The following is a 56,319-nucleotide window of genomic DNA, read 5'->3' as shown; positions in this document are numbered from 1 at the left end:
CCACGGTCCGCGGCGTCGGCTACCGGGCCGGCGCCGCCCTCTAGCCATGTCGGAGCCGCGCCCGAGCACCCCGCCGACGCTCGCGGCGGCGGTCGCGGCGCGCCGCGCACGGGTGCTGCTCGGATCGCCGCGGCGGCTGTGGCGGCGCTCCATGCGGGTGCGCACCGTGCTGATCACGCTCGTGCTGTCCTCCGTCGCGCTGCTGGCGGTCGGGACCGTCGTGTCGTACACGATCGGCCAGGGGCTCTTCAACGACCGGCGCGACCAGGTGCTCGCGGAGTCGTCCAGAGCGGCCGCGGCGGCGGCGCAGGCCGCGTCCGCGACGGCGACGACGCTCGATCCCTCCACCCTGACCGCGGCTTCGCGCAACGCCGTCGCGACCGCGCAGACGATCGCTCGCGCCGACGCGTACGTGCTCTACAGCAGCACCGGAACGCTCTACAGCAGCAGCGGCACGATCCAGGTCGGAGAGGGCACGCTGCCCGTCGACAGCCTGCGAGCCGCGCTCGATCGCGCCGACGACGGCGCGCAGCTGTGGCAGTCGGTGGCGATCCGTCGTGGAGGGTCCGTCCACCCCGGCATCGCCGTGGCCGACACCCTGCGGTACGGGACCGTGCAGGGGCAGCTGTTCCTCGTCTACGACCTGCAGGACGTGCAGGACACGCTCGACGTCGTGCAGCGCGCGCTGCTGATCGGCGGCCTCGCGCTGCTCGTGCTGATCGCCGGGGTCGTGACCTTCGTCTCCGGACTCGTGACGGCGCCGCTCAAGCAGGCCGCCGCGACCAGCGAGCAGCTCGCCGCGGGGCGGCTGGAGCAGCGGATCCCGGTGCGGGGGGAGGACGCGGTCGCCACCCTGGCGAGCTCCTTCAACCGCATGGCCGAGAGCCTGCAGCGGCAGATCTCCCAGCTCGCGAACCTGTCGCGGGTCCAGCAGCGGTTCGTGTCCGACGTGTCGCACGAGCTGCGGACCCCGCTGACGACCATCCGGCTCGCGAGCGACGTGCTGTACGACAACCGGGCCCGCTACGACGCGCCGACCGCGCGGTCGGCGGAGCTGCTGCGCACGCAGGTGCAGCGGTTCGAGTCGCTGCTGGCGGACCTCCTCGAGATCAGCCGGATGGACGCCCGCGCCGCGGAGGTCGCCGGCGAGCCCGCCAGCCTCGTCGACATCGCGACGGAGACGATCGACGCGCTGAGCGGCCTCGCCGGCGAGACGGGGTCGCGGGTGGAGCTCGTCACCCCGGGCGGGCACGCGCCCGTCGACGTCGACGCCCGGCGCATCACGCGGATCGTCCGGAACCTGCTCGCCAACGCCCTCGAGCACGGGGAGGGGCGCCCCGTCGTGGTGACCGTGGACAGCAGCGCCGACGCGGTCGCCCTCGGCGTGCGGGACCACGGGATCGGGATGTCCGCGGAGGACGCGGGGCGGGTCTTCGACCGCTTCTGGCGTGCGGACCCGAGCCGCCAGCGCCGGGTCGGCGGCACGGGGCTCGGGCTCGCGATCAGCCTGGAGGACGCGATGCTGCACGGCGGCGCGCTCGAGGTCTGGAGCCGGCCCGGCGAGGGCGCGAACTTCGTGCTCACGCTGCCGCGGGGAGACGGTCCGACCGCGGACCGGCCCGTCCCGCTCCGTCCCGACGACGTCGGCGCGCGCCCGAGCACGCGGACCGGCCGTACCGCGGCGGTCGCGACGTGAACGCCCCGCGGCTCGGCGGCGCGATCGGCGCGCTGGTCGCCGTGCTCCTCCTCAGCGCCTGCGCCGTCGTCCCGGACACCGGGCCCGTGAGGACCTCGGTGCCGCAGGCGCCCGGCAACGACCCCGCCGCGGTGTTCCTGCCGAACCCCCCGCAGGACGGGATGAGCCCGCAGGACGTCGTCCGCGGCTTCGTCACCGCGGCCAGCGCCGGCCAGGACTACCGTGTCGCGAAGGAGTTCCTGACGCCCGCCTTCGCCCGGTCCTGGCGGCCGAACGCGTCCGTGCTCATCCACGCGACGCCGTGGGGTGTGGACGCCGCCGACGGCGACCGAGTCCGGCTCACGGTGCCGACGGTGGCGCAGGTCGACGGCGACGGGCGCTACACGGCGATCCCGCGGACCGTGTCGAGCACCTACCAACTGACCCAGGTGCGCGGGCAGTGGCGGATCAGCGACGGGCCGGACCAGGTCGTGCTGACGCAGGCCGTGTTCCCGCAGGTGTTCGTCGCGACGCAGCTGCAGTTCTTCGCGCCCGGGTACTCCCGGCTCGTGCCGGACGTCCGATGGTTCCCCCGGCAGACGGCGGCCCCGTCGTCGAGCGTGGCGCCGAGCGTCGCCCCCGCCGCGGTGGTCCAGGCCTTGCTGAACGGCCAGGCGCCGATGCTGCAGCAGGTGACCCTGCCGGTCTTCCCGGCCGGTACCGCGCTCGCGGCGCCGGTGCGGACGTCGGACGGCGTGACGACCGTGTCGATCACGCTGCCGGGCGGGATGCCGTCGGAGCGCGACACCGACCGCATCCAGCAGGCGCTCGCGCCGTCGCTCGGGCGCTCCATCGCCTCGCTCCGGCTCGTCGTGAACGGGCGGACGGCGCCCGTCGCTCCGCAGCCGGAGCTGCAGCAGCCGACGAGCAGCGAGCCGCTCGTCGTCAGCGGAGGCCGCTTCGGCGCGCTCAGCGCGCAGGGGACGCTGAGCGAGGACCGCGAGCTCGGGCCGCGCATCGTGCAGCAGGATCCGAGCGCGATCACCGTGTCCGCTCAGCAGCGGATCGCGGCCGTGCTGAACGGGCGGGGGCAGGTCGTCGCGGTCACCCGCGGCGGCACCCGGGTCGTCGACGACCGGCGGGACCTGGCGGCGCCGACGCTCGATCAGCGCGGCTGGATCTACTCGGTGCCCGAGAACGAGCCCGGGGGGCTGCGTGTGAGCCGTGCGGACGGGACCTCCTCGGACGTGTCGTCCGAGCTGGACACCACCGGCGTCATCTCCATCGAGGCGTCGACGGACGGCACACGGCTGCTCGTGCTGCGGCGGACCGGCGCCGGCACGGAGGCGTACGTGGCCGGGATCCTGCGCGACGGGAGCGGCCGGCCGACCGGGCTCACCACCGACCGCATCACGATCGACGTGGACCCCACCGCCACCGCGCTCGATGCGACCTGGGTCGACCAGTCGACCGTCGCGGTCCTCACGAGCAACGCGTCGGCGCAGAACGTGGTGCAGGTGCAGCTCGGGGGCCTGTCCACCCAGCTCGCGCTGCTGTCGAACGCCCGCACGATCGTCGGGGCGACCGGGCAGCAGGACCTGCGGGTTCTCTCCCGCACGGGCGGGCTGCTCGTCTGGTCGCCGTCCGCCAGCGTCTGGGCCGTCGTGACTCCCGCCTCCGTCGACATCGACGTGCTCGCCGTGCAGCGCTGAACCGCTCCTCCCCAGGCATCCTTCCGAGGCGGGTCGCCCGGCAGGGGCGGCTCGCCTCGCAGCTGCTTCGCGCGCGGGCGAGCATGGCGCCGTGGACCGGTTGCGCGTCGCGAGCGCGTTCCTGCAGCAGCTGGTGCTGCCGGACGACTGCTGCGGGTGCGGCACGGCCGGGCCGACGCTCTGCGGCCGCTGCCGTGAGGCGCTGTCCCCGGTGCCCGCCGGCCGCACGGTAGGCGGCGTCCCTGTCACGAGCGCGCTGGTCTACGACGGGGTGGTGCGCGACGTGGTCGTCGCCGTCAAGAACGAGGGGCGCACCTCGGTCGCCCGTCCGCTCGCCACGGCGCTGCGGGCGGCCGTCGAGTCCGCCGCGGGGGAGCGGGACGGGCTCCTGCTCGTGCCGATGCCCGCGACGCGCCGCTCCGCCGTCGAGCGCGGCTACGACCCGCTGCGGCTGCTGCTGCGCCGGGCGCGCCTGCCGCACCACGACCTGCTCCGGCTCGTCCGGTCCTCCGGCGACCAGGTGCGGCTCGGCCGCGAGGCGCGCTTCACGAACGTCGCGCAGGGCATGCGGGCGAGGCGGGACCTCTCCGGCGCTCGCGTCCTCCTGGTCGACGACGTCGTCACCACCGGCGCCACGCTCGGCGAGGCTGCCCGGGCCGTGCGAGCGGCGGGCGGCGTCGTGGTCGGGGCGGCGACCCTCGCGGCCACGCCGCTCCGCACGCCCGGCGCGGGGTCGCCATGAGTCGGCTGAGGGGGTCGTGACGCGGGCGGCCCTCCACGCGTACTGTCTCGATACGGCGTCGACGAAGACCGCCCGGCCCCTCATGGGCAGCCGTCAGGCGACCGGTGCAGGGTCCGTTCCGAGGGCGGTGCGCCGCGACATGAGGGAGTCACCATGGACGTCACACTCATCGGTCGCAACGTGCAGATCACGGACCGCTTCCGCGACTACGCGGAGGAGAAGGCGGCTCGGGTGGAGCACCTGGCGGATCGGGCCCTCGCGCTCGAGATCCGCCTGTGCCGGCACCACGAGACGAACGGCACGGCCGGCGACGATCGAGTGGAGATGACCCTCATCGGGCCCGGGCCGGTGATCCGGGCCGAGGCGGACGGCGCGGACAAGTTCGCCGCCTACGACGCAGCGCTCGCCAAGCTGCTGGAACGGGTGCGCCGATCGCGGGATCGACGGAAGCTGCATCGCGGCGGCGGTAAGCGCATGGAGAGCCTGCGGGAGGCGAGCTCCGGCGACTTCGCCGCGCACGGGGTGGTGCCCGCCGACGGCCGGATGCTGTCCGAGGCGCAGGCGACCGACGGTGCGGTGTCGGCGCTCGCGGAGGAGACCGGCGAGGTGCAGGAGAGCCCCGTCGTCATCCGGAACAAGCGGTTCCCGGCGGAGGCGCTGACGGTCGAGGAGGCGGTCGACCGGATGGAGCTGGTCGGCCACGACTTCTTCCTGTTCATCGACGCGACGACCGGGGAGCCGAGCGTGGTCTACCGCCGCGTGGGCTGGAACTACGGCGTAATCGCGCTCGACGGCCGCGAGGAGGTCTCCGAGCGCGTGCTCGCGACCGCAGGCGTCGCCTCCGCCTGACGAGCACTGGGCCTTGCCGCTTTCGTCCCCTCCCATCGTTCAGAAGGGGACGGAAGCGGCAAGGCGCCGCCCCGCTGCTGGGAGTGTTGCCGCTTCTGCTTCCAGCCGTCCCCTCGAAGGAGACGAAAGCGGCAAGACCCTCATCCGGAGCGGTGCAGCGCCCGCGCGATCCGGGCGAGTGTGACCGCGGGCTCGGCGATGTCGGCCGCGGTCACCCGGATCACGCGCCAGCCGAGGTCCGTGAGCAGCTCGTAGCGGGCGACGTCCTTCATCCACTGGCGCCGGTCCGTGCGGTGCTGATCGCCCTCGACCTCGATCCACACCTTCTGCGCCGGATAGACCAGGTCGCCCTCCGTCCACTCGAGCCTCGGATCGTTCGGGAGGTGACTGAGCTCGGGCTCGGGCAGCCCGCTCGCGAGCATCAGCAGCCGGAGCCGCGTCTCCTGCGGCGACCGCGACCCGATCCGCACCCGTGGCAGCGCCTTGCGCAGCCGGATGCTCCCGGGCCGGTGCGGATCGGTCGCCGCTCGGGTCAGGGCCTCGAGACGTCGGGCGCTCGCCGGGTGCCGCGGCGGCAGCAGGCGCTCGATCGCGGTGACCAGGTCGTCACCGGACAGGACGGTCGCCAGCTGGCACACCGTCTCGATCGGATTCGCGACCGGCACGCCGTCGCGCCGGACGACCATGCCGGGCCGCTCGACGAGGTGGTGGCCCTGCACCCGGGCGTCCCGTGGAGCGCGGTGCGGTCGGATCACCGCGACGTCGAGCACGAGCCGCTGCTGATCGGGAAGCGGCAACCAGAGGCCGTGCAGCAGCGCCGCGGTGCGATGGCTGAAGAACTCGTGCGGTGCCATCTTCGGCAGGTACGCGGCGGCGAGGGCGCGCACGTCGGCGGGTGCTTCTCTGGCGCGCACGCCTGCGAACGGGCGCGCGAGACGGGGAGCGTCCGTCCGCTTCCGGCCGGCCCCTGCGGTACGAGCCGCTCCGATCGAGAAGGGCTCGTCACCGAACACGGCGAGTGGATCGACCGGCATGCGCGGCAGGGTGCCAGCGCAGCACCTCGGTCCGAGGGCGCTGCTGCCTCCGCGATCAGGGTCCGCCCCGATGCGGCCCTGGGGAGGAGCGGAGCGATGAACGCCGGGGAGTTGCCGCTTTCGTCCCCCGCGGAGGCGCGGAGAGGGACGAAAGCGGCAAGCCCCGGTCAGCGGATGCCGCTGCGCGCGATGCCCTGCACGAAGTAGCGCTGCGTCGCGAGGAACAGCACGATCATCGGCACCACCGCGATCAGGCTGAGCGCCATGATCTGCGTGAAGTCGGGCGTCGTCTGCCCCTGCAGGAACAGCAGGCCGATCGGCAGCGTGAACAGGTAGTCCTGCTTCAGCGCGATGAGCGGCCAGGCGAAGTCGTTCCACGTCGCCATCGCGATCAGCACCACCAGCACCGCGATCAGCGGCCGGCACAGCGGCAGCACGATGGAGCGGAAGACGCGGAACGATCCGGCGCCGTCGATCCGCGCCGCCTCCAGCAGCTCGTCCGGGATGCCGATGATGAACTGGCGCGCGAGGAACACCCCGGTCGCCACCGCCGCCGACGGCAGGATCACCGCCCAGTACGTGCCGTAGAAGCCGAGGTCGGAGACGAGCCGGAACTGCGCCACCATCGTCACCTGCACGGGCAGCACGAGCGTCGCGAGCGCCGCGAAGAAGACCGCGCTGCGACCGAGGAAGCGGATCTTCGCGAAGGCGTACCCCGCGAGCAGGTTCACGAGGACGCCGAGCACGGTGACGAAGGCCGTGATCACGAACGAGTTCCCGAACCAGGTGACGATGTCGTAGCGCGCGAGCACACCGGTGAAGTTGTCGAGGGTCAGGCGGGACGGCCACAGCTTGAAGACCGTCGAGAACAGCTCGTCCTTCGGCGACAGCGAGACGACGACCATCCAGTAGAAGGGGAAGACCATCACGGCGCAGATCGCGAGCGCCACGACGAAGCGCGCGACCTGCGCGACGCGGTGCCGCCGCCTGCGGGACCGGAGGTGGCCGGAGCGGGTGGTCGCGACGCCGCGGGACGCCGTCGCGGCGCGGGTACCTGCGGTCGCGGTCACTCGGTCACGTCCCGTCCGCGGTTCAGCCGCCACTGCACGGCGGCGAAGGCGAGCATCAGCACGAGCAGCACCATCCCGATCGCGGCGGCGTACCCCTGCGCCCGTGTCGTGAACGCGTTCGTGTAGGCGTAGGTGGTCAGCATCGTCGTCGCGTCGCCCGGGCCCCCGCCGGTCAGCACGAACACCAGGTCGAAGACCTGGAACGAGTAGATGACGTTCATGATCAGCAGGAAGAACGTCGACGGGCCGAGCAGCGGGAAGGTGATGCTGCGGAACCGCTGCCAGGGGCCCGCGCCCTCCAGCTCCGCCGCCTCGTACAGCTCCGCGCCGATGCCCTGCAGGCCTGCCAGGTAGATCACCATGTTGAAGCCGGTGCGGCCCCAGATCGTCATCAGGATCACGGCGGCCATCGCGGCGGTGCCGTTCGACTGGAACGGGATGGCGGGCAGGCCGAGGGCGATCAGGCCCTTGTCGATCACGCCGGTGTTCTCGTCGAACATCAGCACGCCGATGAGGCCGGAGGCGACGCCGGAGACGACCATCGGCGCGTAGACGATGGTGCGGAACAGCGCGCGCCCGGGCAGCGCCTTGTTCAGCAGCACGGCGATCGCGAGGCCGAGCCCGACCGAGCCGAGCAGCGTCAGCGCGGTGAAGAAGGTGGTGTTGATCAGCGCCCGCCAGAAGGTGGCGTCGGACAGCAGCTCGGCGTAGTTCGCGATGCCGATCCACTCCGGCGCCCCGAAGCCGGAGTATCGGGTGAAGGACAGGACGGCCGCGAGGCCGAGGGGGTAGAGCAGGAAGACCCCGAGCAGGATCAGGTTCGGCGCGGCGAAGGAGTAGCCGACCAGCGTCTCGCGCATGCGGGCGCGCCGCCTGCTCGAGGGGCGGGAGCCGGGCGGGCGGGCGGTTGCATCGGCGACCGCGCCGCCCGCGCCGAGCGTGGTCCCGGTCACGCCCGGCTCCGCGGGTCCGTCACGCGACCGCCTTGTCCACGCCGTCGGCGATGTTCTGCAGCGTCTGCGCGGTCGACTGGCCCTGCCGGAACGCCGCCTCCAGCTGGTTCGTGAGCACGGTGGTGATCGCGGCGCTCGCCGGCACGGTCAGCTGCGCGACGTCCGCCGGCGTGATCGTCGTCGCCTGGTCCACGAACACGGGCATCACGCCGTCCGGCGCGTCCCACCCGAGGTCCTGCCCGACGAGGCTCTGCAGGGTCGGCAGCTCGAGCGCACCGCCGCAGAAGGTGCGCATGGCGTCGTCGCTGACCATGAACTTCAGGAACTTCGTCGCGAGCTCCGTGTTCTTCGAGTCCGCGGTCGCGACGAGCGCGTTGCCGCCGAGGTCGTCGGCCGCGCGCTGGTCCTTCGGCAGGTAGGTGACGCCCCAGTCGAACTTCGCGTCCGTGAACTCCGGCAGCAGGAAGTTGCCGGCCGACACCATCGCGGTGGTGCCGGCGAGCCACGTCGTGTCGGCGTAGGCGTTGGACTTCACGCTCGAGTTCGCGGGCACGTAGTCCTTCGTGAAGAAGGCCTTGGTGTAGTCGAGCGCCTTCGTGCCCGCGTCGCTGCGGATGGCGGAGGCGCTGAGGTCCTCGTTCAGCAGGCGTCCGCCCGCCTCGAACAGCCACGTCAGCCAGCGGGGCGACCCGCCCAGCTGCCAGTTGTAGGCGAACGGGTACTTCGACGACGGCAGCTTCGCGCGGAGGCGCGACATCACGTCGTCGAACTCCGCCCAGCTCCACGCGCTGTCGAGGGAGTCGGGCAGCGACGTGATGCCCGCGTCCTTCATGAGCTGCTTGTTGTACGCGATCGCTGAGGTGTCGGTCTGCTGCGCGACGCCGTACGGCTTGCCGTCGTAGCTGATCGCCTCCCAGAACGCCGGGATGAAGCGGCTCTTCTCGCTGCCGAGGGAGTCGGAGAGGTCGAGCAGCGCCCCCTGCTTCGCGTAGCCGCCGATCTGGCCGTAGCCGGCGCGGAAGACGTCGGGCGCGTTGCCGGCGGACAGCTGCGCGTCGATGTTCGTGAACATCTGCTGGTACGGCACGAAGTTGGCGCGCACGGTGACGCCGTCGTTCGCGGCCTCGAACTGCTTGATCAGCTTCTCGTAGGCGGCCTTCTCGCTGTCGGAGGCCCACGTGGTGAAGGTGAGCGTGCCGCTGCCGCCGCTGGATCCGCCGGAGGAGCCGCCCTGCGGCTGGCCGGTGAAGCCCGCGCAGGAGGCGAGCAGGGTGCTGACGGAGGCGGCGCCCGCGGTGGCGAGCAGGGTGCGGCGGGTGAGTGCGGTCATGTGGCCCTCTCTCGGTGACGGCTCATCCAAGCAGCGGGCCCGCGCGGGGCGCCGAGCCAGGCGATCCTGTGCAGACGGCTCGCATCCGGCGGGGGCGCGACCCCTGTTCCGGGGCCGCTGGTACCTTTGCGAGTTGGCGATCCGGCTCCAGGCGCCGGTCGCGGAGGGAGACCGCGCGTGGCGAACGTGCTCGAGAAGGCCCTGCGGATGGGCGAGGGTCGCACCCTGCGCCGGCTGCAGCGGATCGTCGGCCAGGTGAACAACCTCGAGGACGAGTTCACGCAGCTGACCGACGAGGACCTCCGGAACGAGACCGCCGAGCTGCGGGAGCGGTACTCGAACGGCGAGAGCCTCGACGACCTGCTGCCGGAGGCGTTCGCCGCCGTCCGCGAGGCCGCGCGACGCACCATCGGGCTCCGCCCGTTCGACGTGCAGGTGATGGGCGGCGCCGCCCTCCACCTCGGCAACATCGCGGAGATGAAGACCGGCGAGGGCAAGACCCTGGTCGCGACGATGCCCGCGTACCTGAACGCCATCACCTCCCGCGGCGTCCACATCGTCACGGTCAACGACTTCCTCGCCGGCTACCAGTCGGAGCTGATGGGCCGCGTCTTCCGTGCGCTCGGCATGACGACCGGCGTGATCCTGTCGGGCCAGACCCCGGAGCAGCGCCGCGAGCAGTACCTCGCCGACGTCACCTACGGCACGAACAACGAGTTCGGGTTCGACTACCTGCGCGACAACATGGCCTGGTCGACCGGCGAGCTGGTGCAGCGCGGCCACTACTTCGCGATCGTGGACGAGGTCGACTCGATCCTCATCGACGAGGCGCGGACCCCGCTGATCATCTCGGGCGCCGCGAGCGGCGAGGCGAACCGCTGGTTCGGCGAGTTCGCGCAGCTGGCCAAGCAGCTGCGCGCGGGCACGGACTTCGAGGTCGACGAGAAGAAGCGCACCGTCGGCGTGCTGGAGCCCGGCATCGAGAAGGTCGAGGACTACCTCGGCATCGACAACCTCTACGAGTCGGCGAACACCCCGCTCATCTCCTTCCTGAACAACGCGATCAAGGCGAAGGCCCTGTTCAAGCGCGACAAGGACTACGTCGTGATGAACGGCGAGGTGCTCATCGTCGACGAGCACACCGGCCGCATCCTGGTCGGCCGCCGCTACAACGAGGGCATCCACCAGGCCATCGAGGCCAAGGAGAACGTGCAGGTCAAGGCGGAGAACCAGACCTACGCCACCGTCACGCTGCAGAACTACTTCCGCCTCTACAAGAAGCTGTCCGGCATGACCGGCACCGCCGAGACCGAGGCGGCCGAGTTCATGTCGACGTACAAGCTGGGCGTCGTCCCGATCCCGACGAACAAGCCGATGCAGCGCATCGACCAGCCGGACCTCATCTACAAGAACGAGGAGGCGAAGTTCGCGCAGGTCGTGGAGGACATCGCAGAGCGCCACCGCAAGGGGCAGCCGGTCCTCGTCGGCACGACGAGCGTCGAGAAGAGCGAGTACCTCTCGAAGCTGCTCGCGAAGAAGGGCGTCCGGCACGAGGTGCTGAACGCGAAGAACCACGCGCGCGAGGCGGCGATCGTCGCCCAGGCCGGCCGCTACGGCGCCGTCACCGTCGCGACGAACATGGCCGGCCGCGGCACGGACGTGATGCTCGGCGGTAACTCCGAGTTCCTCGCTGTGGCGGCGATGACCGCGCGCGGGCTCAGCCCGTCGGAGACGCCGGACGAGTACGAGGCGCAGTGGGACGGCGTCTTCGACGCGGTGAAGGCGGAGGTCGCCGAGGAGGCCCAGCGCGTCGTCGAGGCCGGCGGCCTCTACGTGCTCGGCACCGAGCGCCACGAGTCGCGCCGCATCGACAACCAGCTGCGCGGCCGCTCCGGCCGTCAGGGAGACCCGGGCGAGAGCCGCTTCTACCTGTCGCTCAAGGACGACCTGATGCGGCTGTTCAACGCGGGCGCCGCCGAGATGCTGATGGGCCGCAGCGGCGTGCCGGACGACCTCGCGATCGAGTCGAAGGTCGTCTCCCGCGCGATCCGCAGCGCGCAGAGCCAGGTGGAGGCGCGCAACGCCGAGATCCGCAAGAACGTCCTCAAGTACGACGACGTGCTGAACCGCCAGCGCGAGGCGATCTACGGCGACCGCCGCCACATCCTCGAGGGCGACGACATCCACGAGCGCGTGCAGTCCTTCCTCGGCTCGGTGATCGACGACGTGGTGGACACCCACACCGCGGAGGGCTCCGGCGACGACTGGGACTTCGACGCGCTGTGGGCGGAGCTGAAGACGCTCTACCCGGTCGGCATCACGCCGGACGAGGTGGCCGCGGAGGCCGGCAGCAAGGGGCGCGTGAACCGCGACTTCGTGAAGCGCGAGGTGCTCTCCGACGCGCAGGTCGCGTACCAGCGCCGCGAGCGCGAGCTGGGCGCCGACGCGACCCGCGAGCTGGAGCGGCGCGTGGTGCTGTCGGTGATCGACCGCCGGTGGCGCGACCACCTGTACGAGATGGACTACCTGAAGGACGGCATCGGCCTGCGAGCGATGGCGCAGCGCGACCCGCTGGTCGAGTACCAGCGCGAGGGCTACTCGATGTTCCAGACGATGATGGGCGCGATCCGCGAGGAGTCGGTCGGGTTCCTGTTCAACCTGGAGGTCGAGGTGAACCCGGCCGCGGGCTCCGTCGACGCGAAGGGCCTCGGGCAGCAGACGTCGAACGACACGCTCCGCTTCACCGCGCCGTCCGACGACGGCGGCGTGGAGGTGCGCAACCAGCGGGGGCTGCTGGAGCGCGCCGCGACGGCGAAGGCGCAGCTGGCCGCGGCGCAGCAGGCGACGCAGTTCGGCGGCGAGCTGCCGGAGCCCGAGCAGGACGAGCCGCGCCGCGGCCCGTCGCGCGGTGCGCCGCAGCGGCAGGTGCCGCAGCGTGCGGGCGCCGGGCGGGGCGCCTTCGGACAGGCTCCGTCGGGCGCGCCGCAGAACCGGCAGCAGCGCCGCGCCGCCGAGCGCGGCCAGTAGTCCCCGCCGCCGCGCGCCCGCCCCGGGTGCGCGGCGCGGGCGCTCGTGCAGATGCGCGCTGAGCGCCGATCGTCGCCGAGCGCGCGGCGCAATCTGGCGCTGAGGGCGACGATCAGCCGGGCGGAGCCGCCACGCGCGCGGTCAGAGGACGTGGAGGGCGGTCGCGCGCCAGCGGTGGTCGATGCCCTCCAGGCGGATCGCGATCGCGCGCGTGCGGGCAGCGCCCGTGAGGACGACGGTCGCCTCGATCACCCCGTCGGCGGGGCTCATCAGGCGGCGCGACGCGATCCGCACCTTCGGCCGGGCCGGCGACTGCCGCCGGGCGGCTCGGCCCCGCGCGGCGAGCACGCTGCGCCGCAGCAGCAGCTTGTAGACCGGCTCGGTCAGCCAGCGGCCGAGCTGCTCCAGGTCCCGCACACCGCCCAGCACCTCGACGACGCCGAGCGCCAGGTTCTCGATCAGGACCGTGGGATCCGGCAGCGACGAGGACGGGGTGAACTGCCGCGCGAAGAACTCGTCCGCCGGCGGCGCGGACGGCGGGAACGGCAGCATGGATCCAGCACTCATGGGTGGGTCTCCGTGGGGGAGCGGAAGCGGGCGGGGTTCCTGTCCACCCGGGTGCGGCGGACGCGCATACCAAAGCAGCACCGTCGCGCTCGGGGGAAGAGGAGCGGCAGGATCTGTGGATAAGTCGCCTATCGGCGCCCATGGTTCCGGCTACCGTGCGCGCGTGCGCTGGGACGAGCTGTTCGCCGACCTCGAGGGGCAGCTCGAGGACGGGATCGGCTCGCAGGAGCGCGAGGAGCAGGCGGAGGAGGAGCGGCTGCAGGTCGGCCGCGCCGCGCTGCGCGACCGTCTGCGGGCCATCGCGATGGTGCGCGAGCCGATCCACCTGCGCCTCGTCGACGCGTCCACGATCGATCTGGCCCCGCGCACCGTCGGGCGGGACTGGCTGAGCGGAGACCTTTCCGGCGGCGCGCAGGCGGTGCTGCCGCTCGGTGCGGTCGCCGCCGTGCTGCCCACCGCCGAGCAGCTGGCCCGCAGCCGGGAACCGGCGCCGGCGGAGGGGGCGCTGACCGACCGGCTCGGGCTCGCGTTCGTGCTGCGGGACCTCGCCCGGCGACGTCGCGCCGTGCAGCTCACGACCACGGGTGGCGTGCTGACCGGCACGCTCGACCGGGTCGGCCGCGACCACGTCGACCTCGCGGTGCACCCCGCGGACGCCTGGCGCCGCGCGAGCGCGGTCAGCCGGATCGAGCTGCTGCCGCTCGCCTCCGTGCTGCTCGTCCGCGTGGACTGATCGGCGTCTCCGGCGACGGGCGACGGATTCGGCGCTGCTGAGCGCCGACGACGTCACCCGGAAACGAATTCGCGCCTGAAGGAGCGCGGCGCCTTCAGAGCAGGTCGCCCTGGCGCAGCTCCGGCACGATCGCGAACGCGCTCTGGCGCCAGTTCGCCTCCCGGCGCGCCTCCTCGTAGCGGGCCTCGATGTACGCCTCGAGCTCCGTGCGCTCGACCCGCCAGTGCCGGGCGGCGCCGACGCGGATCGCCGCCAGCTCGCCGGAGCGCACGAGGGAGTAGGCCTGCGAGACGGACACGCGCAGCACCTCGGCGGTCTCCGCGACCGTCAGGAAGCGGCCGAGCAGGTCGTCCGGGTCCGAGGTCATGACCGAAGCATGGCAGCGGAGCCGGGGGCGGAACGCTCCGCTCCGCGCCCTGTGGACAACGCGCGGCGCCGAGGAGCGGGAGTCGTCACCATGGGCGCGAGCTCGTGATGGAGGACTCATGGCCACCTTCCCGCTGCGGCCCCGGCGCAGGCCCCTGCCGGATCCGCGGATCCTGATCGGCGTGGTGCTGGTCGTCGCGTCCGCGCTCGGCACCACCGCCCTCGTGTCGGCGCTGACCCGCTCGGTCGTCGTCTACCGGGCCGCGCACGCCCTCGTGGCGGGGGAGCGCGTCACCGCGGACCGGCTCGTCGCCGCCTCGGTCCGGCTGGGCGACGCGCAGGGCCTGTACCTGACGGGGCCGCTGCCGGCGGCCGGCCTGGTCGCGACGCGGACGGTGGCGGCCGGCGAGGTCGTCCCGCGGTCGGCGGTCGGGACCTCCGCCGAGCTCGCGACCGCGACGGTGGTCGTGGATCTCGCCTCGCCGCTCGCGGACGGCGTCGGGGCGGGCACCGACGTCGACCTGTGGTCGGCGCCGAGGCTCGAGGGCGCGCAGGAGCGGTACGGGCCGCCGGTCGTGCTCGTCAACGACGCCGTCGTCGCCCGGGTGCCGACCTCGAGCGGGCTCATCGCCGGCGGTCGGGAGGACGCGGTCGAGGTGCAGGTCCCGAGGGACGAGGTCGCCGCGCTGCTCGAGGCGCAGGCGGACGGGTCCCGCATCGCGGCGGTCGCGGTCGGCGGCACCCGGTGAGCGCGCCGCGCTCCGTGGTGCTCTGCCTCGCGCCGGGCGTCGAGGACGCCCTGCTGCCGCAGCTGCCGGACGCGGGGCTCGTGGTGGTGGCGAGGCCGGCGGGCGCGGCGGAGGCGGCCGCGGCGGTGCAGCGGCTGCGGCCGGACGTCCTGCTCGCGAGCGCCGACCCCCGCTGGGTCGACGGCGCCCTGCTCCTCGCCGCCGCCTCGGCCAGGACGACCGCGCTCGTGCTCGCGGAGGGCGAGGCAGGGAGGCGGCACGCCGCCGCGCTCGGCGTGCGGGAGCCGCTCGACGCGTCGGTGAGCGGCCGGGAGCTGCGCGACCGGCTCGCGCGCAGCGTCCCGGATGCGCCGGACGACGTCGCGCCGGCGCCGGTGACGGCGCCGAGCGGGCGGGGACGGGTGACCGCCGTGTGGGGCCCGGCGGGCGCTCCCGGCCGCACGACGACCGCGATCGCGCTCGCCGCGGAGATCGCCGCGTCCGGCACCCCGACCGCGCTCGTCGACGCCGACACGACCGGCGCCGCGGTCGCGCCGGCGCTCGCCCTGCTCGACGAGGCGCCGGGCCTCGCCGCGGCGTGCCGGCTCGCCGCCGCCGAGGCGCTGACGGGCCACGAGCTCGACCGCGTCGCGCAGCGCCACCGCGGCGCGACCGCCGACCTCGCCGTGCTCACGGGGATCGGGCGACCCTCCCGCTGGCCGGAGCTCTCCGCGGACCGCATGGGCACGGTGCTGGAGCGGTGCCGCGACTGGGTCGCGCACACGGTCGTGGACGCGGGCTACAACCTCGAGGCGGACGAGGAGATCGTGTCCGACCTGTTCGCGCCGCGTCGGAACGCGGCGACGCTCGCGGCGGTGCAGGCCGCGGACGTCGTGGTGGCGGTGGGCGCTGCGGACCCGATCGGCCTCGCCCGCTTCGTGCGGGCCTACGGCGACCTCGTCGAGCTGGTCGACCCGAGCCGCATCCGGCCGGTGATCACGAAGGTGCGGCGCAGCGCGGTGGGGCTGGCGCCGGGCGCGCAGATCCGCGCCAGCCTCGCCCGGTTCGCGGGCATCGAGGAGGTGACGCTCGTCCCGAGCGACCCGTCCGCCTGCGACGCCGCGCTGCTGACCGGGCGCAGCCTGCCGGACGCGGCGCCGCGCGCGTCCGCCGTCGCCGCGCTGCGCGGCCTCGCCGCGGACCACCTCGTGGACGCGCCGCCGGTCCCCGCGAGGCGGCCCCGGGCCCTCCGCCGCCTGCTGCCAGTCTGACGGCCGCCCGTGCGGCGGGGCAGGATGGGCACGTGTCCACCGCCGTGCTCGCCGTCCTGAACTCGCCCGCGCTGGACGGCACCGCCGCGCCGACCGCGTTCCGCCTCGCCGACCCCGCGGACCCGCAGGTCACCGTGCACGACCTCGGCGCCACCCGCGGCGACGGCGTGTTCGAGACCCTCGGCGTGGTCGGCGGCCGCGCCCAGGCCGTCGACGGGCACCTCGCCCGCCTCGCCCGGTCGGCCGCGATGCTCGAGCTGCCGGAGCCGGACCTCGACGCGTGGCGCGAGACCCTGATCGCCGTCGCGGAGCGCCTGCCCGCCGACCGGGAGGGGTTCGTCAAGCTGGTCTACACGCGCGGCCCCGAGGGGTCGGGGATCCCGACGGGCTGGGCGACCGGCGCCGTCGCGCCGGACCACACGGAGGCGCGGACGCGCGGGATCGGTGTCGTCGTGCTCGACCGCGGGCTGCCGCACGACGTCACCGCGACCGCGCCCTGGCTGCTGCAGGGCGCGAAGACGCTCTCGTACGCCCTCAACATGGCGGCGCTGCGCGAGGCGCGGCGCCGTGACGCGGACGACGCGCTGTTCGTGAGCGGCGACGGCTTCCTCCTCGAGGGCGCGACCTCCACCCTGCTGCTGAAGCGCGGCGACCGGCTCGTGACGCCGTCGACGAGCCTCGGCATCCTGCCCGGCACCACGCAGGCCGACGCCTTCCGCTCCGCCCGCGCCGAGGGGATGACCACCAGCTACGAGGTGCTGCCGCGCACGGCGCTCGATGACGCGGACGGGCTGTGGCTGCTGTCGAGCGTGCGGCTCGCCGCGCCGATCCGGACGCTCGACGGGACCGACCGACCGGTCGACGAGGCCTTCACCGCCCGGCTGAACGCGGCGCTGCTCGCGCGGCGCGACTGATGAGCCCCGTGCAGCGGGCCGTCCTGCGCCGCCTCGAGCAGGGCCCCGCGACGCTCGCGGGGCTCCGGGCGGCCTTCCCCGACGGCAGCGCGGAGTCCCGCGCCCTCATGTCGATGGGGGAGGAGGACCCGTTCGGCCGGGAGCTCGTCGGGCTCGTCGCCGACGGGCTCGTCGTCGAGCACGACGGCCGCTACCGGCTGGCGGACCCCGCGCGCGGCGGTTCGTAGACTCGGCTCGTGCCGACCATGAGCGAGCTCGTCAGTGCCCACGGCCGGCTGAGCGAGGACGACCTGTCCTGGCTGCACGCGCTGCTCGGCGACCTGCAGCTGCTCGCCGATCTCGCCTTCGCGGACGTGGTGCTCTGGACGCCGGCGGAGGAGGGCGACTTCGTCGCGGTCGCCCACGCGAGGCCGTCGTCGGCGGCGACGCTGTTCTACCGGGACTTCGTCGGCCAGTCGATCAAGCAGGACTGGCGGCGCCTCGTCACCGACGCCTTCGAGCGGAGCGAGATCCTCGACTCGTCCGCGCCGGACTGGTTCGAGGAGACCCCGACCCGGGTCCGCGCCGTGCCGGTGGTCCGGCGAACGTCGCCCTCGGCCGGGCCGCAGCAGGTGGTCGGCCCGATCGCGGTGCTGACCCGGCACACGAACCTCTCCGAGGCGCGGATGCCGAGCCGGCAGGAGCTGACGTTCAACGACTGCGCCCAGGACCTGTTCCGGATGATCGCCACCGGCGACTTCCCGACGCTCGCCGCGCCGACCGCGCCGCGACGGGGCGCGCCCCGCGCCTCCGACGGGCTCATCCGCCTCGACGTCGACGGGACCGTGCTGTTCGCCAGCCCGAACGCGCTGTCCGCCTTCAACCGCATCGGGTTCTCCGGCGAGCTGGAGGGGCAGCCGCTCGCCGAGGCCGTCACCGAGCTGCTGCCGGAGCACCTGCGCTTCGACGAGACGCTGCCGCTCGTGGTGACCGGCAAGGCGCCGTGGCGCACCGAGATCGAGGCCCGCGGCTCGACGCTGTCGCTGCGCGCCATCCCCGTCCGACACGACGACGAGCGCGTCGGCGCGATCGTCCTCTGCCGCGAGGTGACGGAGCTGCGCAACCAGGAGCAGGAGCTGATCACCAAGGACGCGACGATCCGCGAGATCCACCACCGGGTGAAGAACAACCTGCAGACCGTCGCCTCCCTGCTGCGCATCCAGGCTCGCCGCTCCGGCAGCGACGAGGCGCGGGAGTCGCTCGCGCAGGCGACCCGTCGCGTGTCCGCGATCGCTGTCGTCCACGACACGCTCAGCCAGGGGCTCGACCAGACCGTCGACTTCGACACCGTCTTCGACCGGGTGCTGATGCTCATCACCGAGGTCGCCTCCACCCACCGCTCCCGGGTCGTCCCCATGAAGCGCGGCGCGTTCGGCGTGCTGCCGAGCGACTACGCGACCCCGCTCGCGCTCGCGCTCACCGAGCTGGTCACGAACGCCGTCGAGCACGGGCTCGCCGGCCGCGACGGCACCGTCGTCATCACCGCGCACCGCGCCAACGAGGGCCTCTCCGTGTCGGTGCGCGACAACGGCGTCGGGCTCCCGGAGGGCAAGGTCGGCACCGGGCTCGGCACGCAGATCGTCCGCACCCTCATCGAGGGCGAGCTCGGCGGGCTCATCGACTGGCACACGATGTCCGGTCGCGGCACCGAGGTCACGATCGCGGTGCCGTTCAACTTCGAGGAGTAGCGCGGGGTACCCATTTCGCGCAGTGCCGGCTGTGTTCATTCCGCGCGGAGGCGTCCGTTCGGCGACCGCTTCGCAGCCCCCTCGCGGCCGCCTGGGCAGGCTCGTCGCTGCGCTCCTCGCGCCCGCGCGGTTCGGCGCCATGAGGCGCCGGCGGCCTGACGGCCGCTGCTCGCGGCGCTAGGGGAGCGTCTGCTCGGCGACCGCTTCGCGGCCCCCTCGCGGTGGGCTGGGCAGGCTCGTCGCTGCGCTCCTCGCGCCCGCGCGGTTCGGCGCCATGAGGCACCGGCGGCCCTTGGCCGCTGCTGCGCGCGACGTCCGCGCTGGGCTGCCTCGCTACTCGCGCCCGCCGCTGGTCGAGGTGCGAGCGCAGCGAGCCTCGAGACCACCTCAGCCCACGAGGGGTTCGCGGATCCGTAGAAACGACGCGACACGCCGGTCCCGGCGAGCGGGACGCGGCGTGTCGCGTCAGGGGTGCGGGTCCGCATCAGGAGTGCGGAGCCGCGAGGTCAGGCGGAGCGGCGGGCTCGGGCCGCGCGGCGCTTCAGGGCGCGGCGCTCGTCCTCGGACAGGCCGCCCCAGACGCCGGAGTCCTGGCTGGTCTCGAGCGCGTACTGCAGGCACGACTCGGTGACGGTGCAGCGGCCGCAGACGGACTTCGCTCGCTCGATCTGATCGACCGCCGGTCCGGTGTTGCCGATCGGGAAGAAGAGCTCGGGGTCTGCCGTCAGGCACGCAGCACGGTCACGCCAATCCATACCGGGGCGCTCACTTTCATCGCGGTTCGGGTCCCGGGCCGCGTCGTCGGAGAGCCGGGCAAGCAGTGGCCGAACCGGTGTGTGGTCGGGTGGGTGCTGCATGATCGGGGAAGGCCCCTACAGCAGAAGAAGGACGGTCTCCCGTCCCTCTTCATCACCGTCTGCCCTCACCTTCGTGGGCACCGAAACGAACCGGAAACATCGTGACACAGCACCTAGTCGTGAGCAAGGGTATTGAAGTTGTGATGTCGCTGTGAGCGCATCGAACACGGGCCGCAGGCCCGCCGGACTGATCGCGCTGGCCGTCATCGTCGCCGTCGAGGCGCTCGCCACCGCGGTGATCGGGCTGCTCGCGCTGGTGGCCTCGCCCTACGGGGTGCGCAGCACGACGGGCGGCGGCACGGGGGACCCCACCTCCGGCATCGCCGTCGCCGTCTTCGTGCTGATCTTCGCCGTGCTGCTGGCGGTCGTCGCGATCGGCCTGGTGCGCACGCGCGCGTGGACGCGCTCGGCCGCCCTTGTCTGGCAGATCGTCCAGGCGCTGATCGGGGCGTACTCGCTGCAGGGCGCCGGCGCCGCGATCGGGTTCGGTGTCGCGGCGGTCGCCCTGGCCCTCGTCGCGCTGGTGCTGCTCTTCTCCCGCCCGGTCCGCGAGGCGCTCGACCGCGGGTAGGGCGCCTCGCGGCGGGACGTCAGTCGATGCCGAGCCGCTTGCGGAGGCTCGCGACGTGGCCGGTCGCCTTCACGTTGTAGAGCGCGTGCGTCAGGCGCCCCTCGCCGTCGATGACGAAGGTGGAGCGGATCGTGCCGGTGACGGTCCTGCCGTACATCGACTTCTCGCCCCACGCCCCGTACGCCTTGTGCACCGCGAGGTCGGGGTCGGACAGCAGCGGGAAGTTCAGCGACTCCTGCTCGGCGAACTCCGCGTTCGCGGCGGGCTCGTCCTTGGACACCCCGACGACGCGGTAGCCCGCCTGGGCGAGCGAGTTCAGGTTGTCGCGGAAGTCGCAGGCCTGGGTGGTGCAGCCCGGGGTCATCGCCGCCGGGTAGAAGTAGAGGACGACGTCCTGGCCGCGCAGGTCGGCGAGGCTCACGTCCTTCCCCGAGGAGTCCGGCAGGGTGAAGTCGGGTGCCGCGTCGCCGGCGGCCAGTCGCGTGGAGGTCACGACGTCCATCCTCGCCCGTCTGCTACCCTCGATCCCTGGGTTCGCGAGGACCCGGGTGCGCACCTCTAGCTCAATTGGCAGAGCAACTGACTCTTAATCAGTGGGTTCTGGGTTCAAGTCCCAGGGGGTGTACGGACAGGGCGGGGAGCGCGGCTCCCCGCCCTTCGTCGTTCCGGTGCGGCCGGTGTCAGCGGAGCCAGCGGTCGAGCTGCGCGCGCTCGTCCGCCCGCTGCTGCGTGCGGCGCTGCACGCGGCGCGCGACCCGCGGCCAGCGGTCCTCGACCTCGGGGCGCGCGGCCAGCACCTGCAGGCGCTGGTAGTAGCGGGACGTCGTCATGCCGAGCCGCATGCGGATCGCGTCGGTCTTCAGTCCGGTGTGGCGAGGGTGGGCGTCCTCGAACTCCAGCAGCCGGATGTCTGCGTGGGTGAGCATGGCAGAAGTATGTTCGACACCACCGACGGCGTGTCGCGCGTGCAGGCGATTCGGAGCGTGGTATCGGCGCGGAGCCTTCGGCGTGGTCTTCGAGTGCGGGTGGGGGTGGTCTCGAGGCTCGCTGCGCTCGCACCTCGACCGGCGAGGTGCCCAGCGGGACTACCGACCCGCGAGGTGGAGGCGGAGCGTGCGCACCTCGAAGGGGCCGAGCCGCAGCCGCACCGCGCCGTCCTGGAGGTCGACGGGCTCGGCCTCCGGCAGCGGTCCCTCGAGCAGGTCGACGGTCCGCGCCGCCGTGACCGGCGCGTCGACGCGCAGCACCGCCTCCGCGCGGCGGCCCACCGGCTCGTAGAGGCGGACGACGAGGTCGCTGCTGCCGTCGTCCGCGAGCTTCACCGCGGACAGGAGCGCCTCCGCCGTCAGCGTCACGAGCGGCGCGAAGCCACGGGCGCCGCGCACCCGGCGCAGCGGCGCGTTCATCGCGACGCCCTCGTCGGTCGCGTGCCGCACGTCCGTGCCGACGACGAGGCCCGCCCGGTGCGTCTGCCTGCCCTGGTCGGTCCGCGGGTCCGGGAAGCGCGGCGCGCGCAGCAGCGAGAGGCGCACTGTGGTGACGATCCCGTCGCCGTCGGCCTCCCGCGTGAGGTCGTAGCCGTAGGTCGAGTCGTTCACGAGGGCGACGGCGAAGCCCGGTTCCTCGACGAGCACGAACCGGTGCATCGACGTCTCGAACCTCGCCGCCTCCCAGGACGTGTTGACGTGGGTGACCCGCTGCTGCACGCCGAACTGCGTCTCGGCCGTGGAGTGCGCGGCGCGCACGTCGAGGGGGAAGGCGAGCTTCAGCAGCTGCTCCGTCTCGTGCCACTCGGTCGCGAGGTCCAGCTCGAGGGTCCGCGAGCCCGGCGCCAGCGACAGCTCCTCCTCCAGCACGGACCGCGAGAAGCGGCGGACGAGGCGCACGCGCGCGACCCCGTCCTCGCCGACCTCCGCGGTCATCCGCTCGAGGTCGACGAGGTCCGTCACCCGGTTCCGGTAGTGCCGGTCGACGTCCCACGCGTCCCACAGGTTCGGGAGGTCCTGGTGCAGCTGCAGCAGGTTCGCCGCGCATCCGGCGGGCACCGCGTCGCGGCCGGTGGTGACGTCGACGGCGGAGGTCACGAGCCCGCGGGCGTCGACGACGACGCGGAGCGCGCCGCTGTCGAGCACCCAGCCGCCGTCCCGGGGTTCGAGGGAGACCGCGGCCTCCGGTGCGGGAGACGCGACGGCGGCGCCGAGCGCGGCGACCCCGGACCGCTCGGACGTGGCCGGGTTGACCACGATCTCGCGGTCGCCCTCGCCGACGAGCGCCGCGAGCGACCGGTCGATCAGCCCGAGCGCCTCGGCCGCGATGCGTGCGTGCTCGGCGACGGCCTCGCGGTGCACCCAGGCGATCGCCGTGCCGGGAAGGATGTCGTGGAACTGCAGCAGCAGGAGCCGCTGCCAGAGGTCGTCGAGCTCGGCCCGCGGGTACGGCGTCCCGGCGCGGACGGCCGCGGTCGTCGCCCACGCCTCCGCCTCGATCAGCAGCTGCTCGTTGCGCCGGTTGCCCTGCTTGGTGCGGTGCTGGCTGGTCAGCGTCGCCCGGTGCAGCTCGAGGTAGAGCTCGCCGACCCAGACCGGCGGCGTCGGCAGCTCCTCGCGCGCCCGGGCGAAGAAGGCGTCTGGGTGCTCCCACGCGACCCGCGGGCTGCCCTCGAGGTCGGCGAGCCGGGCGGCGCGGCCCGCCATCTCGCGGGTCGTCCCGCCCCCGCCGTCTCCCCAGCCGACCGGAGCGATCGAGCCCGAAGCCCGCCGGGCCTCCTGGAAGCCGCGCGACGCCTTCGCGAGCTCGGCGCCGGACAGCTCCGCGTTGTAGGTCTCCATGGGCGGGAAGTGCGTGAGCACCCGGCTGCCGTCGATCCCCTCCCACTCGAAGGTGTGGTGGGGGAAGCGGTTCACCTGGTTCCAGCTGATCTTCTGGGTGAAGAACCAGGAGAAGCCGGCCCGGCGCATGAGCTGGGGCAGCGCGGGGGAGTAGCCGAAGCTGTCCGGCAGCCAGACGCCCGAGCACCGCACGCCGAGCTCGCGCTCGAAGAAGCGCTGCCCCTGCGCGAACTGGCGCACGATCGCCTCGCCGGTCGGCATGACCGTGTCGGACTCGACCCACATCCCGCCGAGCGGCACGAAGCGGCCGGCTGCGACCGCCGCCTTCACGCGCTCCCACACCTCGGGGCGGTGCTGCCGGATCCAGGCGTACTGCTGCGCGCTCGACATCCCGTAGACGAACGCCGGGTCCTCCTCGAGCAGCCGGGTCATGGAGGCGGCGGTGCGGGCGACCTTGCGGACGGTCTCCCGCGTCGGCCAGAGCCAGGCCGAGTCGATGTGCGCGTGGCCGACGGCGGAGACGCGGTGCGCGGACTGCTCGGCGGGTGCCGCGAGCACCGGCGCGAGGGCCCCGCGTGCGGCCGCGGCCGTCCCGACGACGTCCTGCAGGTCGAGCCGGTCCAGGGCGTCGTCGAGCGCCTGCAGGATCCGCGCCCGCCGCGGGCCCGGCGGCAGCTCGGCCTGGAGCCCGACCAGCACGTCCACGTCGAGCCCGAGCGCGAAGACCTCCGGCTCGAAGACGGCGAGGTCGAAGCGCCGGGTGCGGTACAGCGGCTCGCGCGAGGCCGTCTCCGGATCCCCCTGCTCCGTCGGCAGGAACGGAGCGCGCTCGATGTCGAGCAGCACGGGATTGCTCGCGGCCTCGAGGTAGAGCTCGACCGGTTCCCCGCCGGCCGCCGGTTCGGCGACGAGCGCCCAGGCGTTCCGCGGCGCGATCGCCTTGAGCGGCGTCCCGTCGACCCGGTGCAGGAGGCCCTCCGCCTGGAAGCCGGGCATCGAGGAGTCGAAGCCGAGATCGATCACGACCTCGACACGGCGCCCGGCCCACTCGGCGGGCACCTCGCCGGTCAGCCGGAACCAGGTGGTGCCCCAGGCCGGTCCCCAGGGGCGGCCCGGCGCGTCCGGCGCGTAGTCGAGCGCGAGCGCCTCCGCGACCGGCAGCGGCTCGCCCGGCAGCTCCGCGCGCTCGACGCGCAGCGGGACGGCGGGTCCGTGGACCGCCGGCAGGATCCGCTCGCGGAGCACCCGGGTGGCGCGCCCGATGGTCAGCTGGTCGTCGTCGTGCACCGGTCCGCTCCCGCCCCGGCACGCACGGTCGGCGGCGCCCGGTCAGGCGAGCATGCCGCGACCCGGATCGACGCGGGCCGAGCGCGCGGTCAGCGGAGGATCCGCGGCTCCAGGTGCCGGGGGTCGGGGCCGCGGAGGGCCGCGGCCGCCGCGACGGCGAGCGCCACGACGGAGCGGAGTGCGCCGAGCGCCATGCGGACGGGATCGACCCGACCGCTGGCCGAGCGCTCGAAGGCGGCGTGGGCGCGCCGGAGGCGGACGTCCTGCAGCGACACCGTCATGCGGCGGACGCTAAGCGGCCCCGGCGCATCGGGGCCGGAGGCGCGGCGGCGGGTCGTGCAATCCGCCGCCGCGCCGGAGGATCAGTCGCGCGGGACGTCGCCCCGCCAGGCGCCCGACTCGGTCGGTGCGCCCTCGATGAACTCCTTGAAGTGCTCGAGGTCCTTCTTCACGCTGCGCTGGTCGAAGCCGAGCACGTCGCCCGCCTTCTCCACGAGGCCCTCCGGCGCCCAGTCGATCTGGACCGCGACGCGGGAGCTGGTGTCGGACAGCTTGTGGAAGGTGACGACGCCCGCGTTCGTGGTGCCGTCCGTGCTCTTCCAGGCGATCCGCTCGTCGGGGTGCTGCTCGGTGATCTCCGCGTCGAACTCGCGCTCCACGCCGCCGACCTTCACCTTCCAGTGGTTGTGCGTGTCGTCGACCTGGCGGATCTCCTCCACGAACGAGAGGAAGTGCGGGAAGGACTCGAACTGCGTCCACTGGTTGTACGCCTTGTCCACGGGGACGTCGACGTCGATGGTCTCCACGACCTGTGCCACGGGGGTCTCCTTCTCTCGGATGCTGCCGACCGTATGGATGCGGGCTGAACAGATCCGGTGCGTCGGCGGTGCGCGCGGTCGACGTGGAGCGGACGGGGTCAGCGCGTGCGCATCGCCTCGCCGGCCTCGATCGCGTCGGCCGCGCGGACGAGGGCGAGGTGCGACAGCGCCTGCGGGGTGTTCCCCGCCTGCCTGCGCTGCTCGACGTCGTACTCCTCCGACAGCAGGCCGACGTCGTTCGCGAGCGTCATCAGCCGGTCCATCAGCGCCGTCGCCTTCTCGCGCTGCCCGCTCGCCGCGTACTGCTCGACGAGCCAGAAGCTGCAGGCGAGGAAGGGGGACTCCCCGGGCGGCAGGCCGTCGCCGCCGCCCTCGGTCCGGTACCGCATGACCAGGCCGTCCTCCAGCAGCTCGCGCTCGATCGCCTCCACGGTCCCGAGCATCCGCGGGTCGTCCGCCTTCAGGTAGCCGACCTGCGGGAGCACGAGCAGGCTCGCGTCCAGCCGCTTCGTGCCGTAGGACTGCACGTAGCTGTTCAGGGAGCGGTCGAAGCCGTGCTCCTCGATCTCGGCCGCGACCTCGTCGCGCAGCTGTCGCCACCGGTCGACCGGGCCGTCGAAGCCGAACTGCTCGACCGCCTTGACCGCCCGGTCGAACGCCGCCCACACCATCACCCGGGAGTGCGTGAAGTGGCGCTCCCGCCCCCGCATCTCCCAGATGCCGCTGTCGGTGCGCCGCCAGTTCTGCTCGGTGAAGCGCATCAGGGCGCGCTGGGAGGGCCAGGAGTGCTGCGCGTTCCGCACGCCCTTCTCGCGGGCCTCGTGCAGCGCGACCATCACCTCGCCGATGACGTCCGCCTGGTACTGGTCCACCGCGCCGTTGCCGATCCGCACCGGCGATGCGCCCTGGTACCCGGCGAGGTTCGGCAGGGTCCGCTCGGGCAGGTCCCGCTCGCCCGCGAGGCCGTACATGATCTGCACGTCCGCCGGGTCGCCGGCGATCGCGCGCATCAGCCAGCCCCACCACTCCTCGCCGACCGAGACGTAGCCGTGGTTCAGGAGCACCGACAGCGTGAGGGCCGCGTCGCGCAGCCAGACGTAGCGGTAGTCCCAGTTGCGCTGGCCGCCGAACTGCTCGGGCAGACTCGTCGTCGCCGCCGCGGCGATGCCGCCGGTGTCCTCGTGCGTCAGCGCCCGCAGCACGCAGAGGGAGCGGACGACCGCGTCCCGGTACGGGCCCTCGTGCTCGATCCGCCCGGACCAGTCGTCCCACCACCGCTTCGTCTCCGCGAGCAGGTCGTCCACGTCCTCCGGGGGCGGGACGTCGCGGTAGGAGGGGTACCAGGTGAGCACGAGGTCGACGGTCTCGCCCTCGTGCACGTCGAAGTCGGCCTGGTGCGAGTGGTCGGAGGCCTTCAGCCTCGGCCCCCGCACGACGACGGCGTCCGGCCCCGCGACGGCGACGATCCCGGGCCCGGTGCGGTCGTGCAGCTGCCGCACCCACGGGGTCGCGGTGCCGTAGCCGAAGCGGATCCGCACCGACTCGTGCATGCGGACCGTGCCGCTGATGCCGCGCACGCGCCGGACGACGTCCGCGCGGCGGTTGCCGTGGGGCATGAAGTCGGTCACCTCGACCTCGCCCGTGCTCGTCACCCAGCGCGTGACCAGCACGAAGGAGCCGCCGTCGTAGCGCCTGGTCGCCTCGCCGCCCTCGAGCGGCGCCAGGTACCAGCGGCCGTCGCCCTTGTCGCCGAGCAGGGCCGCGAACATCGACGGGGAGTCGTACCGCGGGAAGCAGAGCCAGTCGATGCTGCCGTCGCGGCCGACGAGCGCGGCCGACTGGCAGTCGCTGAGCAGGGCGTAGTCCTCGATGGGCAGCGGCATGCCGCCGATCCTGCACCGTCCTCACTTGGAGCATCCGAGCCGCGACCGCTGCCCGGGCCCCTTCCGGACATCCGGGCGCGCCGCGGCGGGCCCGGATGTCCGGAACGGGCCCGCGAGTCAGGCGACCGGGATGCGGCCCTCGTACTCCTCGACCTCCGGGTCGCGGTGGAGGCCCCCGGACTGCGCGTACTCCTCCTCCGGCGACAGGACGAGGCGGTGGCGGCCGATCGCCGCGAACAGCACGAGGCCGACGACGTACACGACCGCGATCCCCGCGATCGCGATCAGGTAGGCCGCGATGCCGGTGAGGAAGAAGCCGACGAAGATCGCGAGGGAGATCACGCCCGCCACGACCGCGCCCGGCACGCCCACCGGGCTGCGGTAGGGACGCACGGCTCTGGGGAAGCGGCGGCGCAGCACGATGAACGACACCATCTGCAGCATGTAGGAGATGACCGCGCCCCAGACCGCGATGTTCAGCACCACCGCCCCGGCGACGCCCGAGTCCCCGCCCGTGACCTGCACGAGCACGAGCGCCGCGTAGCCGATCACGCCGCCGACGAGCAGCGCGACCCACGGGGTCTGCCGCTGCCCGGTGAGCGACAGGGCCTGCGGGTAGTAGCCGGCGCGGGACAGGGAGTACATGTTGCGCCCGTACGCGTACATGATCCCCTGCAGGCTGGCGAGCAGGCCGATCAGCGCGAACAGGGCGAGGACGCCGGCGAGCTCGGACGGGACCATCGCGTCGAAGCCGTCCAGCAGCGGCTGCAGGGACGAGCCCGTCGCCGTCGCCCCGAGCACGCCCGTGTTCACCACGAACACGGCCACCGCGCAGACCAGCAGGGTCACGAGGCCCCAGAAGCCGGCCTTCGGGATGACGCGCTGCGGCTCGTGCGTCTCCTCCGCCGCCAGCGGCAGCTCCTCGATGCCGAGGAAGAACCACATGGCGAAGGGCAGCACGAAGAGGACCGGCAGCAGCCCGTTCGGGAGCGCGGCCGAGCGTCCTGCGGCCGGCTCGACGTCGAACAGGTTCGCGACCGAGAACGAGGAGGTCGCGAAGGCGACGACCACGAACACCCCGAGGATCGCGATCGACAGCACCGCGACGACGATCGCGAGCCGGAAGCCCACGGCCGCGCCGAGGATGTTCACCCCGAGGAAGACGACGTAGAGCAGCGCCCACCAGATCGGCTGCGGGAGGCTGAGCCCGGTGAACGCGACGAGCGCTCCGTCTGCGTACTGCCCCGCGAAGAAGACGACGACGGCGGTCGTCATCACGTACTCGATGGTCTCCGCGAGCCCGGTGACGTACCCGCCCCAGGGCCCGAGCGCTGCCCTGGCGAAGGAGTACGCGCCGCCCGTGTGCGGCATCGCCGCGCTCATCTCGCCGATCGAGAACAGCAGGCAGAAGTACATGACGATGACGACGGCCGTCGCGATCGCCATGCCCCCGAAGCCCGCGCTGGCGGTGCCGAAGTTCCAGCCGGAGAACATGCCGCTGATGACCGCGGCGACGCCGAGGCCCCAGATGCCCCAGAACCCGGCGGACCGCTTCAGCTGCCGCTTCTCGAAGTACCCCTCCTCGGCGGCGCGGTAGGTGACGGAGGACGGGCGGGACGCGTTCGACATGGCGCTCCTCGGCGTGTGGGGGAGGGGACCGCGGCGCTGCGGACGCGCTCACCGTAGGACCCGGAAGGTCGCCGCGTCGACCTTCCGTTGTTTCGTCCTCGTGAAACCTTCGGCACCGCTATGGTCCAGAAGGTCCGCCGATCGACCTTTGGAGGTCAGATGCCTGGAACCGCGTCGCGCACCGGCAACCTCGATCTCGACGCCCTGCGCGAGCGCGTGCGCGCCGGCGCGATCGACACCGTCATCGTCGCCTTCGCCGACATGCAGGGCCGCCTCGTCGGCAAGCGGGTGTCCGCCCGGCTCTTCCTCGAGGAGGTCGCCGACCACGGCGCCGAGGCCTGCGACTACCTGCTCGCGGTCGACGTCGACATGAACACGGTGGACGGCTACGCGATCTCGTCCTGGGAGTCGGGGTACGGCGACATGGTGCTGCGGCCGGACCTCGACACCCTGCGCGCGACGCCCTGGCTGCCCGGCACCGCGCTCGTCATGGCCGACCTCGAGGGCGTCCCGCGCGGCGACGAGGACCGCGGTCGCCCCGTCTCGGTCTCGCCCCGGGCGATCCTGCAGCGGCAGGTCGCGCGGCTCGCGGACCTCGGCCTCGAGCCGTACGCCGGCACGGAGCTCGAGTTCCTCGTCTTCGACGACACCTACCGGGAGGCGTGGGCGAGGCGCTACGCCGGCCTCACCCCGGCGTCGGACTACAACATCGACTACGCGCTGCTCGCCTCCACGCGGATGGAGCCCCTGCTGCGCGACATCCGGCTCGCCATGGACGGCGCCGGCATGTACTGCGAGGGCGTCAAGGGGGAGTGCAACCTCGGGCAGCAGGAGATCGCGTTCCGCTACGCGCACGCCCTCACCACGTGCGACAACCACGTGCTCTACAAGAACGGGGCGAAGGAGATCGCGGACGCCCGCGGCAAGGCCCTGACCTTCATGGCGAAGTTCGACGAGCGCGAGGGCAACAGCTGCCACATCCACCTGTCGGTGCGGGGGACGGACGGCTCGGCCGCGATGGCGGACCCGTCCCGGCCCCACGGCTTCTCGCCGCTGATGGAGCACTTCCTCGCGGGCCAGCTCGCGGCGATGCGGGAGCTGACGCTGCTGTTCGCCCCGAACATCAACTCCTACAAGCGCTACCAGGACGGCAGCTTCGCGCCGACCGCGGTCGCCTGGGGGCTCGACAACCGGACCTGCGCGCTGCGGGTCGTCGGCCGCGGCCACTCCCTGCGCTTCGAGAACCGCGCGCCGGGCGGCGACGTGAACCCCTACCTCGCGATCGCGGCGATGATCGCCGCCGGGATCGACGGGATCGAGCGGGAGCTGCCGCTGCCCGAGCCCGCCGCGGGCAACGCGTACGAGAGCGGGGAGCCGCGTCTGCCCACGACCCTGACCGAGGCCGCCCGGCTCTTCGCGTCCTCGGACCTCGCCCGCCGGGCGTTCGGGCAGGACGTCGTCGACCACTACCTGAACACCGCTCGCGTCGAGCTCGCGGCGTTCGAGTCGGCCGTCACGGACTGGGAGCGCGTCCGGGGGTTCGAGCGTGGCTGACCCCGTGCCGCTGATCGGCGTCACGACGTACCTCGAGCGCGCGGTGCAGGGCCCCTGGGACGAGCGCTTCGGGATGGTGCCGGAGACGTACCTGCTCGGCGTCGAGGAGGGCGGGGGCGCCCCGCTGCTGCTGCCGCCCCAGCCGGTGGACGGGGCGACCGTCGACCGCGTGCTGTCCGCGCTCGACGGCCTGGTGCTCTCGGGCGGCGCGGACGTGGATCCGGCGCGCTACGGCGCCGACCGCCACCCGCGCACGCAGGCGCCCCGGGCGGACCGGGACGCGTGGGAGCTCGCGCTCGCCGCGGGCGCGGTGCGGAGGGACCTGCCGGTGCTCGCGATCTGCCGCGGCGTGCAGGTGCTCGACGTCGCGCTCGGCGGCACCCTGCTGCAGCACGTGCCCGACGTCACGGCGGCGGACCACGGCGAGGCGCCCGGGGCGTTCGCGCCCACCCCGGTCGACACCGTCGCCGGCACGCACGTCCGGGAGCTGCTGGGGGAGGACCGGCTGACCGTGCACTGCCACCACCACCAGGCGATCGACCGGGTCGCGCCCGACCTCGTCGTCGCGGCGCGCAGCGCGGACGGGCTCGTCGAGGCCGTCGAGCTGCCCGGCGCCGCCTTCGTCGTCGGGGTGCAGTGGCACCCCGAGCAGGACGCCGCGGACCGCCGGCTGTTCGCCGCGCTCGTGCGCGCGGCCGGCCGCCGCGCCGCACGCACGCCGGTGCCGTCGGCGGTCCACGCGTGAGCGGATCGTTCGCCGTCGTCGACCCGTCGATCGGCGAGGCCTTCACCGAGGTCGCCATGGCGTCGGCCGCCGAGGTCGACCGGGCGGTCGGCCGGGCCGTGCGGGCGCAGGCCCGCTGGGCGGCGCTGGCGCCGCTCGACCGAGCGCGCCTGCTGCGCCGCTTCGCCGCCGTGGTGGACGCGCGCGGCGAGGAGCTCGCGGCGCTCGAGGTGCGCAACAGCGGGCACCCGGTCGACGGCGCCCGGTGGGAGGCGGGCCACGTCCGCGACGTGCTCGAGTACTTCTCCGCCGCCCCGGAGCGCCTGATCGGCAAGCAGATCCCCGTCGCGGGCGGCATCGACGTCACGTTCCACGAGCCGCTCGGGGTCGTGGGCGTGATCGTGCCGTGGAACTTCCCGATGACGATCGCGGCCTGGGGCTTCGCGCCCGCTCTCGCGGCGGGGAACGCCGTCGTCCTGAAGCCCGCCGAGTGGACGCCGCTGACCGCCCTGCGCCTCGCCGAGCTGGCGCTCGAGGCAGGGCTGCCCGACGGGCTGCTGCAGGCGGTGCCGGGCACCGGTGCCGTCGCGGGGGAGGCGCTCGTGCGCCACCCCGACGTCGCGAAGGTCGTGTTCACGGGTTCGACCGCCACCGGCTCCCGCGTCATGGCGCTCGCCGCGGAGCAGGTGAAGCCGGTGACCCTCGAGCTCGGCGGCAAGAGCGCGAACCTCGTCTTCGCCGACGCGGACCTCGACGCGGCGGCGGCGGCCGCCCCGGGCGCGGTGTTCGACAACGCCGGGCAGGACTGCTGCGCCCGCAGCCGCATCCTCGTCGAGCGGAGCGTGCTCGACGCCTTCCTCGAGCGGCTCGAGCCGGCCGTGCGCGCATGGCGGGTCGGCGACCCGCGGCAGGAGGGCGTGCAGATGGGGCCGCTCGTCTCCGCCGCGCACCGCGACCGGGTCGCGTCGTTCCTCGACGGGCGCACGCCGCTGATGCGGGGCTCCGCCCCGGACGGCCCCGGGTTCTGGTTCGCACCGGCCGTCGTGCTGCCCGAGGCGCCGGACGACCGCCTGCTCTCCGAGGAGGTCTTCGGGCCGGTCGTCGCGGTGCAGGCGTTCGAGGGCGAGGCGGAGGGGGTCGCGCTCGCGAACGCCACCCGCTACGGGCTCTCGGGCTCGATCTGGACGCGCGACCTCGGCCGCGGGCTCCGCGTCTCCCGGGCGGTGCGGTCCGGCGCGCTCAGCGTCAACTCCAACTCGTCGGTCCGCTACACGACGCCGTTCGGCGGGATGAAGCGCTCCGGCATCGGCCGCGAGCTCGGGCCCGACGCACCGCTGCACTTCACCGACGAGAAGAACGTGTTCTACGCGACAGGGGACCCCGCATGACGACCGTCGACCTCACCGCACGCCTCCGCGACCGCGTCGCGGTCATCACCGGCGGTGGCAGCGGCATCGGCCTCGCCACCGCCCGCCGCTTCGCCGCGGAGGGCGCGCGCGTCGTCGTCGCCGACCTCGATCCGGACGCCGGGCGTGCCGCCGCCGAGGAGGTCGACGGCGAGTTCGTGCGCGTCGACGTCGCGGAGAAGGCGGACGTCGACGACCTCTTCGACGGCGTCGTCGCGCGGCACGGGCGGCTGGACATCGCCTTCAACAACGCGGGCATCTCGCCGCCCGACGACGACTCCATCGAGACGACCGGGCTGGACGCCTGGGACCGGGTGCAGCGCGTGAACCTGACGAGCGTCTACCTCTGCTGCCGCGCCGCGCTGCGGCACATGGCGCCCGCGGGTCGCGGCTCCATCGTGAACACCGCCTCGTTCGTCGCGGTGCTCGGCAGCGCGACCAGCCAGATCTCGTACACCGCCTCGAAGGGCGGGGTGCTCGCGCTCAGCCGCGAGCTCGGCGTGCAGTACGCCCGGCAGGGCGTCCGCGTGAACGCGCTGTGCCCCGGACCCGTGAACACGCCGCTGCTGCAGGAGCTCTTCGCGAAGGACCCGGAGCGCGCCGCGCGGCGGCTCGTCCACGTGCCCGTCGGCCGCTTCGCGGAGCCGGAGGAGCTCGCGGCCGCCGTCGCCTTCCTCGCGAGCGACGACGCCTCGTTCGTCACGGCCTCGACGTTCATGGTCGACGGCGGCATCTCCTCGGCGTACGTGACCCCGCTGTGACGCGGGCGGACGAGGTCGTCTTCCGGCCGGTCTTCGGCGGCAACGCGTTCGAGGAGACGTTCGCCCGCCTGCTGCAGGCGGTGCGGCTCGGCATCACCGCTCCCGGCGAGGCGCTGCCGAGCGAGCGCGACCTCGCGTCGAGGCTCGGCGTCAGCCGCGACGTCGTCCGCGACGCGATCGCCGCGCTCGCGGACGCCGGGTTCGTCGAGCGGCGCCGCGGGCGGTACGGGGGCACCTTCGTCCTGCAGGACCTGACGGGCGCCGCACCCCCGGCGCCGGAGCGGGACGCCGAGCGCGTGCACGACGTGCTCGCGCTCCGCCGCGTGCTCGAGGAGGGCGCCGTCGCGGAGGCGGCGGCCCGGACGCTCGCCGCCGAGGACCGCGACCGCCTGTGGTCCCGCACCCTCGAGACCGCCGCGGCCGGCACGGCGGACTACCGGCGCGCGGACTCCCGGCTCCACCTGGCGCTCGGCGAGCTCGCCGGGGTGCCGTCGCTGCTGCCGCTGCTGGCCGACGCGCGCGACCGGGTGAACGCGCTGCTCGACGAGATCCCGCTGCTCGAGGCGAACCTCGCGCACTCGAACGCGCAGCACGAGGCGATCGTGCAGGCCGTGCTCCGCGGCGACCCGGGCGCCGCCCGGCGCGCCATGCGCGAGCACCTCGACGGCACCGCCGCGCTGCTCCACGCCTTCCTGGACTGAGGCCGCCCCGGGCCCGTTGCGGACATCCGGACGCGCTGCGGCGGGCCCGGATGTCCGGAACGGACCCGCGTGCTGAGCCGAGCGGGATCTGGGAGCATGGCCGGTCGCAACGGCGCGCCCATGGCACGGGGAGGCGGTCGTCGCCTCCCGCGGGACGGAAGGGGACGACCATGGACCTCGCAGGGATCTGGGCCGACGTGATGGGGACCGTCTGGGGGCGCCTCGTCGTCTTCGTCGTCGTCGCGGTCGTGGTCGCGCTGGTCGTGACCGCGGTCGTCTCGGCGGTCTTCCGCGCCGTCGCGAAGCGGCGCGGCCTGCCTGAGCGGGCGGTCGCCCGGCTGCGCCGGCCGTTCCGCTGGCTGGTCGTGACGATCGCGGCCTGGGTCAGCAGCGGCTCGGTGCTCAGCCGAGCGGGTACCGACTGGGAGCTGTTCGCCACCTGGGTGGATCGCACGCTGCACATCGCCGTCATCGCCTCGGCGGCCTGGTTCGTCGGCTCCGTCGTCTCGCTGACGGTCGACGTGCTGCTCGCCCGCTACCGCACCGACGTCGCCGACAACCGCGTCGCGCGCCGGGTGCGGACGCAGGCGCTCGTCATCCGCCGGGTCGCGGTGGCCGCGATCGTCCTGATCGCGATCGCGGCCGCGCTGCTGATCTTCCCGGCGGCGCAGGCGCTCGGCACGTCCCTGCTGGCGTCGGCCGGCGTCGTGTCGATCATCGCCGGCCTCGCCGCGCAGTCGACGCTCGGCAACGTCATCGCGGGCATGCAGATCGCCTTCTCCGGCGCCGTCCGCGTCGACGACGTCGTCATCGCCGACGGCGAGTGGGGCCGCATCGAGGAGATCACGCTCACCTACGTCGTCGTGCACGTGTGGGACGACCGGCGCCTCGTGCTGCCCTCCACGTACTTCACGACGACGCCGTTCGAGAACTGGACCCGCACGTCCAGCCAGCTGATGCAGGCGGTCGAGTTCGACCTCGACTGGCGGGTCGACCCGCAGGCGATGCGGGAGGAGCTGCACCGCGTGCTCGACCGCACGGAGCTGTGGGACCACCGGGTCGCGGTGCTGCAGGTGACGGACGCCACCGGCGGGCTCGTGCACGTGCGCGTGCTGCTCACCGCGGTGGACGCGCCGACCCTGTTCGATCTGCGCTGCTTCGTGCGCGAGGAGCTGGTCCGGTTCCTGCAGGAGCAGCACCCCGACGCGCTGCCGCAGCAGCGGGTGCTGCTGAGCCCGGCGGGCGAGGAGCACCAGGGGAAGGGGCCGCGCGCCGGCTGGTCGACGGACCCGGACCGCGGCCTGTTCAGCGGGTCGCGCGAGGCGGTCGCCCGCGGCCGCGACTTCACCGGGCCCACCCCGACCTCGCGCGGCTGAGCGGCGCGCCGCTCCGGGCGATGCGCGAACGCGCGGCGGTCATCCGGTCGGTCGAGGCGCGGAGCGTCGGGACGACCCCTGCGGGTCCTCGGTCTCGAGGCTCCTTCGTCGCACCTCGACCGGCGGGGTGAGTCGCACCTCGACCGGCGGGGTGAGTCGCACCTCGACCGGCGAGGTGAGTCGCTCCTCGACCGGCGGGGAGGTCAGCCGACCTTCTTGCGCGGGTTGCCGAGGCGGGGGCCCGCCGTGTGGTGCTTCGCGTCGTCTGGGTCCTGGGACTCCTTGCGGACGGTGCCGATCGCCACGACGAGCGTGCAGGCCCAGGCGACCCAGGTCAGGTAGGTCCGCCAGTCGTTGGGCCCCTTGCGACCGGCCCGGATCGCGGAGACGCCCGAGATCATCCCGGAGATGATCGCCGGGTTCAGCAGGTACTTGCGCAACGTGCCCATGCGTTCGGAGCGTACTGGGACGGCGCCCAGCAGCGGTTGGGAGGTCGCTGGACCCGGACGGGGCGCATCGCCCTGACCGATCGGGCAGTAGGCTGACCGATCGTGCAGGATCCGACGCGACCCATCGGCGGCTCGGCCCCGCTGCTGCAGGCAGCGCTGCGGCAGTTCGCCGCGGTCGGCTTCGACGGTGCCTCGCTCGCGCGCATCGCCGACGAGGCCGGCATGTCCAAGTCGAGCGTGCTCTACCACTTCGGCAGCAAGGAGGCCCTGCTCGACGCCGCGCTGCGCCCCGCCGTCGACGACCTGCGCCCGCTGCTCGAGCGGCTCGAGGGCACCGGCGACGGCGAGGGCCGGCACGCCTTCCTCAGGGACTTCGTCGACTACCTCTACGAGCACCGGCTCGCCGTCGCCGTGCTCATCAACCACGGGCAGGCGCTCTCCGGCCACGGCGTCGTGGACGAGGCGGACCTCCTCGTCCGCGGCCTGTCCGAGCACCTCGGGCCGAGCGGCCACGACCGCGAGACGATCCGCTTCGGCGTCGCGCTCGCCGGCGCGGCGTTCGTGCTCGTCGCGGCGGATCGCTGGTCCGCCTCCCACCTGCCCGACGACGAGGTCCGCGCCGTGCTCGTCGACGTCCTCGGCGAGCTGGTGCTCGCCCGCCCCGGCCTTCCCGTCTGACCGACCACCCACCACCCGCCCGCGACACCGCCGTCGCACCGACACCCGCGACGAGGACGGCACCCACCCATGACCGCGTTCCTGCACCGGCTCGGCCGCACGGCGCTGCAGCACCCGCTGAGGGTGCTCGCCGCGTGGCTCGTCGTCATCATCGCCTTCGCCGGGATCGGCTTCGGCTTCGGCGGCAAGTTCACCGACGGCCTCACCATCCCCGGCACGGAGTCGCAGAAGGCGCTCGACCGCCTCGACGGGGTCTTCCCGCAGGCGGCCGGCGCGAGCGCGCAGGCCGTCGTCGTCGCACCCTCCGGCGCCCGCATCGACGAGGGCGCCCCGAGGCGCGCGGTCGACGACCTCGTCGCCGCGCTCGGCGACGTCCAGGGCGTGGAGACCGCCGGGAGCCCGTTCGGCGAGTACGCGGTCGACGCGGTCTCGGCGGACCACCGGGCCGCGATCGTCTCGGTCCAGTTCTCGTCGTCGCAGGCCGGGGTCAGCACCGCGACGCTCGACGCCGTCCGGCGCACCGGGTCGGTGGGGGAGGACGCGGGCCTCACCGTCGCCTTCACCGGCCAGGTCTTCCAGGACCAGTCCTTCGGCCCGTCGGTGACGGAGGCGATCGGGCTGGCGTTCGCCGCCCTCGTGCTCGTGATCACCTTCGGTTCGCTGCTCGCGGCGGGCATGCCGCTCATCACCGCGATCATCGGGGTCCTGCTGTCGGTCGCGGCCCTCTTCTTCACCGCGAACCTCATCGACGTCGCGAGCGCCAGCCTCACCCTCGCGCTGATGCTGGGCCTCGCCGTCGGGATCGACTACGGCCTGTTCGTCATCTCGCGCTACCGCGAGCAGCTCGCGGTCGGCACGCCGCTGAGCGAGGCGCTGCCGACCGCGGTCGCGACCGCCGGCACGGCGGTCGTCTTCGCGGGCACGACGGTGATCATCGCGCTCTGCGGCCTGCTGATCGTCGGCATCCCGTTCCTCTCCGTCATGGGCGTCGGCGCCGCCTTCGCGGTCCTGGTGTCCGTGTGCGCCTCCGTCACCCTGCTGCCCGCCGTGCTCGCCCTCGCGGGGGACCGGCTGGTGCCCAGGGCGGGCTCGCGCGCGCAGCGCCGGGCGGCGGCGACGGCGGACGGCACCGCCCGCACGCTCGGGGCCCGCTGGGTCGGGCTGATCGAGAAGGTGCCCGCGCTCTTCCTCGTGCTCGCGATCGCCCTGCTCGGGGTGCTCGCGATCCCCGCCGCGTCGATGCGGCTCAGCCTGCCGACCAACGGCACGGAGCCGCCCGGCACCGGGCCCCGCGTCGCCTACGACCTGACGTCGCGGTACTTCGGCGAGGGCCGCAACGGCCCGCTCGTGGTGCTCGCGGACATCACCCAGGACGACTCGTTCATCGACGACCTCGACGCGATGCGGACGCGGATCGCCGCGCTGCCGGACGTGAAGGCCGTCAGCCGGCCGACCCCGAACGAGACGCTCGACACCGCGATCATGCAGGTGATCCCGGAGTCCGGGCCGACGTCGGACGCCACCATCGCGCTCGTGAACCGCATCCGCGGGCTCGAGGACGACTTCCAGCGGCAGTACGACGTCCCGATCTCGGTGACCGGCACGACCGCCGTGCAGATCGACATCTCCACGCGGCTCGGGAACGCGCTCGGGCCGTTCGTCCTCGTCGTGGTGGGCCTGTCGGTGCTGCTGCTGATGGCGGTGTTCCGGTCCCTCGTGGTGCCGCTGAAGGCCGCGGTCGGCTTCCTCCTGTCCCTCGCCGCGAGCATCGGCGCGACCGTGGCCGTGTTCCAGTGGGGCTGGGGCGCGGACCTGCTGCACGTCGAGCCGGGGCCGCTGCTCAGCTTCCTGCCCGTCCTCGGCGTCGCGATCCTGTTCGGCCTCTCGATGGACTACGAGGTGTTCCTCGTCAGCGGCATGCGGGAGACCTGGGCGCACACCGGCGACTGGCGGCGCTCGGTGCGCCAGGGCTTCACCCACGGCGCCCGCGTTGTGACCGCCGCGGCGCTCATCATGATCTTCGTCTTCGCCTCCTTCGTCCCGGAGGGCAGCGGCACCATCAAGCCGATCGCCTTCGCGCTCGCCGTCGGCATCCTCTTCGACGCCTTCGTCGTGCGGATGACGCTGGTGCCCGCGGTGATGTTCCTGGTGCGGCGGGCGGCCTGGTACCTGCCCGGCTGGCTCGCCCGGGCGCTGCCGGTCGTCGACATCGAGGGCGAGGGCATCGTCGCCCACCGCGCGGACGTCGCCTGGGCCGAGGGGGAGGCGCGGTGGGCGCTCTCGTCCGAGGGGCTCGTGCCCCCGGCACCCTTCGACACCGCGCCGCTGTCGGTCCGGGCGGATCGCGGCACGACGACGAGCCTCGACGTGGACTCCTTCAGCCGCCGCGCCGTCGTCGCGACCCTGACCGGGCACATCGCGCCGCGCGCCGGCCGCGTGCAGGCTGCGGGAGCCGTCGCGCCCTCCGGCGCCCGCGACCTGCGGCGCGTCGCCGCCCCCGTGATCGACGACGGCTCCGCCGCCCGCGCGACACCCCGTGTCCTCGTCGCGGAGCGCCTGCGCATCGCCCCGCGCGGGCGACGCACCGGGTCCGCCGGGCAGTGGCTGCACCTCCTGCCGGGCGAGATCCCCGCCGACCGGCCGGTCGGCGAGCTGCCGGCGGAGGAGCGCCTCGCCGTGCTCGCCGTCGCGGCGGCGGCCGGGGGCGCGGACGTGCTCGTCATCGACGCCGGCGACCTCGGTGCCGATGCGCGCGACCGCCTCGCGGCCCTGCTCGAGACCGTCGTCGGCCGCGAGCGCGCCGCGGTCGTCGTCACCTCCACCACCGATCGCGGCACCACCCGCCTGACCGCGACGCCCGTCCGCAAGGAGATCCCCGCATGATCGGCCGCATCCTGCAGGCCCCGCTCGTCCGGCTGCTGGTCGTCGCCCTGGTGCCCGCCGTGGTCCTCGGCGTCTTCGTCGCAGCGCTCGCCGCGGCCGACGCGGGCGACGCCCGCATCCCGGCCGCGCTCGTGAACCAGGACCGGCTCGTGCAGCAGAAGGGCGACGACGGGAGGACCACCACCATCGCCGCCGGGCGCCTCGTCGTCACCGGGCTCACGAAGCCCTCCGACGTGACGAGCGGCGCCCGGATCGACTGGACGCTGACGAACGCGAAGACCGCGAGGTCGATGCTCGACTCGGGGCAGGTCTACGCCGTCGTCACGATCCCGCGGACGTTCTCGAAGTCCATCGCCACGGTCAGCGGCACCGACCCGGACCAGGCCGGCATCGAGATCACCACCGACGACGCGCACGGCACCCTGGTCAGCCAGGTCGGCGGGATCGTCGGCGACACGATCGCGCGGACGGTCGGCGGCCAGATCACGACGAACGTGGTGAGCGGCCTCTACGGCGGCTTCGCCACGGTGCGGACCTCGCTGCTGAAGGCCGCCGACGGCGCGACCGACCTCGGCGACGGCGCCGGGAAGCTGTCGACCGGGCTCGAGCGGGCCGCGGACGGCGGCGAGTCGCTCGCCGACGGCGCGCGGTCGCTCGGCGACGGCGCCCGGACGCTCGCGGGCGGCGCGCGCTCCCTCGGGTCCGGCCTCGACCGCGCCGCCGACGGGGCCGCCTCCGCGGCGAGCGGCGCGAGGTCCCTCGCCTCGGGCGTCGACACCTACACGGACGGCGTCGCGTCCTACACGAAGGGCGTGAGCTCCTTCCTGACCGGCATCGCCCCGGCCTTCAGCAGCCGGTCGGCCGATGCGCAGTCGCAGCTCGCCTCCGGCTCCGCGGGGATCGCGGGCGGCATCCGGCAGGTCGCCGCCGCCGATCCGACCCTGAACCCGCAGACGCGGGCCGCGCTGCAGCAGCTGGCGGGCCGGCTCGACGAGGTCTCGTCGGGCCAGGCGCAGCTCGCGGCCGGCTCGCAGCAGCTGGCTCGGGCGGGCGCCGCGATCCCGCAGCTGCGCTCCGCGGGCACCCGGCTCGCCTCCGGCGGCTCCTCCCTCGACTCGGGCGCCGCCTCGCTCGCGTCCGGGCTCGCGAAGCTGCCGGGCGGCATCCGCGACGCGGCGTCCGGCGCCGGATCGCTCGCCTCGGGCGCCGCCCGGCTCGGCTCGGGCGCGGACTCGCTCGGCGCCGGCGCCGACCGGCTGACGGCCGGGGTGCGCAGCAGCGCCGACGGCGCGCAGCAGCTGGCGTCCGGCGCGGACCGCCTCGGCTCCGGCCTGCAGGACGGTGCGGAGCAGGTGCCGGATCTGACGAAGGCGCAGCAGGAGCACGCCGGGAAGGTCGTCGCGAACCCGATCACGGCGTCCGCCACGCGGGAGCACGAGCTGTCCGGCCCGGGTCAGATCGTCGCGACCCTCGTCGTCCCGGTCGGGCTCTGGATCGGCGCAGCCGCGCTCGTGCTGCTGCTCGGCGCGGTCTCCCGCCGGCTGCTGGACTCCGGGGTCGGCACCGCGCGCCTCGTCGGCGGCGCGCTCGCCCGCGGTGCGCTCGTCGCCGTCGTCCAGGCCGTGCTGATCGTCGTGCTGCTGGCGGCGACCCTCGGGGTGGGCGGCGCGGCGCTGCCGCTCCTGTTCGCGGTCGCGCTCGTCGCGGGGGTCTCGTTCCTCGCGATCCACCAGCTGCTGCAGAGCGCGTTCGGCCGCGCCGGCACGGTGCTCTCGATCGTGCTGCTCGGCGTGCAGCTGGTCGCGGTCGGCGGGATCTATCCGATCGAGCTCGTGTCCGAGCCGTTCCAGGCGATCAGCCCGCTGCTGCCGCTCACGGCCGCGGTGGACGCGACCACCGCCGCGCTGTCGGGCAGCGGCGGCGCCGGAGGCGGGATCCTCTCGCTCGCGCTGTGGGCGCTGGTCGCCTTCGTCGCCGAGGTCGCGCTCGTCGCGCGGCGCCGCACGAGCCCGCTGCGGTTCCGCGCCCTGCCCGCCGCCGCCTGAACCGGTGCGTGCGGGTCGGTCGCATACCCTGCCGCGGATGAAGCGGGTGCACGCGAAGCGCAGGGCGGACGCGCCCGACGGGTTCTTCGAGGCGGAGGCCGCCGGGCTCGCCTGGCTCGCCGCGGCCGACGGCGCCCGCGTGGTCGAGGTGCTCGCGGTGGAGCCGGGGCGCATCGATCTCGAGGCGCTCGACCTCGCGCGGCCGACGGCGGAGCACGCGGAGGCGTTCGGGGCGGCGCTCGCGACCACGCACGACGCGGGCGCCGACGGCTGGGGCGCGCCGCCGGACGGGTGGGACGGGCCCTCCTTCATCGGCGAGCAGCCGCTCACGACCCGGCCGGGCGGCTGGCCGTCCTGGGGCGCCTTCACCGCCGAGCAGCGGGTGCTGCCCTACGCCCGGCTGGCGGCGGAGCGCGGCCACATCGGCGGCGAGGACCTCCGCCTCGTCGAGCGCGCCTGCGAGCGGTTGTCGGCCGGCGACCTGGACGACGGCGACGCGCCGGCCCGCCTGCACGGCGACCTCTGGAACGGCAACCTGCAGTGGACGGCGGGCGGCGCGGTGCTGATCGACCCCGCCGCGCACGGCGGGCACCGGGAGACCGACCTCGCGATGCTCGCGCTCTTCGGCTGCCCGCACCTCGCCCGGATCTACGCCGGCTACGACGCCGCGCACCCGCTCGTCCCCGGCTGGGAGCAGCGCATCCCGCTGCACCAGCTGCACCCCCTCGCGGTGCACGCCGCGAGCCACGGCGCGGCCTACGCGGAGCCGCTCGCCTCCGCGGCGCGCGCGGCCCTGGCGCTGCCGCCCGCCTGACCGCTCGGTCCGCTCCCGGCCGAGCCCCCGTAGCCTGATGGCGCAACGAGGGGGTACGAGCATCGACAGCGACACCGAGCGGTACGACTTCGTCGTCGTCTCCAACCGCCTCCCCGTGGACCGCGTGGTGCGGCGGGACGGCACGCCGGACTGGCAGCCCTCGCCCGGCGGCCTCGTCACGGCGCTCGAGCCGGTCATGCGCGCCAACGACGGCGGGTGGGTCGGCTGGACCGGCACCGCCGACGACGACCAGGGCCCGTTCGAGGCCGACGGCCTGCACCTCCACCCGGTCCCGCTGTCCGCGGGCGAGGTCGAGCGGTACTACGAGGGCTTCTCGAACGACACGATCTGGCCGCTCTACCACGACGTCATCGCGCAGCCGACCTACAACCGCGAGACGTGGGAGACCTACGTCGAGGTGAACCGGCGGTTCGCGGAGGCGTCGGCCGACGTCGCCGCCGAGGGCGCGATGGTGTGGGTGCAGGACTACCAGCTGCAGCTCGTGCCGCGCATGCTCCGCGAGCGGCGCCCCGACCTCGTCATCGGCTTCTTCAACCACATCCCCTTCCCCGCCTACGGCCTCTTCTCCCAGCTGCCGTGGCGGCGGCAGATCGTCGAGGGGCTGCTCGGCGCCGACCTGATCGGCTTCCAGCGCCGGGCCGACGCGGGCAACTTCCTGCGCGCGGTGCGGCGGCTCTTCCACGTCCCGACGCCGCACGGCCGCGTCGAGCTGCCGGCGGCCGGCGAGGGCAAGTGGCCGAACTCGATGTCGGACGAGCCGCGGACCGTCGTCGCGAAGCACTTCCCGATCTCCATCGACGCGGCGGCCTACGTGCAGCTCGTCGAGACCGAGTCGGTGCGGGCGCGGGCGGCGGAGATCCGCCGCGACCTCGGTGACCCGACCACGATCATGCTCGGCGTCGACCGGCTCGACTACACGAAGGGCATCCGGCACCGCTTCGCGGCGTACGCCGAGCTGCTGGACGAGGGCAAGCTCGACGTCGACGACACCGTCCTCGTGCAGATCGCGAGCCCGAGCCGCGAACGGGTGGAGACGTACAAGGCGCTGCGCGACGAGATCGAGCTGACCGTCGGGCGGGTGAACGGCGAGTTCGGCACCATCAAGCACAGCGCGATCAGCTACCTGCACCACGGCTACCCGCGCGAGGAGATGGTCGCGCTGATGCTCGCGGCGGACATCATGCTCGTGACCGCGCTGCGCGACGGGATGAACCTCGTGGCCAAGGAGTACGTGGCGACCCGCGCCGACGACGACGGCGTGCTCGTGCTCAGCGAGTTCGCGGGCGCCGCCGACGAGCTGAAGCAGGCGCTGCTCGTGAACCCCCACGACATCGAGGGGCTGAAGCGCGCGATCCTCGCCGCGGTCCACATGCCGCGGCAGGAGCGCCGCACGCGGATGCACGCCCTGCGGCGGCGCGTGCTGACCCACGACGTCGAGCACTGGTCGCGCGACTTCCTCTCGGCGCTCGCCGAGGTGCGGCCGACCGCATCGGCGCAGGCGGCCGCGGAGACGGACTGATGCCGGATCTCGACGACGCCCTCGCGGCGCTCGCCGCGACGCCGCGGCTGCTCGTCGCGCTCGACTTCGACGGCACGCTGGCGCCGGAGGTCGACGACCCCGAGAAGGCGCGGGCGACGCCGGAGGCGCGGGCCGCCGTCGAGCGGCTGGTCGACCTGCCGGACACGCGGGTCGCGATGGTGTCGGGCCGCTCCCTCGGCGACCTCGAGCAGGTCGCCCCGTTCGGCGACCGGGTGCTGCTCGTCGGCTCCCACGGCATCGAGCTGCGGCTCGACGAGCCGGACGACGTGATCGCGCTCGACGAGGCCGAGCGCGAGCAGCTGGACGTGATGCGGGAGGTGCTCGACCAGGTCGCGGACACCCTCGACACGGTCCGCATCGAGCGCAAGCCCGCGGGCTTCGCCCTGCACACGCGGGTGGCGACGGACCGCCACAGCCGCGCCGCCCACCTCGTCGCGCTGCAGGAGCTGAAGGCGGAGACCCCCGACGCGAAGGTGCGGATGGGCAAGAACGTCATCGAGTTCTCCGTCCGGTCGACGACGAAGGGCGAGGCGGTCGAGCACCTGCGCCGCTACACGAAGGCGACCGCGGTGCTCTACGCGGGCGACGACGTCACCGACGAGGACGCGTTCGCGGCGCTCGGCGACGGCGACCTCGGCCTGAAGAGCGGCGACGGCGAGACGGTCGCGCCGTACCGCGTGCCGGGACCCGCCGAGGTGGCGGGCGTCCTCGCCCGCCTCGCGGAGCTCCGCGCCCGCTGACCGCCGACGGGGCATCCGAGCCCGTCGGTCGAGGTGCGAGCGCAGCGGGCCTCGAGACCGCTCCCGCGCCCGCGGACCTAGGGTCGGGTCCACCACTCCTCGAGGGCCGGCAGCAGGGCGGCCAGCGACGGACCGCGCAGGTCGGGGGCGCCCTCCGCGTGCCCGTGCCGGTCGATCAGCACGGTCGTGCCGCCGAGCGCGGCGGCCGCGGCGAGGTCGTTCGCCCAGACGTCGCCCGCGGCCAGCAGCCGCTCGGCACCGACCCCCGTCTCCGCGAGCAGCCCCTGCAGCACCTCGGGCATGCCCGCCGGCTTGCCCGCGTCGCCCACGACCCGGTCGAGGCGTCCCGCGAGACCGACGCGCTCGAGCAGGGGAGCGGCGCCCTCGACGGGCGCGTTCGTGACGAGCGCGACGACGACGCCCGCCGGGCGCCGGTCGAGGGCGGCGGCGAGCCCTTCGGCGGCGTGCGCCGCGACCGCGCCGGCGTGCAGCGCCGCACGGCTCTCCGCGTACGCCGCCTGCCGGTCGGCCGCCGGCACCCCGGCGCGCTCCGCGATGCGCGCGACGGCCGCGTAGGCGTCCGGCTCGGAGCCTCCCCGCGCGAGGTAGGACTCGAGCACCGCCTCCGCCCCGGGCAGCGGCGCCCTCCGCAGCAGCGCGGCGAGGTAGGCGCGGACGGGCTCGTCGCCGACGAGGACCGTGCCGTCGAGGTCGAGCACGACGAGCCGGGTGGGGGCGGGCACCGCCTCACGGTAGGGCAGCGGCGGTGCGACGAACCGTGACCGTTCCGTCATCGGACGGCGCTCTCCCCGAAACAGGAGTGAAACGCGGCGCGGTTAGCGTGCCCTCCACACCGCACCCCGTTGCCTGACACGACACGAGGACCACCACATGCCCGCGACCCGCATCCCCGCCGCCTTCGACCGCCGCACCCTGCTGCGCACCGGCCTCGCCGGCGCCGGCGTCCTCGGCGGCGGCCTGCTGCTCTCCGCCTGCAGCGGGAACAGCGGCTCCAGCACCCCCGGCTCGTCGGCCGGCACCTCCTCGGGCGCCGCCGCCGACTTCGGCACCATCGCGCTGCAGCTGTCCTGGATCAAGAACATCGAGTTCGCGGGCGAGTACTTCGCGACCGAGAACGGCTACTACGAGGACGCGGGCTTCTCCGAGGTCACGCTGCTCGCGGGCGGCTCCGGCAGCACCACCGCGGAGGAGATCATCATCTCCGGCAAGGCGCTGGTCGGCCTGTCCGCCCCGATCGGCACCGTGCCGTCCGTGCTGCAGGGCGCGCCGCTGAAGATCATCGGCACGACCTACCAGAAGAACCCCTTCTGCCTGATGTCGCTGGAGGAGGGGACCCCGATCCGCACGATCGCGGACGTGAAGGGCAAGCGCCTCGGCGTGCAGGCCGGCGCGAACCAGACGATCGCGAAGGGCTTCCTCAAGGCGAACGGCATCGCCGAGTCCGACGTCACCATCGTCACGACCGGCTTCGACATCGCCCCGCTCGTCTCCGGCAAGTACGACGCGCACATGTCCTACATCACGAACGAGCCGATCCTCGCGGAGGCGGAGGGCAAGAAGCCCGTCGTGCTCGGCTTCGCCGACAACGGCCTCCCCTTCGTCGCCGAGACGTTCACGGTGCTGCAGTCGACCATCGACTCGAAGCGCGACCTGCTGAAGGCGTTCCTGAAGGCCGAGATCCAGGGCTGGACCGACGCGGTCAAGGACCCGGCGAAGTCGGCGGAGCTCGCGGCGAACAAGTACGGCAAGGGCGCGAACTTCGGCAAGGATCTCGACGTGGAGGAGCAGACGAAGGAGGCCGAGGCGCAGAACGGCCTCATCCTCACCGAGGACGTCAACGCGAACGGCCTGTTCACGATGACGGACGAGCTGATCAAGGAGAACATCACGTCGCTCGCGGCGATGGGGTACACCATCACCGCCGACAAGCTGTTCGACCTGAGCCTGCTCGAGGAGGTCTACAAGGAGAACCCGGACCTCAAGACCACGTTCGACATCCCGACCGCCAGCGCGAGCTGAGCCCGCGCGCACCACCTCGAGGAGACCGCGTGACCGACGTCGCCACCCCGGCCCGCGCGACCAGCCGGCCCGCCGAGGAGCCGGAGCTCGCCTCCGGCATCAACATCCAGGGCCTGACCAAGGTCTTCACCAGCGGTCGCAAGCAGGTGGAGGCGCTGGCGCAGGTGGACCTCGGCACGCGGAAGGACTCGTTCCTCTCGCTGCTCGGACCGTCGGGCTGCGGCAAGTCGACGATCCTCCGCATCCTCGCCGGGCTCGACAGCCCGACGACCGGCACCGTGCAGATGAACGGGAAGCCGACCGCGGAGGTGCAGAAGGCGCACGAGATCGGGATCGCGTTCCAGGACAGCGCCCTGCTGCCGTGGCGGACGGTCGCGAAGAACATCCGCCTGCCGCTCGAGGTGGCGGGCATCACGCCCGACCAGAAGGTGATCGACGACCTGATCGAGCTGGTCGGGCTGAAGGGGTTCGAGCACGCGAAGCCCGCCCAGCTGTCCGGCGGCATGCGGCAGCGCGTGTCGATCGCCCGCTGCCTCGTCGTGCAGCCGACGATCATGCTGCTCGACGAGCCGTTCGGCGCGCTCGACGACATGACCCGGCAGCGGATGAACGTCGAGCTGCTGCGGATCTGGTCGGAGAAGCCGGCGACGACGCTGATGGTCACGCACGGCATCGGCGAGGCCGTCTTCCTCTCCGACGTCGTCGCGGTGATGAGCGCGCGGCCGGGCCGGATCGCGGAGGTCGTCGAGATCGACCTGCCGCGGCCGCGCGTGCCCGAGCTGATGCGCAGCCCCGAGTTCCACGCCTACGTCGACCGCCTGTCCGGGATCCTCTTCGGCGGCCAGGAGCCGGGCGATGAGTGAGCCGGTGGCGGACGCCGCCGCGAGCACCGTCATCACGGCGCCGGCCGGGGCGCGGCCGTCCCGCGGCCTCGCCCGGGCCCTCGCCGGGATGCCCGCGTGGGCGGGCGGCGTGCTCGGCGTCGTGCTGATCGTCGCGCTCTGGGCGGTGGTCGCCGTCAGCCCCTTCGGCCGCAACGGCGCGATCCCGACCCCGCTCGACGTGGCGGTGCTCTTCGGGCAGGCGTTCGGCAGCTCCTCCTACTGGGAGGGCGTCGGCGCGACGTCGCTCGCCGCGCTGCAGGGGTACGTCGTCGGCAACGTGGTCGGGCTGCTGCTCGCCTTCGTGGTGCTGCTCGTGCCGAGGGCCGAGGGCATCTCGACGCAGCTCGCGGTCGTGACCTCCTGCCTGCCGCTCACCGCGATCGGGCCGCTCGCGGCGATCATGTCGCCCGCCGGCTCCCGCTTCACGTCCGTCTTCCTCGCCGCGCTGTCGGTGATCTTCACGACCGTGGTCGGCTCGATCCTCGGGCTGAAGTCCGCGAGCCGGACCCAGCTCGACGTGATCAGCGCCTACGGCGGCACCCGCTTCACGCAGATCCGCAAGGTGCGGCTGATCGCCGCGATGCCGAGCCTGCTCGCGGCGCTGAAGATCGCCGCGCCCGCCGCCTTCCTCGGCGCGGTGCTCGGCGAGTACTTCCTCGTCGGCGTGGACCAGGGGATCGGCGTGCTGCTGCTGTCGGCCCAGTTCGACAACGACTCGACGCGGGTGTGGGTGCTCGCGCTGACCTCCGGCGCCGTCGCGGGCGCCGCCTACCTCCTCATCGACCGCGTCGGGCGCCTGCTGACGCCCTGGTCGGCGGGGGACCGGACGGGGAAGGCCGCCTTCTGATGACCACCTCGACGCTGCCGCGCACCGCGCCGGTCGTCTCCGCCTCGACGGCGAACGCGATCCGCTACACCGCCCGCCGCACCGCGGTCACGGTCGGCACGATCCTCGTGTCCGCGCTGGTCCTCGCGGCGCTCTGGCAGATCGCGGTCCTGCTGCCCGGGCAGACGGCCTTCATCGCGAAGGGCCCGCTCGACGTCGTCGCCTACTTCACGCAGGACTCGATCACCGGCACCGCCGCGGACCACCGGGCGCTGCTCGCGGGCCTGCTCGGCGTCACGCTGACGGACGCGGCGCTCGGCTTCGCGGTCGGCCTGACGCTGTCGGTCGCGATCTCCATCGCCTTCACGATGTTCCGCACCGTCGAGTTCATGTTCATGCCGATCGCGATGCTGCTGCGCACGGTGCCGCTGCTCGCGATGGCGCCCGTCATCTACATCGTCTTCGGCAACGGGCGGGTGACGGCCGCGCTCATCGGCACGGTCGTCGTGCTGTTCCCGGTGCTCGTGAACCTGACGGTCGGGCTCCGGTCGGTGTCCCAGCAGTCGGTCGACCTGATCACCGTGTACGGCGGCAGCCGCGTCACGACGCTGCTGAAGGTCGCGATCCCGACCGCGCTGCCGCACCTGTTCGCGTCGATGCGCATCGCCGTGCCGGGCGCGATCACCGGCGCGATGCTCTACGAGTACCTCTTCACGACGACGGGGCTCGGCGCGGCGGTGACGAGCGCGAAGGCGGCGTTCGACTACAACCAGCTGTGGGCGGCGACGGTGCTCGCCACGGCGGTGTCGATCGTGCTCTACACGATCACGACGATCGTCGAGGCCGCGGTGCTGTCCGAGTGGGGGCCGGACGCCGGCAAGGCCGCGGGGAGCTGAGTGCCCGTCCCGCTCCTGCTCGACACCGACATCGGCACCGACGTCGACGACGAGCTCGCCCTCGCCCTGCTCGTCGCCTCCCCGGAGGTCGCGCTGCGCGGCGTCTGCACCACCTACGGCGACGTCGCGCTGCGCGCCGCGATCGTCGTCGAGATGCTGCGGCACCTGCGCCGGGCGCCGGAGCCCGTCCCCGTCGAGCGGGGGCGCGCGGAGACGCGCTCGGGCAGACCCGTGTGGTGGGCCGGGAACGAGGGCCGCGCCTACGGGCCGCTCCGGTACCGGCCGTCGTCCGAGGGCGCCTGGGTGCGCCCGTCACCGGGCGCCGCGCTGCTCGCGAACGCCGACGGCGACCACGTGCTGGCGATCGGCCCGCTCGGCTCCCTGGCCGACGCGCTCGACCTCGACGGCGGCGGGATCGTCGGGCTGACGCTGATGGGCGGCGACTGGAGCGACCCGGGCGTCGGCGAGCACAACCTCGCCTCGGACTCCGTCTCCGCTCGCGCGGTGCTCACCGCGGGGCTGCCGACCACCGTCGTCGGCGTCGACGTCACCCGGCGGGTGCGGTTCGACGAGGCGGAGGTCGCCCGGTTCGCCGCGTGCGGCTACCTCGGCGCGGTGCTCGCGGTCGAGATGCACGCCTGGAGACGGCGCTGGGACGAGGACTTCGAGGTGCCGCACGATCCGCTGGCGGCGCTCACGCTGATCGAGCCCGACCTGTTCACCTTCGCCGAGCCCTGCGCGGTCGAGGTGTCCGACGGCGCCGACGGGGCGTTCGGCCCGGAGGGCGCGGTGCGCCGCACGGGGGAGGCGGGCACGGTCCGGGTCGTCACCGACGTGGACGTGGAGGCGGCCCGCCGCTCGATGGCCGACCGCATCGCCCGCGCGCTCGGCGAGCCGGCGCCGTAGCCCGCGGTCCCCTTCCGGACATCCGGGTCCGCTGTGCCGGGCCCGGACGTCCGCAACCGGCCCAGGAACGAAGGAGTGCTTCATGAAGCGGATGCGGCTCGGCGTGTTCGAGGTGGCGGGTCCCCAGGTGGGCGGCACGCTCAGCTGGCCGCACCCGCGCAGCGCCTCCATCCGGTACCGGGAGCCCGGCTACTGGATCGACGTCGCCCGGCTGCTCGACGAGGCGGGGTTCGACTTCCTCTTCTTCGCGGACGGCTACGGCTACCCGACGGTCCGCGGGGAGCTGCACCCGCTGTCGCCCGCCGGCGGGATCAACTTCCCGGGCATCGATCCCGCCTACCTGATCCCGGTGCTCGCGCACGCCACGAAGCGGCTCGGCTTCGTCGTGACCTCCTCCACCGGCCTCGACCACCCGCTGCAGACGGCGCGGAAGTTCGCCACGCTCGACCACCTGACCGGCGGCCGCGTCGGATGGAACATCGTCACCGGTGCGAGTCAGGACGTGATCGCGCGGCTGTTCGGCCACGACGCGATGCGCCGGCACGACGACCGCTACGACCAGGCCGACGAGTACCTGGAGCTCGCGCTGCGCTACTGGCAGACCGGCTGGGACGACGACGCGGTGCTCGAGGACCGCGACGCGCAGGTGTACGCGGATCCGGAGAAGGTGCACCCCGTCGAGTTCGAGGGCGACCACTTCCGCTCCTCCGGCTGGTTCGCGGTCGTGCCGTCGCCGCAGCGCACCCCCGTCCTGTTCCAGGCAGGCACCTCCGCTCGCGGGCGCGAGTACGCCGCCGGCAACGCGGAGTGCGTCTTCGTGCAGGGCACGACGGTCGCCGCGACCGCCGCGAACGTCGCCGACATCCGCGCCAGGGCGGCCGAGCAGGGCCGTGACCCCGAGTCGCTCCGGATCATGGTCGGCGTCTCGGTCACCGTGGGGGAGACGCGGGAGGCGGCGCTCGCGCAGCGCACCGAGTTCGACGCGCTGCAGACCGACGAGGTCGTGAACGTGCTCTACAGCGGCAACACGGGCATCGACCTGCTGTCGCTCGACCCGAACCGCTCCCTCGAGCAGCTCGCGGACGACCCTTCGGCAGGCTCAGGAGGGACCGGGAAGGCGGGGCAGATGGGGCAGAGCAACATCGACCGGTTCCTGCCGAAGGACGGCTCGCCCGCGCCGACCGTGCGCCAGATCCTCGATCAGCTGAAGGGGCGCGGCACCCGCGGGTTCCAGGTCACCGGCTCCGTGACCGAGGTCGCGAACGAGCTCGAGTCGCTGATGGACGAGACCGGGCTCGACGGCTTCCTGCTCGAGCCGATCTTCGCGCCGACGGACCTCGAGGACTTCGCACGCCTCGTGGTGCCGGAGCTGCGGCGCCGCGGCCGTCTGCCCGAGGAGCCGTCGACGGGCACCCTCCGCGAGCAGCTGACGGGCGCCGGCCCCCACCTGCCCGCGGACCACTTCGGCGCGCGGCTCGTCCGCTGACCCGGCCCGGGCCCGTTGCGGACATCCGGGCCCGCCGCGGCGGACCCGGATGTCCGCGACGCGCCCGTCAGCGAGGGCGGCGGGGTCGCGCGGCGCGTGCCTCCCGCGCCCAGTCCGCCAGGGCGGGGCGGACGCGGGCCGGGTGCAGGCCCGCGCGGGCGAGCACCGGCCGCAGGCGCACCGGGTCGGCGGCCACGGCGTACCCGTAGCGGGCGAGCCCGGCGACGCAGGAGCGCAGCAGGTCCTCCCGCTGCTTCTCCGCGATGACGGCCCGCCCGGCTCCGGCCGGTGCCATCACGGGGTCGAGGTACTTCACGTCGCCGTCGACCTCGCACGCGACGTCCGACTCCTCGTCCCAGGTGTCGACGACGGCGACCAGCCGGCCGCGGTCGAGCACCCGGTGCTGCAGCTGCTGCGGGGCGAGCCCGAGGAGGTGCATGCTCCAGCGGTTCTGCGACTCGGCGGCCGACTCGGCGCCGGGATGCGCGAACGCGACCGCGTCGTCGATGCGGCGCCGGCCCTTCCGCGGCCCTGCGAGGTCGACAGCCTGCTCGAGCAGCGCCCGCGGGAGGCCGGCGGCGAGCAGGGCGTCCGCCGCCATGATGCCGCCGACGATCGGCCCGGCGTCCGCCAGGTCGATCGCGGTCCGCGCCGATCCCGTCGCGAGCAGCCCGCCCATCCGCACCACCTCGCCGGGCTGCACCGGCAGGACTCGGGCGCAGGTGCCCTGCACGCCCCGCAGACGGTCGTCCTGCACGAGCACGTGCACCCGGTCCAGCCGGCGCCCGACGGTCGGCAGCCCGTGCAGCACGGCCGCGGACCAGTGGGAGAAGACCGGCGGCCGGGGCGCGACCTCGGCGAGCGCCCGCATCGCGACGACGTGACGGGCGCGCTCGCCGTCCGGACCGGTCGCTCCCTCCCACTCCGCCGCGTCGACCTGCACCCCGCGGCGCACGCGGTGCAGCAGCCCGCGTTCGACGTCGCGCGAGACGGCGCGACGCTCGGCGTCGTCGATCCGGCCCGTCGCGGTCACGATCAGCTCGATGCTCCAGGGATCCACGCGGGGATGGTGGCCCGGGCGAGGTGCTGGCCGGGCGGCGGATCCGGCCGCGGCCGCGGATCCGGGCCTGGGGAGGAGCGGACCGGCATCCTCCCCTTCGCGCGGCCTCCTCTCCGCGCGGGGGCGTTGCGGACATCCGGGTGCGGCACGGCGGGCCCGGATGTCCGGAAGGGGCCCGAGCGGGCGCGGAGGCGGAGGTTGCGGCGGCCGGTAGCCTGAGAAACATGCTGGAAACGCCCGGATCCGAGACCGCCGTGGACGTGAAGCCGCGCTCGCGCGTCGTGACGGACGGCATCGAGGCGACGACCTCCCGCGGCATGCTGCGCGCCGTCGGGATGGGGGACGCGGACTGGGACAAGCCCCAGATCGGCATCGCCTCGTCCTGGAACGAGATCACGCCCTGCAACCTGAGCCTCGACCGGCTCGCGCAGGCGGCGAAGGAGGGCGTGCACTCCGGCGGCGGCTACCCGCTGCAGTTCGGCACCGTCAGCGTCTCCGACGGCATCTCGATGGGCCACGAGGGCATGCACTTCTCCCTCGTCAGCCGCGAGGTCATCGCCGACAGCGTCGAGACGGTCATGCAGGCGGAGCGCCTGGACGGCTCGGTCCTGCTCGCCGGCTGCGACAAGTCCCTGCCCGGCATGCTGATGGCCGCCGCCCGGCTCGACCTCGCCAGCGTCTTCGTCTACTCCGGCTCGATCGCGCCCGGCTGGGTGAAGCTCTCCGACGGCACGGAGAAGGACATCACGATCATCGACTCGTTCGAGGCGGTCGGCGCGGTCAAGGCGGGCCGGATGTCGGAGGCGGACGCGAAGCGCATCGAGTGCGCCTTCGCGCCCGGCGAGGGCAGCTGCGGCGGCATGTACACCGCGAACACGATGGCGTCGGTCGCGGAGGCGCTCGGCATGGCGCTGCCCGGCAGCGCCGCCCCGCCGAGCGCCGACCGCCGCCGCGACTACCTCGCGCACCGCAGCGGCGAGGCGGTGGTGAACCTGCTGAAGCGGGGGATCACGACCCGGGACATCATGACGAAGGAGGCGTTCGAGAACGCCATCGCCATCGTCATGGCGTTCGGCGGCTCCACGAACGCGGTGCTGCACCTGCTCGCGATCGCGCACGAGGCCGAGGTCGACCTGACGCTCGAGGACTTCAACCGGATCGGCTCCAAGGTCCCGCACATCGGCGACCTGAAGCCGTTCGGTCGCTTCGTGATGAACGACGTCGACCGGGTCGGCGGCGTGCCGGTCGTGATGAAGGCGCTGCTCGAGGCCGGCCTGCTGCACGGCGACTGCCTGACCGTGACCGGGAGGACGGTCGCGGAGAACCTCGCGGAGATGGACATCGCGCCGCTCGACGGCACGGTGCTGCGCCCGCTCGAGGACCCGATCCACGCGTCCGGCGGCCTCACGATCCTCACCGGCTCGCTGGCGCCGGAGGGCGCGGTCGTGAAGACCGCCGGCTTCGACGCCGCGGTCTTCGAGGGCCCCGCCCGCGTGTTCGAGCGGGAGCGCGGCGCGATGGACGCCCTCACGAACGGCGAGATCCACGCCGGCGACGTCGTCGTGATCCGCTACGAGGGGCCGAAGGGCGGCCCGGGCATGCGCGAGATGCTCGCGATCACCGCCGCCATCAAGGGGGCGGGTCTCGGCAAGGATGTACTCTTGCTCACCGACGGCAGATTCTCAGGCGGCACAACCGGCCTCTGCATCGGCCACATCGCCCCCGAGGCGGTGGACGCAGGACCCATCGCCTTCCTGCGCGACGGCGACCCGATACGGGTCGACATCGCCGCCCGCACGCTCGACGTCCTCGTCGACCCGGCCGAGCTCGACGCCCGCCGGGACGGCTGGGCGCCGCTGCCGCCCCGCTACACGCGGGGCGTGCTCGCGAAGTACTCCAAGCTCGTGCAGTCCGCCGCCGTCGGCGCGGTGACCGGCTAGTCCGGCTGCACCTCTTCAGCAGAGGAACCCCGATGGCCAACCCGACCACGCCGCTGCCCTCCGCCGTGCGCCCCCAGGTGCGCGCCGCGGGCGGCGAGGCCCACGCGACCCGCGCCCCCGAGCCGGAGCTGCTGACCGGCGCGCAGGCCGTCGTCCGCACGCTCGAGATGCTCGGCGTCACCGACGTGTTCGGGCTGCCGGGCGGCGCGATCCTGCCCGTCTACGACCCGCTGCTCGACAGCACGGCGCTGCGCCACATCCTGGTCCGCCACGAGCAGGGCGCCGGGCACGCCGCGGAGGGCTACGCGGCCTCGTCCGGCCGGGTCGGCGTCTGCATCGCGACCTCCGGCCCCGGCGCCACGAACCTCGTCACCGCGATCGCGGACGCCTACATGGACTCCGTGCCGCTGCTCGCGATCACGGGTCAGGTGTTCTCGACGCTGATGGGCACGGACGCGTTCCAGGAGGCCGACATCGTCGGCATCACGATGCCGGTGACGAAGCACTCGTTCCTCGTCAAGCAGGCCGCCGACATCCCGGCCGCCATCGCGTCGGCGCACCACATCGCCTCCACCGGCCGCCCCGGACCCGTGCTCGTCGACATCACGAAGGACGCGCAGCAGGAGACCGCGCCCTTCATCTGGCCGCCGAAGCTGGACCTGCCGGGCTACCGCCCGATCGCGAAGGTGCACGGCAAGCAGGTGCAGGCGGCCGCCCAGCTGCTCGCCGAGGCCGAGCGCCCGGTGCTCTACGTCGGCGGCGGCGTGATCCGCGCGCACGCCCACGAGGAGCTGCGGGCGCTCGCGGACGCGACCGGTGCGCCCGCCGTCACGACGCTGATGGCCCGCGGCGCGCTGCCCGACAGCCACCCGTCGAACCTCGGCATGCCCGGCATGCACGGCACGGTCCCCGCGGTGCTCGCGCTTCAGGAGGCGGACCTGCTGGTCGCGATCGGCGCGCGCTTCGACGACCGCGTCACCGGCAAGGCGGCGCTGTTCGCGCCGGACGCGAAGGTCGTGCACATCGACATCGACCCGGCGGAGATCGGCAAGATCCGCGTCGCCGACGTGCCGATCGTGGGCGACGCGAAGGAGGTGCTCGCCGACCTCGTGGCCGCCGCGGGGAAGCGCCCCGAGCAGCCCTACGCCGCGTGGTGGGAGCGCCTGCACGACCTGCAGCGGCAGTTCCCGCTCGGCTTCACGCCGACCTCGGACGGCCTGCTCTCGCCGCAGCACGTGATCACCCGCATCGGCGAGCTCTCGGGCCCGGAGGCCGTCTACGCCTCCGGCGTCGGGCAGCACCAGATGTGGGCCGCGCAGTTCATCCGCTACGAGCGCCCGAACGCATGGCTGAACTCCGGCGGCGCGGGGACGATGGGCTACTCGGTCCCCGCCGCGATGGGCGCCAAGGTCGCGCAGCCCGACCGCGTGGTGTGGGCGATCGACGGCGACGGCTGCTTCCAGATGACGAACCAGGAGCTCGCCACCTGCGCCCTGAACGACATCCCGATCAAGGTTGCCGTCATCAACAACTCGTCGCTCGGCATGGTGCGGCAGTGGCAGACCCTGTTCTACGACGGCCGCTACTCCAACACCCACCTGAACACCGGGCACGGCAGCGTGCGGGTGCCGGACTTCGTCAAGCTGGCGGAGGCGTACGGCGCCCTCGGGATCCGCGTCGAGTCCGAGGACCAGGTCGACGACGCGATCCGGCTCGCGCTCGAGACGAACGACCGGCCCGTCGTCATCGACTTCGTCGTCTCGGCGGACGCGATGGTGTGGCCGATGGTGCCCCAGGGCGTCGGCAACTCGGACGTCCAGTACGCCCGCGAGAACGCGCCCGACTGGGACGGCGACGAGGCCCCGAACGGCCAGGACGCCGACCTCGCGCTGCCCGAGCCCGTCGACGCCGACCGCACCACCCTCGCCGGGGACGAGTCGGCATGACGCAGCACGTGCTCTCCCTGCTCGTCGAGGACAAGCCGGGACTGCTCACCCGCGTCGCCGGGCTGTTCGCCC

51 protein-coding genes and 1 tRNA gene (2 of these 52 cut by a window edge) are annotated in these 56,319 nt (G+C 73.8%); 35 read left to right on the top strand and 17 right to left on the bottom strand.

The genetic code is table 11. The features are described 5' to 3' along the window. The 5 genes from mtrA to hpf all read left to right on the top strand — a co-directional run. On the top strand, positions 1-44 hold the 3' end of the coding sequence (mtrA, locus tag ACFSBI_RS00830) for an MtrAB system response regulator MtrA (RefSeq protein WP_377931287.1). The gene continues 637 nt to the left of window position 1, outside the view; 44 of the gene's 681 nt are visible here — the last part of the coding sequence; the start codon falls outside the window, past its left edge; it ends in the stop codon at positions 42-44. 2 nt (positions 45-46) lie between these two features. Beyond that, positions 47-1,696, top strand: a complete 1,650-nt coding sequence (gene mtrB, locus ACFSBI_RS00825) for an MtrAB system histidine kinase MtrB (RefSeq protein WP_377931286.1) — start codon at positions 47-49, stop codon at positions 1,694-1,696. Continuing rightward, positions 1,693-3,387, top strand: coding sequence for an LpqB family beta-propeller domain-containing protein (locus tag ACFSBI_RS00820; protein ID WP_377931285.1), 1,695 nt, complete (start codon positions 1,693-1,695; stop codon positions 3,385-3,387). Before mtrB ends, ACFSBI_RS00820 begins: the two co-directional genes overlap by 4 nt. 91 nt (positions 3,388-3,478) lie before the next feature. Then, positions 3,479-4,129, top strand: a complete 651-nt coding sequence (locus ACFSBI_RS00815; protein WP_377931284.1) for a ComF family protein — start codon at positions 3,479-3,481, stop codon at positions 4,127-4,129. Positions 4,130-4,282: 153 nt separating this feature from the next. Further along, positions 4,283-4,978, top strand: coding sequence for a ribosome hibernation-promoting factor, HPF/YfiA family (gene hpf / locus ACFSBI_RS00810; protein WP_377931283.1), 696 nt, complete (start codon positions 4,283-4,285; stop codon positions 4,976-4,978). A 140-nt stretch (positions 4,979-5,118) separates the two neighbouring features. Here the strand turns inward: hpf and ACFSBI_RS00805 are convergent, their stop codons facing one another. The 4 genes from ACFSBI_RS00805 to ACFSBI_RS00790 all read right to left on the bottom strand — a co-directional run bounded on the left by ACFSBI_RS00805 (position 5,119) and on the right by ACFSBI_RS00790 (position 9,365). After that, positions 5,119-6,012: a DUF559 domain-containing protein gene (locus ACFSBI_RS00805; RefSeq protein WP_377931282.1), complete on the bottom strand. Its 894-nt coding sequence runs from the start codon at positions 6,010-6,012 to the stop codon at positions 5,119-5,121. A gap of 167 nt (positions 6,013-6,179) precedes the next feature. After that, positions 6,180-7,082: a carbohydrate ABC transporter permease gene (locus ACFSBI_RS00800; RefSeq protein WP_377931281.1), complete on the bottom strand. Its 903-nt coding sequence runs from the start codon at positions 7,080-7,082 to the stop codon at positions 6,180-6,182. Beyond that, the gene (locus ACFSBI_RS00795) at positions 7,079-8,035 is read right to left on the bottom strand and encodes a carbohydrate ABC transporter permease (protein WP_377931280.1); all 957 of its coding nucleotides are present in this window, start codon (positions 8,033-8,035) and stop codon (positions 7,079-7,081) included. The genes ACFSBI_RS00800 and ACFSBI_RS00795 overlap by 4 nt, the downstream gene beginning before the upstream one ends. 19 nt (positions 8,036-8,054) lie before the next feature. Further along, positions 8,055-9,365, bottom strand: coding sequence for an ABC transporter substrate-binding protein (locus ACFSBI_RS00790; protein WP_377931279.1), 1,311 nt, complete (start codon positions 9,363-9,365; stop codon positions 8,055-8,057). 177 nt (positions 9,366-9,542) lie between these two features. Between ACFSBI_RS00790 and secA the strand changes: the two genes are divergently transcribed. Then, entirely contained in the window at positions 9,543-12,392 is a 2,850-nt protein-coding gene (gene secA, locus ACFSBI_RS00785; protein WP_377931278.1) for a preprotein translocase subunit SecA, read from the top strand. A 141-nt stretch (positions 12,393-12,533) separates the two neighbouring features. Here secA and ACFSBI_RS00780 read toward each other — a convergent pair whose 3' ends face one another. Further along, entirely contained in the window at positions 12,534-12,959 is a 426-nt protein-coding gene (locus ACFSBI_RS00780; protein WP_377931277.1) for an Rv3235 family protein, read from the bottom strand. Positions 12,960-13,122: 163 nt separating this feature from the next. Here ACFSBI_RS00780 and ACFSBI_RS00775 point away from each other — a divergent pair, with 163 nt between their 5' ends. Then, a complete protein-coding gene (locus tag ACFSBI_RS00775; protein ID WP_377931276.1) occupies positions 13,123-13,692 on the top strand; it encodes a hypothetical protein in 570 nt (189 codons plus the stop codon). 94 nt (positions 13,693-13,786) lie between these two features. On the opposite strand, the gene ACFSBI_RS00770 is transcribed toward ACFSBI_RS00775, so the two are convergent. Continuing rightward, positions 13,787-14,059, bottom strand: a complete 273-nt coding sequence (locus ACFSBI_RS00770) for a helix-turn-helix domain-containing protein (protein WP_377931275.1) — start codon at positions 14,057-14,059, stop codon at positions 13,787-13,789. 118 nt (positions 14,060-14,177) lie between these two features. Between ACFSBI_RS00770 and ACFSBI_RS00765 the strand changes: the two genes are divergently transcribed. From ACFSBI_RS00765 to ACFSBI_RS00745, 5 genes are read left to right on the top strand one after another with little or no spacing between them, the layout of a single operon-like run. Next, positions 14,178-14,807: an SAF domain-containing protein gene (locus ACFSBI_RS00765; RefSeq protein WP_377931274.1), complete on the top strand. Its 630-nt coding sequence runs from the start codon at positions 14,178-14,180 to the stop codon at positions 14,805-14,807. Continuing rightward, a complete protein-coding gene (locus tag ACFSBI_RS00760) occupies positions 14,804-16,057 on the top strand; it encodes a regulator (protein WP_377931273.1) in 1,254 nt (417 codons plus the stop codon). Before ACFSBI_RS00765 ends, ACFSBI_RS00760 begins: the two co-directional genes overlap by 4 nt. A 32-nt stretch (positions 16,058-16,089) precedes the next feature. Further along, complete coding sequence (locus ACFSBI_RS00755) at positions 16,090-16,971, top strand: aminodeoxychorismate lyase (RefSeq protein ID WP_377931272.1); 882 nt, start codon at positions 16,090-16,092, stop codon at positions 16,969-16,971. After that, positions 16,971-17,198 (top strand): hypothetical protein, encoded by a 228-nt coding sequence (locus tag ACFSBI_RS00750; RefSeq protein ID WP_377931271.1) that lies wholly within the window; start codon positions 16,971-16,973, stop codon positions 17,196-17,198. Before ACFSBI_RS00755 ends, ACFSBI_RS00750 begins: the two co-directional genes overlap by 1 nt. Before the next feature lie 9 nt (positions 17,199-17,207). Beyond that, positions 17,208-18,698: a sensor histidine kinase gene (locus ACFSBI_RS00745; protein WP_377931270.1), complete on the top strand. Its 1,491-nt coding sequence runs from the start codon at positions 17,208-17,210 to the stop codon at positions 18,696-18,698. A gap of 506 nt (positions 18,699-19,204) precedes the next feature. Here the strand turns inward: ACFSBI_RS00745 and ACFSBI_RS00740 are convergent. Then, positions 19,205-19,453, bottom strand: a complete 249-nt coding sequence (locus ACFSBI_RS00740) for a WhiB family transcriptional regulator (RefSeq protein WP_377931269.1) — start codon at positions 19,451-19,453, stop codon at positions 19,205-19,207. Between the two features lie 253 nt (positions 19,454-19,706). Between ACFSBI_RS00740 and ACFSBI_RS00735 the strand changes: the two genes are divergently transcribed. Next, positions 19,707-20,126, top strand: coding sequence for a hypothetical protein (locus ACFSBI_RS00735; RefSeq protein ID WP_377931268.1), 420 nt, complete (start codon positions 19,707-19,709; stop codon positions 20,124-20,126). Between the two features lie 19 nt (positions 20,127-20,145). Here the strand turns inward: ACFSBI_RS00735 and bcp are convergent, their stop codons facing one another. Then, entirely contained in the window at positions 20,146-20,628 is a 483-nt protein-coding gene (gene bcp / locus ACFSBI_RS00730; protein ID WP_377931267.1) for a thioredoxin-dependent thiol peroxidase, read from the bottom strand. Positions 20,629-20,678: 50 nt separating this feature from the next. Here bcp and ACFSBI_RS00725 point away from each other — a divergent pair. Continuing rightward, a tRNA-Lys gene (locus tag ACFSBI_RS00725) sits at positions 20,679-20,751 on the top strand. Positions 20,752-20,806: 55 nt separating this feature from the next. On the opposite strand, the gene ACFSBI_RS00720 is transcribed toward ACFSBI_RS00725, so the two are convergent. The 6 genes from ACFSBI_RS00720 to ACFSBI_RS00695 form a co-directional block, all read right to left on the bottom strand. Further along, positions 20,807-21,052, bottom strand: coding sequence for a DUF3263 domain-containing protein (locus ACFSBI_RS00720; RefSeq protein WP_377931266.1), 246 nt, complete (start codon positions 21,050-21,052; stop codon positions 20,807-20,809). Between the two features lie 159 nt (positions 21,053-21,211). After that, positions 21,212-24,241 (bottom strand): alpha-mannosidase, encoded by a 3,030-nt coding sequence (locus tag ACFSBI_RS00715; RefSeq protein WP_377931265.1) that lies wholly within the window; start codon positions 24,239-24,241, stop codon positions 21,212-21,214. An 89-nt stretch (positions 24,242-24,330) separates the two neighbouring features. Then, entirely contained in the window at positions 24,331-24,522 is a 192-nt protein-coding gene (locus tag ACFSBI_RS00710) for a hypothetical protein (RefSeq protein WP_377931264.1), read from the bottom strand. Positions 24,523-24,603: 81 nt separating this feature from the next. Next, positions 24,604-25,059 (bottom strand): SRPBCC family protein, encoded by a 456-nt coding sequence (locus ACFSBI_RS00705; RefSeq protein ID WP_377931263.1) that lies wholly within the window; start codon positions 25,057-25,059, stop codon positions 24,604-24,606. Between the two features lie 98 nt (positions 25,060-25,157). Continuing rightward, positions 25,158-26,942 (bottom strand): glycoside hydrolase family 15 protein, encoded by a 1,785-nt coding sequence (locus tag ACFSBI_RS00700; protein ID WP_377931262.1) that lies wholly within the window; start codon positions 26,940-26,942, stop codon positions 25,158-25,160. Positions 26,943-27,059: 117 nt separating this feature from the next. Then, entirely contained in the window at positions 27,060-28,571 is a 1,512-nt protein-coding gene (locus tag ACFSBI_RS00695; RefSeq protein WP_377931261.1) for an amino acid permease, read from the bottom strand. Positions 28,572-28,730: 159 nt separating this feature from the next. On the opposite strand from ACFSBI_RS00695, the gene ACFSBI_RS00690 reads away from it, so the two are divergent. From ACFSBI_RS00690 to ACFSBI_RS00665, 6 genes are all read left to right on the top strand, one after another. Continuing rightward, on the top strand, positions 28,731-30,125 hold the full coding sequence (locus tag ACFSBI_RS00690; RefSeq protein ID WP_377931260.1) for a glutamine synthetase family protein: 1,395 nt from the start codon (positions 28,731-28,733) through the stop codon (positions 30,123-30,125). Next, complete coding sequence (locus ACFSBI_RS00685; RefSeq protein ID WP_377931259.1) at positions 30,118-30,870, top strand: gamma-glutamyl-gamma-aminobutyrate hydrolase family protein; 753 nt, start codon at positions 30,118-30,120, stop codon at positions 30,868-30,870. The genes ACFSBI_RS00690 and ACFSBI_RS00685 overlap by 8 nt, the downstream gene beginning before the upstream one ends. Next, positions 30,867-32,237 carry an aldehyde dehydrogenase family protein gene (locus ACFSBI_RS00680; protein WP_377931258.1) on the top strand — a complete coding sequence of 457 codons (1,371 nt, stop codon included), beginning with the start codon at positions 30,867-30,869 and terminating at the stop codon, positions 32,235-32,237. Before ACFSBI_RS00685 ends, ACFSBI_RS00680 begins: the two co-directional genes overlap by 4 nt. Continuing rightward, positions 32,234-33,016 carry a 3-oxoacyl-ACP reductase gene (locus ACFSBI_RS00675; protein ID WP_377931257.1) on the top strand — a complete coding sequence of 261 codons (783 nt, stop codon included), beginning with the start codon at positions 32,234-32,236 and terminating at the stop codon, positions 33,014-33,016. The genes ACFSBI_RS00680 and ACFSBI_RS00675 overlap by 4 nt, the downstream gene beginning before the upstream one ends. Then, entirely contained in the window at positions 33,013-33,717 is a 705-nt protein-coding gene (locus ACFSBI_RS00670; RefSeq protein WP_377931256.1) for a FadR/GntR family transcriptional regulator, read from the top strand. Before ACFSBI_RS00675 ends, ACFSBI_RS00670 begins: the two co-directional genes overlap by 4 nt. Before the next feature lie 170 nt (positions 33,718-33,887). Next, complete coding sequence (locus ACFSBI_RS00665; protein ID WP_377931255.1) at positions 33,888-35,093, top strand: mechanosensitive ion channel family protein; 1,206 nt, start codon at positions 33,888-33,890, stop codon at positions 35,091-35,093. Positions 35,094-35,296: 203 nt separating this feature from the next. Here the strand turns inward: ACFSBI_RS00665 and ACFSBI_RS00660 are convergent, their stop codons facing one another. Further along, entirely contained in the window at positions 35,297-35,542 is a 246-nt protein-coding gene (locus ACFSBI_RS00660) for a hypothetical protein (RefSeq protein WP_377931254.1), read from the bottom strand. A 102-nt stretch (positions 35,543-35,644) separates the two neighbouring features. Here ACFSBI_RS00660 and ACFSBI_RS00655 point away from each other — a divergent pair, with 102 nt between their 5' ends. The 6 genes from ACFSBI_RS00655 (at position 35,645) to otsB (ending at position 44,263) form a co-directional block, all read left to right on the top strand. After that, positions 35,645-36,220 carry a TetR/AcrR family transcriptional regulator gene (locus ACFSBI_RS00655; protein ID WP_377931253.1) on the top strand — a complete coding sequence of 192 codons (576 nt, stop codon included), beginning with the start codon at positions 35,645-35,647 and terminating at the stop codon, positions 36,218-36,220. Positions 36,221-36,289: 69 nt separating this feature from the next. Continuing rightward, entirely contained in the window at positions 36,290-39,103 is a 2,814-nt protein-coding gene (locus ACFSBI_RS00650) for an MMPL family transporter (protein WP_377931252.1), read from the top strand. After that, the gene (locus ACFSBI_RS00645) at positions 39,100-41,148 is read left to right on the top strand and encodes a YhgE/Pip domain-containing protein (RefSeq protein WP_377931251.1); all 2,049 of its coding nucleotides are present in this window, start codon (positions 39,100-39,102) and stop codon (positions 41,146-41,148) included. The genes ACFSBI_RS00650 and ACFSBI_RS00645 overlap by 4 nt, the downstream gene beginning before the upstream one ends. A gap of 37 nt (positions 41,149-41,185) precedes the next feature. Then, complete coding sequence (locus tag ACFSBI_RS00640) at positions 41,186-41,962, top strand: fructosamine kinase family protein (protein WP_377931250.1); 777 nt, start codon at positions 41,186-41,188, stop codon at positions 41,960-41,962. Positions 41,963-41,999: 37 nt separating this feature from the next. Next, positions 42,000-43,502 carry an alpha,alpha-trehalose-phosphate synthase (UDP-forming) gene (locus ACFSBI_RS00635; RefSeq protein ID WP_377931249.1) on the top strand — a complete coding sequence of 501 codons (1,503 nt, stop codon included), beginning with the start codon at positions 42,000-42,002 and terminating at the stop codon, positions 43,500-43,502. Further along, positions 43,502-44,263, top strand: coding sequence for a trehalose-phosphatase (gene otsB / locus ACFSBI_RS00630; protein ID WP_377931248.1), 762 nt, complete (start codon positions 43,502-43,504; stop codon positions 44,261-44,263). Before ACFSBI_RS00635 ends, otsB begins: the two co-directional genes overlap by 1 nt. A 77-nt stretch (positions 44,264-44,340) precedes the next feature. On the opposite strand, the gene ACFSBI_RS00625 is transcribed toward otsB, so the two are convergent. Beyond that, a complete protein-coding gene (locus ACFSBI_RS00625) occupies positions 44,341-45,006 on the bottom strand; it encodes an HAD family hydrolase (protein ID WP_377931247.1) in 666 nt (221 codons plus the stop codon). A gap of 148 nt (positions 45,007-45,154) precedes the next feature. Between ACFSBI_RS00625 and ACFSBI_RS00620 the strand changes: the two genes are divergently transcribed. The 6 genes from ACFSBI_RS00620 to ACFSBI_RS00595 all read left to right on the top strand — a co-directional run bounded on the left by ACFSBI_RS00620 (position 45,155) and on the right by ACFSBI_RS00595 (position 51,301). Then, positions 45,155-46,303 carry an ABC transporter substrate-binding protein gene (locus ACFSBI_RS00620; RefSeq protein WP_377931246.1) on the top strand — a complete coding sequence of 383 codons (1,149 nt, stop codon included), beginning with the start codon at positions 45,155-45,157 and terminating at the stop codon, positions 46,301-46,303. 29 nt (positions 46,304-46,332) lie between these two features. Continuing rightward, entirely contained in the window at positions 46,333-47,166 is an 834-nt protein-coding gene (locus ACFSBI_RS00615; RefSeq protein ID WP_377931245.1) for an ABC transporter ATP-binding protein, read from the top strand. After that, complete coding sequence (locus ACFSBI_RS00610; RefSeq protein WP_377931244.1) at positions 47,159-48,034, top strand: ABC transporter permease; 876 nt, start codon at positions 47,159-47,161, stop codon at positions 48,032-48,034. The genes ACFSBI_RS00615 and ACFSBI_RS00610 overlap by 8 nt, the downstream gene beginning before the upstream one ends. Continuing rightward, a complete protein-coding gene (locus tag ACFSBI_RS00605; RefSeq protein WP_377931243.1) occupies positions 48,034-48,909 on the top strand; it encodes an ABC transporter permease in 876 nt (291 codons plus the stop codon). Before ACFSBI_RS00610 ends, ACFSBI_RS00605 begins: the two co-directional genes overlap by 1 nt. After that, entirely contained in the window at positions 48,910-49,815 is a 906-nt protein-coding gene (locus ACFSBI_RS00600; RefSeq protein ID WP_377931242.1) for a nucleoside hydrolase, read from the top strand. It begins immediately after the preceding gene. 82 nt (positions 49,816-49,897) lie between these two features. Then, a complete protein-coding gene (locus ACFSBI_RS00595; RefSeq protein WP_377931241.1) occupies positions 49,898-51,301 on the top strand; it encodes an NtaA/DmoA family FMN-dependent monooxygenase in 1,404 nt (467 codons plus the stop codon). A gap of 67 nt (positions 51,302-51,368) precedes the next feature. Here the strand turns inward: ACFSBI_RS00595 and ACFSBI_RS00590 are convergent, their stop codons facing one another. Then, a complete protein-coding gene (locus tag ACFSBI_RS00590) occupies positions 51,369-52,361 on the bottom strand; it encodes a hypothetical protein (protein WP_377931240.1) in 993 nt (330 codons plus the stop codon). A 224-nt stretch (positions 52,362-52,585) separates the two neighbouring features. Between ACFSBI_RS00590 and ilvD the strand changes: the two genes are divergently transcribed. The 3 genes in view from ilvD to ilvN are tightly spaced (at most 32 nt apart) and all read left to right on the top strand, a layout consistent with a single transcriptional unit that may run on beyond the window. Further along, positions 52,586-54,301, top strand: coding sequence for a dihydroxy-acid dehydratase (gene ilvD, locus ACFSBI_RS00585; RefSeq protein WP_377931239.1), 1,716 nt, complete (start codon positions 52,586-52,588; stop codon positions 54,299-54,301). 32 nt (positions 54,302-54,333) lie between these two features. Beyond that, positions 54,334-56,247 (top strand): acetolactate synthase large subunit, encoded by a 1,914-nt coding sequence (locus ACFSBI_RS00580; protein ID WP_377931238.1) that lies wholly within the window; start codon positions 54,334-54,336, stop codon positions 56,245-56,247. After that, positions 56,244-56,319, top strand: partial view of an acetolactate synthase small subunit gene (gene ilvN, locus ACFSBI_RS00575; RefSeq protein WP_377931237.1) — the beginning only. The gene runs 434 nt beyond the window's last position; only the first 76 of its 510 coding nucleotides appear in the window; it begins with the start codon at positions 56,244-56,246; the stop codon falls past the right edge of the window. The genes ACFSBI_RS00580 and ilvN overlap by 4 nt, the downstream gene beginning before the upstream one ends.

The organism is Amnibacterium endophyticum, from assembly GCF_042680685.1.
Classification (GTDB): Bacteria; Actinomycetota; Actinomycetes; order Actinomycetales; family Microbacteriaceae; genus Amnibacterium; species Amnibacterium endophyticum.
This window is presented reverse-complemented; position numbering and strand designations above follow the sequence as displayed.

What these genes read in the sequence shown, in the direction of transcription:
- ACFSBI_RS00610 (WP_377931244.1), top strand. Translation starts at nt 47,159, where the DNA reads ATGAGTGAGCCGGTGGCGGACGCCGCCGCGAGCACCGTCATCACGGCG.
- ACFSBI_RS00695 (WP_377931261.1), bottom strand. Translation starts at nt 28,571, where the DNA reads ATGTCGAACGCGTCCCGCCCGTCCTCCGTCACCTACCGCGCCGCCGAG.
- ACFSBI_RS00710 (WP_377931264.1), bottom strand. Translation starts at nt 24,522, where the DNA reads ATGACGGTGTCGCTGCAGGACGTCCGCCTCCGGCGCGCCCACGCCGCC.
- ACFSBI_RS00650 (WP_377931252.1), top strand. Translation starts at nt 36,290, where the DNA reads ATGACCGCGTTCCTGCACCGGCTCGGCCGCACGGCGCTGCAGCACCCG.
- ACFSBI_RS00675 (WP_377931257.1), top strand. Translation starts at nt 32,234, where the DNA reads ATGACGACCGTCGACCTCACCGCACGCCTCCGCGACCGCGTCGCGGTC.
- ACFSBI_RS00780 (WP_377931277.1), bottom strand. Translation starts at nt 12,959, where the DNA reads ATGAGTGCTGGATCCATGCTGCCGTTCCCGCCGTCCGCGCCGCCGGCG.
- ACFSBI_RS00660 (WP_377931254.1), bottom strand. Translation starts at nt 35,542, where the DNA reads ATGGGCACGTTGCGCAAGTACCTGCTGAACCCGGCGATCATCTCCGGG.
- ACFSBI_RS00580 (WP_377931238.1), top strand. Translation starts at nt 54,334, where the DNA reads ATGGCCAACCCGACCACGCCGCTGCCCTCCGCCGTGCGCCCCCAGGTG.
- ACFSBI_RS00605 (WP_377931243.1), top strand. Translation starts at nt 48,034, where the DNA reads ATGACCACCTCGACGCTGCCGCGCACCGCGCCGGTCGTCTCCGCCTCG.
- ACFSBI_RS00790 (WP_377931279.1), bottom strand. Translation starts at nt 9,365, where the DNA reads ATGACCGCACTCACCCGCCGCACCCTGCTCGCCACCGCGGGCGCCGCC.
- ACFSBI_RS00690 (WP_377931260.1), top strand. Translation starts at nt 28,731, where the DNA reads ATGCCTGGAACCGCGTCGCGCACCGGCAACCTCGATCTCGACGCCCTG.
- ACFSBI_RS00770 (WP_377931275.1), bottom strand. Translation starts at nt 14,059, where the DNA reads ATGACCTCGGACCCGGACGACCTGCTCGGCCGCTTCCTGACGGTCGCG.
- ACFSBI_RS00700 (WP_377931262.1), bottom strand. Translation starts at nt 26,942, where the DNA reads ATGCCGCTGCCCATCGAGGACTACGCCCTGCTCAGCGACTGCCAGTCG.
- ACFSBI_RS00740 (WP_377931269.1), bottom strand. Translation starts at nt 19,453, where the DNA reads ATGGATTGGCGTGACCGTGCTGCGTGCCTGACGGCAGACCCCGAGCTC.
- ACFSBI_RS00620 (WP_377931246.1), top strand. Translation starts at nt 45,155, where the DNA reads ATGCCCGCGACCCGCATCCCCGCCGCCTTCGACCGCCGCACCCTGCTG.
- ACFSBI_RS00805 (WP_377931282.1), bottom strand. Translation starts at nt 6,012, where the DNA reads ATGCCGGTCGATCCACTCGCCGTGTTCGGTGACGAGCCCTTCTCGATC.
- ilvD (WP_377931239.1), top strand. Translation starts at nt 52,586, where the DNA reads ATGCTGGAAACGCCCGGATCCGAGACCGCCGTGGACGTGAAGCCGCGC.
- bcp (WP_377931267.1), bottom strand. Translation starts at nt 20,628, where the DNA reads ATGGACGTCGTGACCTCCACGCGACTGGCCGCCGGCGACGCGGCACCC.
- mtrB (WP_377931286.1), top strand. Translation starts at nt 47, where the DNA reads ATGTCGGAGCCGCGCCCGAGCACCCCGCCGACGCTCGCGGCGGCGGTC.
- ACFSBI_RS00765 (WP_377931274.1), top strand. Translation starts at nt 14,178, where the DNA reads ATGGCCACCTTCCCGCTGCGGCCCCGGCGCAGGCCCCTGCCGGATCCG.
- otsB (WP_377931248.1), top strand. Translation starts at nt 43,502, where the DNA reads ATGCCGGATCTCGACGACGCCCTCGCGGCGCTCGCCGCGACGCCGCGG.
- ACFSBI_RS00595 (WP_377931241.1), top strand. Translation starts at nt 49,898, where the DNA reads ATGAAGCGGATGCGGCTCGGCGTGTTCGAGGTGGCGGGTCCCCAGGTG.
- ACFSBI_RS00645 (WP_377931251.1), top strand. Translation starts at nt 39,100, where the DNA reads ATGATCGGCCGCATCCTGCAGGCCCCGCTCGTCCGGCTGCTGGTCGTC.
- ACFSBI_RS00640 (WP_377931250.1), top strand. Translation starts at nt 41,186, where the DNA reads ATGAAGCGGGTGCACGCGAAGCGCAGGGCGGACGCGCCCGACGGGTTC.
- ACFSBI_RS00665 (WP_377931255.1), top strand. Translation starts at nt 33,888, where the DNA reads ATGGACCTCGCAGGGATCTGGGCCGACGTGATGGGGACCGTCTGGGGG.
- hpf (WP_377931283.1), top strand. Translation starts at nt 4,283, where the DNA reads ATGGACGTCACACTCATCGGTCGCAACGTGCAGATCACGGACCGCTTC.
- ACFSBI_RS00750 (WP_377931271.1), top strand. Translation starts at nt 16,971, where the DNA reads ATGAGCCCCGTGCAGCGGGCCGTCCTGCGCCGCCTCGAGCAGGGCCCC.
- ACFSBI_RS00635 (WP_377931249.1), top strand. Translation starts at nt 42,000, where the DNA reads ATGGCGCAACGAGGGGGTACGAGCATCGACAGCGACACCGAGCGGTAC.
- ACFSBI_RS00720 (WP_377931266.1), bottom strand. Translation starts at nt 21,052, where the DNA reads ATGCTCACCCACGCAGACATCCGGCTGCTGGAGTTCGAGGACGCCCAC.